The sequence below is a fragment of the Sphingomicrobium aquimarinum genome (assembly GCF_039655735.1).
Lineage (GTDB): Bacteria > Pseudomonadota > Alphaproteobacteria > Sphingomonadales > Sphingomonadaceae > Sphingomicrobium > Sphingomicrobium aquimarinum.
Genome location: NZ_JBBYXH010000001.1, coordinates 1,114,292 through 1,169,494, shown reverse-complemented (window position 1 = coordinate 1,169,494; position 55,203 = coordinate 1,114,292). Strand labels below are relative to the sequence as shown.

Genomic DNA, 55,203 nt, shown 5'->3' with positions numbered 1-55,203 from the left:
GATCCGCACGGCCTTTCTCGTCGACGAGCCGGTCAACATCACCGCCACCGGCGTCGAACCGATCGTGGTATCGCCCGCGCAGAACCTGCGCGACCTGCTCGATCGCTGTGTCGGCGATACGAATGCGAGCGAGGACGAGGGCGAGGCCGCGGAGACATCGCCGGCCGCGGCGGGCGCGCAATAGCGCCGTCAAATCCATTTGCCGAGACGAAAGAAGGGCGGCGCGACCGGAGATGGTCGCGCCGCCCTTTCTTGTCGCAGCCTACGCTTCGGGCGCGTGACTAGAAGCCGAGGCTGAGCCCGACCTGCGCGCTGGCGTCGTTGCCATCGTCCTTCCACAGCGAGAAGCTCATTCCCGCGTTGAGGTCGACCGCGCTGCCGAGACGCGCCGAGAAGCCCCCGGCGACGCGGCCGTAGATCTCGTCGCTGACTTCTTCGGTCATCCAGCTGTTGACGATCGTCGGCGAGGCGTTCTGGAAGAAACTATAGGTGCGCTGGTCGGCGTCGAGTTCCTGTTCGGCGAGCAGGTTCGCCCAGGGGCGGATCTGGATGCCGTAGCCGGCGAAGTCGCCGCGCATCTCGAGACCCGCATTGCCGCGCAGCGACGAGAAGCCGGGATCGGTAATGGTCAGCGCAAGCGCGGGGTCGCCCGACTGGCTGTAGGTGTCGCCATCCACGTCGGTGTAGGACACCCCGACGACGGGGCCGATGCGCGCCCCTGCGATATTGGCGAGATAGCCGACGCGACCGCCCGCGAACATGTGATCGCGCTCGCTCTCGGCGTAGAGCGACAGCTCGTCGATGACTCCGACGCGGCCGATTTCATACTGGCCGGTGCCGAGGCCGCCATGGGCTTCGAGGAACAGCGGGCCGATGGCGAAGGTACCGTAGACGGCCCCGCTCCAGGTCTCGCCGTCGACGCGGTTGGCATCGTCGGCATATTCGCCCTCGGGCTTGCTGTAATGACCGGCGATGCCGACCATGCCATTACCGAACCCGAGCTCGAGCCCGGCCGAGACGCCCGCGCCATTCATGCGGAAGCTGTCCGAATGATCGGTCATGATCGTGGTGCGGGTGAAGCCGTCGCCCTGCACGTAAACGGCCAGACCCTGGGCATAATCGCCGTCACGCGGCGAGCGCGAGGCAAGGCGGCCTTCGATGACGCGGTTCATGCGCTGAGCATTCTCCATCGCCAGCGTGCTGGGGCCGTCCATCTTCAAGGGCGCGTCGAGCTGAAGAGCGACATAACGCGCGATGACGTTGAAGCCCGCCGACGTCAGGTGGACGCCATCGCCATAATAGACCGACTGGCTGGCGACCGCGCTGTCGAGTGCGCAGCCCAGCGTCGCGGGGTTAGCAGGGTTGAAAGGGGTGCACGACAGGCTCGAGAATCCGAACGCGTCGAGGTTGTTCGAGATATTCGCACCGACCACGTCGAGGTCGAGATAGTGGACCATCACGCCCTGGCTCGCCAGCTGGGCGAGGACGGGGGTCACGCCGGCGACATAAGCGTCGTTGTAGGCGGTGCGGATGGCGGCAGCACTGGCGGGGTTCGGCTGGGCCACCACTTCGGGAAGCGCGGCGGAGTTGCCGCCGATCCAGCTGATGTTGCGCGCGCCCGCCTGAACGACCGCGCCAAGCGCCTGCGTGGCACCCGCGATACTGCCTTGCGCGGCAGCCGAAGCGCCAGCGACCGTGCCACCGAGAAGCTGATAGTCGCGGCTGTCGTTGCCGCCGATGTTGAAGGTCACGAGATCGTTCTCGTCGAAGGTGCCCGAGACGCTCGGGAAGACGTTGGGCACACCCGGGATGCCGAGGCTGCCGCCGGCGAGGAAGCTGCCGATCTGGAAGTCGAGACCCGGAAGGCCCGCGTTGACATTGTCGCCGTCAGCCTGCGCGCCGCCGATCGCGAAATTGTCCACGGGCGCGTTGAGGATATCGGACAGGCTGTCGATATAGTTGGTGCCGTCGGAGAAACGGCCGTTCGAATAGACGACCGTGGTGACGGGGTCGATGCCGCCCAATTCGAAGGCGTTGCCGTCGTCGGCATAACTGTCGCCGAACGCGACGATACGGTCGATGCGCTGGGCCTGTGCGGCTTGCGGCAGCGCGATGGCAGCGACCGCGCCGAGCATCGAGGCGCGCAGCAGATGGATCTTGGTCACGTGAAATTCCTCCCTGACGAGCGGCGAACGGTGCCGCATCTCAGAGGGGAGAATGCCGCCGCGCGCGTTTCAACACAAGTGTCAGAATAGTCACAGGCGCTGACCTCGAATCGATGCGACGACGGCAGGTATTGGAAAAAATTCTGTCCTACAGATAACCCATCTGGTTATATAACTCCGACTCGGAGGGTAGGAGGCAGACCGATGAAACCGATGCATTTCGCAACGCCGGAAGGGCGGCTCGCCTTTCTCGACCGGCTGATCGACAATCTGATCGACCGGGAGGGAGGCTATGTGGATCATCGCGACGACGCCGGCGGTCCGACGCGTTTCGGGATCACTGAGAAAGTGGCGAGGGCCCACGGCTATAACGGCCCGATGGCGATGCTGCCGCGCGAGGAAGCGCGGGCGATCTACAAACGGCTGTTCTGGTTCCGGCCGCGCTACGACGATGTCGCCGAGCGCGCACCGATGATCGCGTCGCAACTGTTCGATACGGGCGTGAACATGGGGCCGGCGGTCGCCACGACCTTTCTGCAGCGCGCCTTGACGGCCTTGAACCGGCAGGGACGCGACTACCCCGACCTCGTGCCCGATGGCAGGATCGGCAAGAAGACGCTGGCGGCGCTCGACAGGTTCATGGCGATGCGCGGCGATGCGGGGGGCGAGAAGGTGTTGCTGCGGGCGCTGGAGGCCTTGCAGGGCGAGCGGTATCTGGCGCTGGCGGAGCAGCGACCCGCGAACGAGAGCTTCCTCTACGGCTGGCTGGCCAACCGGCTGGGGCCGATCGACGAATGATCGGCGCGTGGATCTTCCGGCGGCGAACGCGCGAGCCGGTGTCGATGCGCAAGCCCGAGCGGACGCTGGACGCTGCACCCGCGCCGGTGCCGAGGATCGTGCTGCCCACCAAATGGACCGCACGCGACTGGCGCGCGATGATCGCCTTGTGGGCGTCGATCATCGGGGCGGGGGTGCTGACGCTGCTGTTCGTCTGGACTGTACGGATGGTGCGGCGGATCGCCGATCTCGCGCCCGAGCTGATGGCGCGTGTGCTCGATGCAGTGACGGGATTCACCTACGGGTTGCTGATCATCCTTGGGGCGATCCTCCTGTCGCTGGGGCTGGCAATCAACCGGCGCAGTTTTTCGGCAAAGGCGTTCGGCGCGAGCATCGAGGCTTCGGGCGGCGCGCGTCACGCGGACGAGCCGTCATGAGGGGCTGGTGGCGGGGGCTGAACCCGGTGGTGGCGCTGTTGGCGGGGCTTGCGCTGCTGGTCGCGGCGGGGGCGGCGATGCCGATCTGGTGGCACGCGCATCAGAAGCGGGTGGCCGAAGCGCGGCTCGGAAAGGCCGAGGCGGAGGCCGCACTCCGAAGCGGGCGCGAGGCGGTCGAGACGATCGGCAAGGCACAGGGGCGCGAGGCGGCGGGGGCGGCGCTGTCGCACGCCAATCGGAAGGAGATCGAGGATGCGGACGGAGCGGATGCGCTTGTGGATGGCGGCGTTCACGGCGCTGGCCTTGACGGGCTGTGCCGGCGCGCGGCCTATCGTGACGGCGAGCGGTGCCGATTGCGCGGGGCTGGTCCCAAGTGAATGGCGCGGCGGCGTGGCGGGCGCGCCGCTGCCGGGCGAGGAAGCCGTGGTCGGGGACTGGATCGCCTTCGCCGACGAGCAGACGGGGCGGCTCGACACGGCGAACGGGCGCATGGCCGACGCGATGAGCATCGTCGAGGCGTGCGAAGCGAATGCGCGCGCAGCGACGAAAACGCGGCGAAGCGGGTTGTTGCGATGGCTGGGGCTCTGAACGATTTGTTCGCGCGCGCAACATTTGGTAGGTTGCGATCATGAACCTACCGCGCCTTCGTCGCCCTCACCTGCCCGACCGTGTACCGCTCAAGAGGCGGGCACGACGGTTCGCGCGGCGGCTGGCGGCGGCAGGAGAGAATTCGCTCTATCTGCTCGACCGCGTCGGCGTGTCGCCGGTCGCGCTGCTCGACCGCGCGAGCAGGGTCCGCGAGCCCAAGAACGTCGTCCGCCAGCGGGGGCACGGTGTCGCTTTCGGGGTGCATCCACGGCAGCGGCTCGACATCTACGCCCCGGTCAAGCGGGGGAGCGATCCGCTGCCGATCGTACTTTTCTTCTACGGCGGAGGATGGGTACGCGGGCATCGCAGCGAATTCGGTTTCGTCGGACGGGCGTTGGCGGCGCGTGGATTTCTCGCGGTGCTGCCCGACTATCGGCTGGCGCCCGAGCATCGCTTTCCCGCCTATCTCGAGGATGGTGCGCTGGCACTCAAATGGGTCGTCGAGCATGCCGCCGAACTGGGGGGCGACCCGACACGGATCGCGGTGGCGGGCCATAGTGCGGGCGGGCATCTGGCCGGACTGCTGGCGCTCGACGGTCGTTATGTCGAAGCGGCGGACCTCCCCCAGGATACGATCAAGGCGGCAGCGCTCATTTCGGCGCCAACCAACTTCCTGCCGTTCGTCGACCCGCGCGCGATCGCCGCGCTGGGGACGCACGAACCGGCGCACGAAACCCAGCCCTATCATTTCGCGCGCGGCGACGCGCCGCCCTTGCTCCTCCAGCACGGTACGTCCGACATCATCGTACGCGCACGCAATGCACAGCAACTGCATCGCAAGATCGAGGCGGCGGGGGGCGTGGCGGAGCTGAAGCTCTACCGGCAGGCGAGTCATTCGGATCCGGTCAAGGCGTTCAGCCCGATGTTCGGCGGGTTGCCGGTGCTCGACGACCTGCAGGATTTTCTCGACGCACGGCTCGGCTTGCAGGACTGAGCCGGGCGCCCCACATCGCTTGGCATGAGCGATACGATCAAGATGCACGGAACGACGATCCTCGGGGTGAAACGCGAGGGAAAGACGGTGATTGCGGGGGACGGACAGGTCTCCCTCGGCAACACGGTGATGAAGCCCAATGCGACCAAGGTCCGGCGGCTGGGCAAGGAGGGCAAGGTCATCGGCGGGTTCGCGGGCGCGACCGCGGATGCCTTCACCCTGTTCGAACGGCTGGAGAAGAAACTCGAGGAGCATTCGGGCAAACTTCTGCGCGCGGCGGTCGAGCTGACCAAGGACTGGCGGACCGACAAATATCTCCGGAATCTCGAGGCGATGATGATCGTCGCGGATGCCGAGACGCTGCTGATCGTGACTGGTAACGGCGACGTGCTGGAGCCCGAAGGCGGGATCGCGGCGATCGGCTCTGGCGGCAATTACGCGCTTGCCGCGGCGCGGGCGCTGGCGGACTATGAGTCGGACCCGGAGAAACTGGCCCGCAAGGCGATGGAGATCGCCGCCGAGGTTTGCGTGTTCACCAACGACCGGCTGACGGTCGAGACCGTCTAGGCTATCGTGCGGCGGATGGATCGCCGCACCTTTCTCACTGCTACCGGTTCGGGCCTGTTGCTGGCGGGATGCGCCGGGCGCGTGGCGGTCGACCCGCGCGCGATGTGCCGCGCGGTGGCGGACGTTTCCGACGCGCGGTTCTTGAAGGCGACGGCCGGACTTCGACCGTTTCGTAACGAGGGATTCGTTCTCGAGCGGCAGGCGCTTGGTGGAAAGACGCTCGTGCACAATTATGGCCACGGCGGAGGAGGCATTACCCTTTCGTGGGGATGCTCGACAATGGCGTGCGACCTTGTGCCGCGCCATGTGCCGGCGGCGGTGATCGGCGCGGGGGTCATGGGACTGACGACGGCGCGGCTCCTACAAGAGCGGGGACAGGACGTCACCATTCTTACCGCGGAGCTGCCCCAGGCGACGACCAGCTGGGTATCGGGCGGGCAGGTCAAGCCGACGGGCGTGGGCAGGCGCCTCGCGCCGGAGAAACGACGGCAGCTGATGAGCGCGATGGCGATTTCGTGGGAGCGGTTCCAGGCACTGGTCGGGACGCGCTACGGGGTGCGTTGGCTCGACACGTTCGAAGCGGCGCGCGGGGGCCGAACCGCGCTGGAAGACCGCTATTTTCCGGTGCTCGACGAAGCGCAGGGGCTGCGACGCTTTCGCACCATGTATGTCGAGACGCCGCGCTATCTTTCCGAACTGCTGGCGGATTTTCTGCGCGCGGGCGGCCGGATGCGGGTGCGGCGGTTCGGCTCGCTGGACGAGGTCGCCGCGCTCGACGAGCCGGCGATCGTCAACTGCACGGGGATCGGCGCGCGGGCGCTGGTGAGCGATGCAGGGATGATCCCAATTCGCGGGCAACTGGCGCTGGTCGAGCGCCAGCCGGGGATCGACGTCGCCTACAATCTGCCCGAGGGATATTGCTTTCCACGCGACGATGCGGTGCTGCTGGGTGGCACATGGCAACGCGGCGACCGGTCGCGTGAGCCCGACCCTGCGACGACCGCGCGCATCCTTGCTGCGCACCGCGAGATTGCGGCGACACGCTGCTTCACTTGAAGGGCGGGGCGAGCGGTCCCACGTTCGCTTCCATGAACGAACATATTGCGATCACCAAAGCGCAGCCGCTCACGCCCAAGGCGATCGTCGCGGCCTTGGACGAGCATATCATCGGCCAGAAGGACGCCAAGAAAGCGGTCGCCGTGGCGCTGCGCAATCGCTGGCGGCGCCAGCAGCTGGGACCCGAGCTCAAACGCGAGGTGACCCCCAAGAACATTCTCATGATCGGGCCGACCGGCTGCGGTAAGACGGAGATCTCGCGGCGGCTGGCGCGGCTTGCCGATGCGCCCTTCGTGAAGGTCGAGGCGACCAAGTTTACCGAGGTCGGCTATGTCGGACGCGACGTGGAGCAGATCGCGCGCGACCTCGTCGAGGAAGCCGTGCGGCTGGAACGCGAGCGACGGCGCAAGAAGGTGAAGAAAGCGGCCGAGGAAGCGGCGATGGATCGGCTGCTCGACGCGCTGACGGGCAAGGGATCGAGCGAGGCGACGCGGGCGAGTTTCCGCGAGCGGTTCAAGGACGGCAGTCTCGATTCCAGCGAAATCGAGATCGAGGTGGTGGAAGCGCCGTCCTCGCCCTTCGACGTACCGGGCCAGGGCGGGATCGGGATGATCAACCTTGGTGACATGATGAAGGGTCTGGGCGGCAATATGCCCAAGAAGAAGCGTAAGCTGAAGGTCCCCGCCGCTTACGAGCGGCTGGTCGACGAGGAGGCGGACAAAAGGCTCGACGATGATGACGTGAACCGCGCCGCGCTCGAGGATGCGGAGGCGAACGGCATCGTCTTCCTCGACGAGATCGACAAGATCGCGGTGAGCGACGTGCGCGGCGGGTCGGTGAGCCGCGAGGGCGTGCAGCGCGACCTGTTGCCGCTGATCGAGGGGACGACGGTGGCGACCAAATACGGGCCGCTCAAGACCGACCATATCCTGTTCATCGCGTCCGGCGCGTTCCACGTCGCCAAGCCATCGGACATGCTGCCCGAGCTGCAGGGGCGCTTGCCGATCCGCGTCGAATTGCGCGCGCTGACGAAGGAGGATTTCGTCGCGATCCTGAAGGATACGCGGGCGAGCCTTACCGACCAGTATCGCGCGCTTCTCGGCACCGAGGATGTTGCAATCGACTTTACCGACGAAGGCATCGACGCGCTGGCGCAGATCGCCGCGGACGTGAACGAGAGCGTCGAGAATATCGGCGCGCGGCGGCTGCAGACGGTGATGGAGAAACTGCTCGAGGACATCAGTTTCGAGGCCGAGGAGCGCGCCGGTGAAACGGTGACGGTCGATGCCGCCTTCGTGAAGGATCAGCTTGCCGGCATCGCCGGCGACACGGACCTATCGCGCTACGTTCTCTGACGGAACGCGATAGCGCCACGGCAGACCCTGCGCGAAGGGACTCCACAAGCTCGTTTCCACGCCGGCCAGGCGAAGCCGGCCGGCGACCCACTGGTTGCACGTCCGCACGGCGCTGAAGCCGCCGTGCGCTTCGTAGAAGGCGTCGGAGGCGCCATAGCCGGCGGTATCGGCGAGCCGCTGCGGGCGGCCGTCTTTGCCGAGGTCGAAGCTTGCGCGGACCGACTGGAAGAGGCGTCGATACTGTTCGGGCGTGAGGCGGATTTCGGCGACGGCGAAGCCGGTCGGGGGAGGGACGTACTGGACGTGCATCACCCGCTCACCCGACACGAGCGCACGCGCTGCAACGGCGGGAGTGAGGTCCGACCAGTTTTGGGCGGTCGTGTAGACGCCCTTATCGCCCGCGCCGATCATGACATGGCTGGCATTGGCCCAGGCGGGGTCGGCGAAGTCGGCGGGCGGAAAATCGTCGCGCCAGTCGAGGCCCTGTTCGATGACGGGAAAAGCGATGTCGAGGTGGACACCGTTGCTGACCAGCCAGACGGTCGGGCCGGTGTCGGGCTCTCGCCAGTCGCGGTTGAGGGGGACGAGGCTGCCGACCAGTGCGACGAGGAGGTAGAGCGCGATCGGGGCGAGCAGGATTAGCGCGAGGCGCTTGGGCCAAGACGCTTTTCTCGATCTGCGGCGACGCCGTCTGGCCAAATCCGTTCATCCTCAGCTTGTGGAACGACCGTCCCTCGTTCTCGCGCAGAAAGCATAGGACAGAACCGCCCTTCGACAAGCTCTGGGCGAATGGTGCACTGATGAGCCGGTGGGAGTCGGTAAGGCGGATGGTGCTATGTCGTGCAGTCCGACCCGACATTCGTCGGAGCTTTTACGCGAAACCGCCCCCCCGGCGGTCGCTTCGTCTGCAAAAAAGATGGTCGGGGAGACAGGATTCGAACCTGCGACCCCCACACCCCCAGTGTGATGCGCTACCAGGCTGCGCTACTCCCCGACCCGTCCCGCGGCGCTTTGGGTGGCCGCGAGCGTGAAGGCGCCTCTAGCGTCCCCCGCCACCCGACGCAAGCCGCTTGGCAATCCACACGCGGGCGTGGTAGGCGCGCGCATCTTGCAATCGGGGGGAGCGGCACGATCTAGCGCATCGTCCGACCGGTTCCGCCCAACCCTATCGAAGAAGTGCCCATGACCCTTATGACGCTCGCCGCCGCCGCAGCCCCTTCGGGCGCCGCCGGATTCTTCATCCAGATCTTCCCGCTGCTGCTCATCTTCATCATCTTCTGGTTCCTGCTCATCCGTCCGCAGCAGAAGCGGATGCGCGAGCACCAGGCGCAGATCGCGGCGGTCAAGAAGGGCGACCGGATCGTGACCGGCGGCGGACTGATCGGCAAGGTCACCAAGGTCAGCGACGACGAGGTCGAGGTCGATCTCGGCGGCGGGCAGAAGGTCCGCGCCGTCAAGTCGACGCTCACCTCGGTGATCGATCCCAAGGCCTCCGCGGCGAACGACTGATGCTCGACTTTCCGCGCTGGAAGGTCTTCTCGATCTTCGCCATCATCGCCGTGGGCGTCCTGCTCGCGATCCCGAGCCTCCTGTCGAAGCAGCAGCTCGAGAATTATCCCGATTTCCTTCCTGACAGCCAGATCAGCCTCGGGCTCGATCTTGCGGGCGGTTCCTACCTGCTGCTCGAGGCCGACGACGCCGATCTCCAGAAGCAGCGGCTCCAGAACATGGAAGACGCGATCCAGAGCGAGCTTCGCCGCGAGGAGCCGCGTGTCCGGATCGGCGGCATTTCAAGCGAGGACGGTCGCCTGTCCTTCATGGTCCGCGAGCCGAGCCAGGTCGATACGGCGGTCGAGCGGCTGCGCGCGATTACCGAGCCCGTCGGACTGACGGGCCAGCGCGACTGGAACGTGACCGTCCAGGATTCGACGCGCATCATCCTGACGCCGACTCCGGACGGTAACCTTCGGGCCCTCGATGAGGCCGTGACGGTCGCGCGCGACGTGGTGCGTCGCCGCATCGATCCCTCGGGGACGCGCGAAGTGACCGTACGGACGCAGGGCGAAAACCGCGTGCTGGTGCAGGTGCCGGGCGTCGAGGATCCCGAAGCGCTGAAGAACCTCATCGGCAAGACCGCGCGGCTCGAGTTCAAGCTCGTCAACCTCGAGGCCAATCCGGCCAACTTGAGCCAGGACCGCGCCCCGCCAGGAAGCGAAGCCTTTCCCTATCCCGATGCGCCGCTCGGCGTTCCCTATATCGGTTACAACCATCCCGACGGAATTCCGCGGATCGGGCTCGAACGCCGCACGATCGTTTCGGGCGACCAGCTCACCGACGCGCAGCAGAGCTTCGATGAAAACGGGCAGCCGGTCGTGGCGATCACCTTCGACACGCAGGGCTCGCGCCGTTTCGGTCGCGTGACGCAGGAGAATGTCGGCGAGCCCTTCGCGATGGTGCTCGACGGATCGGTGCTGTCGGCGCCCAACATCGAGGAACCGATCCTCGGCGGACAGGCGCGCATCTCGGGGAATTTCACCGTCGATAGCGCAGGCAGCCTCGCGATCGCGCTGTCGTCGGGCAAGCTGCCCGTGAAACTCGACGTGGTCGAGGAGCGCACCGTGTCCGCCGACCTCGGGCAGGATTCGATCGAGAAGGGCGCGATGGCCGCGATCGTCGCGACACTGCTCGTCATCCTCTACATGCTCGTGACCTACGGACGCTTCGGGGTCTATGCGAACGCCGCGCTCGTCATCAACGCGTTCCTGATCCTTGCCGCGATGGCGGTCTTCAACGCGACGCTGACGTTGCCGGGGATCGCGGGCTTCGTGCTGACGGTCGGTGCGGCGGTCGACGCGAACGTGCTCATCAACGAGCGCATCCGCGAGGAATTGCGGCGCGGACGAAAGGTCATCGACGCGGTCGAGCACGGCTACAAGGAAGCCTCGACCGCGATTTTCGATGCGAACATCACCAACACGATCGCCGCTGCGATCATGTTCTATTTCGGCTCGGGGCCCATTCGCGGCTTCGCGGTCGTGCTCCTGATCGGGACCATCACCTCGGTGTGGACCGCGGTCGTCTTCACGCGGATGCTGGTGGCGCGCTGGGTGCGCAAGACCCGTCCCAAGACGCTGAACATCTAGGGGCGGAGAGAAACGATGAAATTGCTCAAGCTTGTCCCGGACAACACCAACATCGACTTCATGCGCTTTCGCAATCTCGCGATCTGGCTGACGATGGCGCTCGCCGTCGCGGGCTTCGCAGTGACCGCGGTGCGCGGCCTCAACCTCGGCATCGACTTCGTCGGCGGCCAGTCGGTGCAGGCTGACTTCGAACAGCCGGTCGAGATCGAGGAATTGCGCGCCAAGGTGAACGGCCTCGATCTGGGTGAAGCCTCGATCCAGGAGTTCGGCGACCCCACCACCTTCCGTATCCGTCTGCCGCGCCCCGAAGGCGACGAGGCGGCGGCCAATGCGGTCGTCACCGAAGTGCGTACGATGCTCGAGGCCGAATATCCGGGCGTCGACGTCGGCTCGGGCGAATCGGTGTCGGGCAACGTCAGCGAAGAACTGGCGATGGACGGCACCTTGAGCCTCGTCTTCGCGAGCCTCGGGATCGCGCTTTACATCTGGCTGCGGTTCGAATGGCAGTTCGGGGTCGGCGCGCTGGCGACGCTGTTTCACGACGTCGGGCTGTTGCTCGCCTTCTTCTCGATCACGCAGTTGCAGGTCGACCTCAACATCGTCGCGGCCTTCCTCACGGTGATCGGCTATACGGTGAACGATACGGTCGTCATCTACGACCGCATCCGCGAAAACCTGCGCAAGTACCGCAAGATGGGGATCGTCGATCTCATCAACCTCAGCCTTAACGAGACGCTGTCGCGCACCATCGCGACTTCGTTGACGCTGCTGATCGCGATCGGCACGCTGCTCGTGCTCGGGCCGCAGGTCATCTTCGGACTGACGATCGCAATCTTCCTCGGGCTGTTCATCGGGACCTATTCCTCGATCTATATCTCGGCGCCGGTCCTGGTGTTCCTCGGCGTCACGCCCGACAGCTTCGTTCATGATGACGACAGCGTCGGTAAGGAACGACGCGACGACGGTGCGGTCGTCTGACCGCTTGGCGCGCGAAAGAAGGAAGTGTAGGCAGCAGTTCATGGCAAAAATCCGTTTCACCAGGGGCCTGATGGCCGCCGCGCTCGTCCTTCCGCTCGCTGCCTGCGCCGGAGGTGGCGGGGGCAACCGCGCGATCGACACGAGCTATGTCGCGCGCGACGTCAACACACTCTACTCGCTCGCCAAGCAGAATCTCGACGACGGGCGCTACGACCGTGCGGCGCTGCTGTTCGCGGAGGTGGAACGCCAGCATCCCTATTCGGTCTGGGCGCGGCGCGCGCAGCTGATGGGGGCGTTCAGCTATTATATGGCACGTGATTATGTGGAGACGGTGTCGGCGGCGAACCGCTTCCTCGCGATCCACCCGGGCAACAAGGATGCGCCCTACGCCAACTATCTCATCGCGATGAGCTATTATCAGCAGATCGAGGATATCAGCCGCGACCAGAAGATCACCGAACAGGCGCGCGATGCCTTCGGCGAGCTCGTCCGCCGCTATCCCAACACGCGATATGCCGCCGATGCGCGGATCAAGATCGACCTCGTCAACGACCAGCTGGCAGGCAAGGAAATGGCGGTCGGTCGTTTCTACCAGGACAGCCGCCGCTGGATTCCCGCCACCGTCCGCTTCCGCAACGTGGTCGACGATTTCCAGACGACCGCGCATGTGCCCGAGGCGCTGCACCGGCTCGTCGAAAGCTATCTCGCCCTCGGCGTTCCCGAGGAAGCGCAAAAGGCTGCGGCGGTGCTGGGCGCGAGCTATCCCGACAGCGAATGGTACGAGCGCAGCTACGAGCTGATGCAGGATTATCGCGCCGACCAGGGCTGAGGCATCGCGCCCAATCCATTTTTACGCGTTGATGCGCGGGGTCGCCCCGCGATAAGACGGGCGCCATGCTGACGCGCCTCGCCATCCGGAATGTCGTCCTCGTCGAGGCGCTCGAGCTCGGCTTCGAGCCCGGCCTTGGCGTGCTGACGGGCGAAACCGGGGCGGGCAAGTCGATCCTGCTCGATTCGCTCGGGCTGGCACTGGGCGCGCGGGCCGATGCGCGTCTGGTGCGCGACGGGGCCGAACGGGCCGAGGTGAGCGCGGAAGTGGACGTGCCTGCCACGCATCCCGCTTTCGCGATCCTCGAAGAGGCCGAGATCGAGAGCGATCCGGGGGAGCCACTCTTGCTGCAGCGGCGGTTGAAAGCGGACGGCGGATCGTCGGGCAAGCTGATGGGGCAGGCAGCACCCGCGCGGGTCATTCGTTCGCTGGGCGAGACGCTGGTCGAGATTCACGGCCAGCATGCCGACCGCGGATTGCTCGACGCCGCCTCGCATCGCGCGATGCTCGATGCCTTCGGACAACTCGACGGCGAGACCGTCGCGGCAGCGTGGCGGCGACTGAGCGAACTCAGGCGCGATCATGCGGCGCTCGCCAAGCAGGCGGACGAGGCAGCTGCGGACCGCGAATGGCTCGACCATTCGATCGCGGAACTGGAGAAACTGGCCCCGCAACCCGACGAGGAAAGCGAGCTTGCCGAGCGGCGCCAGCAGATGAAGGACGCTGCGCGGATCGAGGACGATCTTGCCGGGATCGAACCTTTGCTGTCCGGCGGCGACGGGGCGCTGACGCAGATGCGCCAGGCGGCGCGCGCGTTCATGCGGGTGCACGAGGTGCACGAAAGTCTCGCCAGTGCGCTGACCGCGATCGACCGCGCGATCATCGAGGCCGACGAGGCCGAGCGGCTCTACACGCAAGCGCGCGAGGAACTGCGGCACAATCCGACCGAACTGGACGAGGCCGAAGAGCGGCTGTTCGACTTGCGCGGCATGGCCCGCAAGCACCGCGTCGAGGTCGAGGCGCTGCCCGAACTGCTCGAAGAGTTGCGCGAACGCCGTGCGGCAATCGAGACGGGGAGCGAGCGCCTGGGTCAGCTCGAGGCGGCGATCATCGTCGCCGAGGCTGAGTATGACACGGCGGCCGACGCTTTGTCGGGCGCACGCGAGGAAGCGGCGGCGCGACTGGATGCTCGGGTGATGGAGGAGTTGGGGCCTCTGAAGCTCGGCGCCGCGCGGTTCGTGACCGAACTCGCGCCCTGCGATCCGGGGCCGCAGGGCATCGATCGCGTCGAATTCACCATTTCCACCAATCCCGGCTCGCCCTTCGGGCCATTGGGCAAGATCGCGAGCGGCGGCGAACTGTCGCGCTTCCTCTTGGCACTGCGCGTGGCGCTGGCGGAAGTCGGCGGCGCGGGCACGATCATCTTCGACGAGATCGATCGGGGCGTCGGCGGCGCGGTGGCGAGCGCGATCGGCGAACGGCTGGCGCGGCTGGCCGAGAAGCACCAGGTCCTCGTCGTCACCCATTCGCCGCAGGTCGCGGCGCGCGCCGCGCATCACTATCGCATCAGCAAATCGAGCGCGGACGGAGTAACGCGCACCCATGTCGTGAAGCTCGAAGAGAGCGAACGCGCCGAGGAAATCGCGCGGATGCTGTCGGGCGCGGATGTCACCGACGAAGCGCGCGCGGCTGCATTGAAACTGATGGAAGCGGCGTGAGAGGAAACTCGGGGGCCGGTCGGCCCGTTCGGGTGGCGAGACTCACCAACAAGGATGCGACCCGATGAACCATAGCGAACTCCAGCAGACCCACGAGGGCACCGACCTCCTGCACCTGACGATGGACGACGGGTCGGGACAGGCGCGGCCCGGAGTCGTGATCCTGCCGAGCTTCCTCAACCGGGGGCCGGTGGAGAAGGATTACGGCCAGCGGCTCGTCGATCTAGGCTATTCGGTGCTGGTGGCGGACACGCTCGGCAAGCATCTGCTCGATCTCGACGGCAGCAAGGAAGAGGATCGCAACAAGGCGTTCGAGGTCATGAACGAGAAGCTCGAGGACCGCGGCGCCTATGTGAAGCAGCAGCGGGCCATTCTCGACCTTGCGAAAGGTCTCGACAGTATCGATGCCGACAAGGTCGCGGTGATGGGCTTTTGCTTCGGTGGCCTGTGCACCCTCGACCTCGCGCGTTCGGGTGCCGACTTCCAGGTCGCGGCGAGCTTCCACGGCCTGTTGAAGGTGCCCAACTTCAAGACGGAGAAGGTGAAGCCCAAGGTTGCGGTGTTCCACGGCTGGGACGATCCCATGGCCCCGCCCGCCGATGTCGTGAGCCTTGGACAGGAATTGACCGAACAGGGCGCGTGCGACTGGCAGATCCATACCTATGGAGGGGTCGGTCACGCCTTCACCAATCCCGATGCTTCCAAGCTGGAAATCGACGGCGTGAAGCATAATGCCACCGCTGCCGAACGAAGCTGGGACAGCTTCTGCGACCTGCTCGAGGCGACGCTGCGCTAGATGGACGCCAGCCGTTTGAGCGAGGCGGAGGCCGCCAACCGGCTGATGCGGCTGGCCCGTGAGATCCGCAAGGCGGACGCCGCCTATCACGATCGCGACGATCCGACGATGACCGACGCGGAGTATGACGCGCTGGTCGCCGAGAACCGCGCGCTCGAAGAGGCGTTTCCGAAGCTCGTGCGCGAGGACAGTCCGTCCAAACGCGTCGGTCACGCACCGTCCTCGCCGCTGTCGAAGGTTACGCATGCGCGTCGGATGATGAGCCTCGACAATGGGTTTTCCGCCGACGAAGTGCGCGAGTTCGTGGCGCGGGTGCGGCGCTTCCTGAGCCTCGAGCCCGACGCGCCGGTAACGCTCACCGCCGAACCCAAGATCGACGGCCTGTCCTGTTCGCTCCGCTACGAGAAGGGCGCGCTCGTGCTTGCCGCGACGCGCGGCGACGGAACGGTCGGCGAGGACGTGACGCCCAATGCGCGCACGATCGCCGACATTCCACAGCAGTTGGACAATGTCCCCGACGTGCTCGAGGTCCGCGGCGAGGTCTATATGGGGAAGGACGATTTCGCGGCGCTCAACCGGCGACAGGAAGAAGCCGGCGCAAAGATTTTCGCCAACCCGCGCAACGCGGCGGCGGGAAGCTTCCGGCAGAAGGACCCGGCGGTGACGGCGGCGCGGCCGCTGCGGTTCTTCGCGCACGGCTGGGGCGAGATCGGCGCGCTGCCGCACGACACGCAGTCGGCGATGGTCGAATGGCTCGGCACGCTGGGCTTCCCGATCGCCGATCATTTCGAGCGCTGCGAAACGGTCGATGACGCGTTGGCGACCTATGATGCGATCGGTGCGGCGCGGGCGGATCTCCGCTACGATATCGACGGGGTCGTCTACAAGGTCGACCGGCTCGACTGGCAGGAGCGGCTGGGCTTCGTCGCCAAGGCGCCGCGCTGGGCGCTGGCGCACAAGTTTCCGGCCGAGAAAGCGGAAACGACATTGGAAGCGATCGATATTCAGGTCGGGCGCACCGGCAAGTTGACGCCGGTCGGACGGTTGACGCCCGTAGGCGTCGGCGGGGTGATCGTCTCCAACGTCACGCTGCACAATTTCGACGAGATCGACCGCCTGGGCGTGCGACCCGGCGATCGGGTGCGCATCCAGCGGGCGGGCGACGTCATCCCGCAGATCGTGGAGAATCTGTCGCCGCATAACGGGCGCGCGGCCTATCCGCGCCCCGCCGTCTGCCCGATTTGCGATAGCGAGGCGGTTGCCGAGGAAGGCGAGGTCGATATCCGGTGCACGGGGGGGCTGGTGTGCGACGCACAACGCTTCGAGCGCTTGAAGCATTTCGTCAGCCGCGGCGCGATGGATGTGGACGGCCTCGGCGCGAAGACACTCGAAGATTTTCTCGCCCGCGGATGGGTCGAGAAGCCGTCGGACATCTTCCTGCTGCGCGGGAAGCGCGGCGCAATCCTCTCGCTGGAAGGCTGGAAGGAAAAGTCGGTCGATAATCTGCTGGCTGCCATCGATGCGCGGCGCGGGTTCGATGCGGCGCGGTTCCTCTTCGGACTCGGTATTCGCCATGTCGGCAGCGTGACCGCGCGCGACCTCATGAAGCGGTTCGGCACCATCGAGGCGCTCATGCAGGCCGCCCGGGGCGACGACGCGCTGGCGCAATTGTCGGCGATCGACGGGGTCGGCGAGGTCGTCGCGCAGGCGGTCGTCGATTTCTTCCACGAGCCGCATAACCGCGAGGAAGTCGCCCGTCTGATCGAGCGGGCGGCGCCGGCGCGCTATGAAGTTGCGGTCAGCGAGACGCGTTGGTCGGGCAAGACCATCGTGTTCACCGGCAAGCTGGAAAGCGTCAGCCGCGATGAAGCCAAGGCACAGGCCGAACGCATGGGCGCCAAGGCAGCGGGGAGCGTGTCGTCCAAAACCGACTTGCTGGTGGCGGGGCCGGGCGCGGGGTCGAAATTGAAGAAGGCCGAAGAACTCGGCATCGCGGTGATGAGCGAGGAGGAATGGCTCAAAGAAATTTCCGGCACCTGATGTCGCATCGCGCCGGTGGGCGGCGTCTATGGTGCGAGACCTGCATGGGGCAGGCTTCAGACGGGAGACCGACATGCAATATCTGCTGCTGATCAACGAAGACGAGCGTGTCTATCATAGCGACGAGGGCGCGGCGCTCATGGAACGGACGCTCGCCGGGCATATGAAGCTTATCGAGGAACTGGAGGCGAGCGGCCAGCAATGGTCGGGCATTCGGCTCAAGGGCAATGCGACCGCAACCACGCTTCGCTACGAAAATGGCGGGCCGCCGGTAGTTCGCGACGGGGCTTTTGCCGAGACGCACGAGGAACTTGGCGGCTATTATCTGATCGACGTCGCCGATCTCGACGAAGCGATCGCGTGGGCGAAGAAGATCCCGATCCCCGGCAACGGAGCGGTCGAGGTACGACCGGTATGGCCGGACGAGGACTAGGGGCCGATGCGATGGCGGTGCGGCCACGCGTGGTGGCCGCGCTCGCCGCGCAGTTCCGCGACCTCGAAGCCGCCGACGAGGGGTTCGACGCGGCGGTAGAGAAACTGGTGGCGAGCGGTTCGCGGCCCGACGATGTCGCGGCTTTTCTGTTCGTTGCGGCGAAGCGTTCGATCATCGACACGCGCCGCAAGTCGGTACGCGAGCAACGGGCGATCGAAGGCGCCGTGACCCTTGCCGAACCCGCCGTGATCGCCTTCCCAGAAGCAGTGCCCGACGAACGGCTGCGGCTACTGTTCATTTGCTGCCACCCGGCGATCGGTCTCGAAGCAAGGGCGATGCTCGCGCTGCGGATCGTTCTCGGGGTCGAGGTGGGCGCGATTGCGTCCGGGTTTCTTCTGAACGTCGATGCGGTGCGCCAGCGGATTACGCGGGCAAAGGCGAAGGTGGGGGCGGCAGGCATTCCGTTCGAACTGCCGCACCGCCGCAACTGGGGGGAGCGGGTCGAGGCGATCCTCCTCGCGCTCGAGCAGGCCTATGTCGCGGCCTACCGCGAGGGAGCGCGCGACGAACTCACGGCCGAGGTGGAGCGGCTGGCGGAAATGCTGGTCGACCTGTTGCCCGACGAGCCCGAGGCGCGGGCGCTCGCGGCGCTTGTCCTGCTCGCACGGTCGCGCCAGGCGGCACGCGGGGGCGGGAACATACCGCTTAGCGAACAGGACAGCGCCTTATGGGATCGGGAAAGGATCGAGCGTGCGCGCGCGCTTCTCGATGCGCCGTTTGACGGTCGGCCCGGGCGCTTCCGGATCCTGGCGCTTATTCACCTGACGCACGCAAGGCGCGCCTTCGGTGCCTCGACGGACTGGCCGGCTATCGTGAAACTCTACGATGCACTCGCCACGCTCGACGGCGGGCCGACCGTGGCCATCGCGCGCGCAGTGGCGATGGCGCAGGCGGGCGATGCTGGCGCCGCGCTGGAGGCGTTACCGGAAGAAAGTCATGATTACGCGCCATGGCATGCTGCACGCGGCGACATCCTCGCGCGGCTGGGTCGCGGTGATGAAGCACGCGCGGCGCTGGAACGGGCGCTGTCGTTGACCCAAGGCGACGGGCCGCGCGCCTTGCTTCGGGCGCGGCTGGAACGGCTTAGCTGATCGTGCGCAGCGTGACGGTGCCGGTGCCGCTCGGCGTCATGCCGATGGCGTCCGAGGCAGCGCGGCTGAGGTCGATGGCGCGGTTGCCGTGGAAAGGGCCGCGGTCGTTGATGCGGACGGTGACGGCCTTGCCGTTCCGGACGTTGGTGACTTCGACCATGGTGCCGAAGGGAAGGGTGCGGTGCGCCGCCGTCATGGCAGCGGGGTTGAAGATTTCGCCGCTGGCCGTCGGGCGGCCGGCGAAACGCTTGCCGTAATAGCTGGCCCGGACCGGCGTCAGCACTTCCTCGGTCGCCGCCGACTCTTCTTTCTCCGCCAGCACCGAAAGATCGGTGATCATGGCATCGTCGGGGATCGGCTGGCCAACGCGCAGCACCATGTCGCGCGGCATGTTGTCGCCCGCATCGACGGGCTCGGCGGGCGCGAAACCCGCGACCGCCAGGGCCGGAAGGATGGCGAAAACCGAAAGACGCACGCGCAGTCGCGAGTGCATCTTGCGATTGGCCGAGGTGCGCGCAAGGCGGCCCCGAATGCTCTGGATTGTTGATGTCCCCATAACGCGCCGCCTCATACCCGGGGCTGGGAAACCGGCAAGTCGCGTGTTCCAGAATGCGGTATGAGCGGTGTTTGCGGCGCGACGAACCGAGTGATTTGGCGGAAAATTAACCTTTTTCGAGCGTTAAGACACGCCATTCATCCACGGAATGCTCGCGCGCCGACAGGCCGTGAGCGGCATAAGCGGCGGCAACCCGTTCGGCCTGCTCGTCGAGCAGGCCCGACAGCACCATCGTTCCGCCCGGTGCAAGCGCGGCGGCGAATCCGGGGGCAAGATCGATCAGCGGCCCCGCGAGAATATTGGCGATGAGCAGGTCGAACGGTTTGAGCCGCGCGAGCAACGGGTGCCCGAGTCCCGCGGCTTTGAGGAGCAGGACATGGCCCGCGCCCTCGGCGACCCTCACCTTGTTGCGGCTGGCATTCTCCTCGGCGACCTCAATGGCCACGGGGTCGATGTCGCTGGCGACGACTCGCGCGCGCGGCCACAAATGCAGCGCGGCGAAGGCGAGAAGGCCGGTGCCCGTCCCGATGTCGGCGATATTGGAGAAATGCTTGCCGTCGCGCTCCAGACGATCGAGCACTTCGAGACAGCCAAGGGTCGTAGCGTGCTGCCCCGTGCCGAAGGCGAGGCCCGCCTCGATGAGGAAATTGACGACGCCATCGTCTTCACACGGCGGGTGGGCGGGGGTGTGGACATGGAATCGACCCGCACGGATCGGCTCGATTCCCGCCTGGCTCATGGTCACCCAGTCGGCGTCCTCGAGTCGTTCGACATAGGGCGTGCCGCCGAACACCATGCGCTCGAGAATCACTTTTGCCTGCGCGCTCGGCTCTTCCTCGAAATAGGCGATCAGGCGCCATTGGTCGGGCGTGTCCTTGTCGATCTCCTCGACGACCAGGACGGGCTGGGTATCGCAGATCGCGAACTGCTCTTCGCCTTCGGCCGCGATTCGTTCGGCTTCCCTGCGGGTGCAGGAGAGGGTCACACGCCAGCTCATCGGACGAAGCTCGCGCCGTTGACGTCGAGGACCGCGCCGGTCGCGCTGGCGGGCGCATCGACGGCAAGCCAGCGGATGGTCTCGGCGATCTCGGCGGGTTCGGCGACCTTACCCAGCGGAATATCGGCGAGCAGCTTTTCGCCCCCGCGGCTGGCGAGGTAATCCTCGGCCATGCCGGTCATCGTGAAGCCGGGGCACACCGCGAAAGCGAGGATATCCTCCTGCGCATAGCCACGGGCGATCGACTTGGTCATGGCCACCATGCCGGCCTTGGCGGCGGCATAGTGCCAATGCCTGGGGCTGTCGCCGCGATAGGCGGCGCGGCTGGCGACGTTGACGATGCGTCCGCCCGCCGCGTCGCGGCTACGGAAGTGACTGATGGCGTGGCGGCAAAGATCGGCGCTGGCCTTGAGGTTGATCTGGTGGCTGCGCTCCCAGACACGGTCCCATTCCGCGTCCGACGCATTGTCGTCGACCGGTTCGAATACGCCGGCATTGTTCACGAGCACGTCGATCCGGCCATCCAGCGCCTCGAAGGCGGTTTCCCAGAGTGTGCGCGGCGCGGCGGGATCGGTGAAGTCGGCGGCGAGAAGGTCGCCGTCGCCAGCGGTCGACTGGCCCACGACACGGTGCCCGTCGGCGAGCAGCGCTTCGAGGGTTGCCGCGCCGATGCCGCGGCTGGCGCCGGTGAGAAGAATGTTCATGACGCCCCCCTAACGCCGGGGAGGCGCAATCGGAAGCATGGTGGCCCTCAGGCGGCGACGTTGAGGGCGAATTCCGAGCTCGCGCGGCTGAAGTCCTCGATTTGCGCGGTGAAGTCGTCGAAGTCGGCCTTCACCTTGCCGATCGAGCTGGCAACCTGCTCGGTCTCGCCGCGGATCGAGGCGATCGTGCTGCTCATCGAATCGGCCGCGAGCGCGGTTTCGTCGACCGCGGCAGTGATGGTGGTCACGGTTTGCGCCTGCAGTTCCATCGCCTCGCGGATACGGTCGGCGCTGGCCTGCACATCGCCGACCGTCGCGCGGATCGAGGCGTTCGATTCGACCGTCTCGCGGGTGGCCGCGGTGATGGCGGTGATCTTGCTGGCAATATCGTCGGTCGCCTTGGACGTCTGGTTGGCGAGACTCTTCACTTCCTGCGCGACGACCGCGAAGCCGCGGCCCGCATCGCCCGCGCGCGCGGCTTCGATGGTGGCGTTCAGGGCCAGCAGGTTGGTCTGGCCCGCAATGTCGCGAATGAGGCCGAGAATTTCTTCGATGGTCGCGACATGCTCCGACAGCGCTTCGGACGTGGCGACGGCCTTGGCAGCCTGGTCGCCTGCCTTCGTGGCGACGCCTGCGGCGGTCTCCACTTCGTTTCGGGCGTCCTCGATCGCCCGGATGAGGCCCGCAGCGGTCTGCGCAGCTTCGCGCATCGCGAGCGCGGACTGCTCGGCGGCGGAGGCCACTTCGCTCGTCTTGCCCAGCATGCCCCTGGCGCTCGTGGCGGTCTCGTCGGCGCGGCTGAGCATCTGCTTGGCCTTGTCGGCGGCGGTGCCCGAGATCTGCTTCACCTGGCGCTGGAACATGCGACCGTGAACGGTGCGCTCCTCGGCGGCCTCGCGGCTTTCGCAGACGGCGACCTGCGCGAGGATGATGTCGGCGGTGTAGAGCATGGTCGTCAGGATGGTGTCGCACATCTTGCCGATCATGGCGGGATCGTCGGAGAACTTCCGCCGGGCGGCGGCCATGATGTCCATGGTCGTGGCGGCGCGGCGCACGTTCCAGTGCGGGATCGATTCTTCTTCGCCGAACAGGACGATGCCGATCTGCGCGACGTCGCGGATCCATTCCTCGCTCATCGGCTTGGCGAACAGGCGCTTGACGAAATTCTCGCCGCGCTCGCCATAATGCTTCTGCGCGGCCTCGAGGATCTCGCCCTCGAGCGCGGGCCAGACCTCGGCGTGCGCCGCCGGGAAAGCAGGGTCGGCCATATAGGCTGAGACGCGCGCCTGGACCTGCTCCTCGCTGATCGGGGTCAGGGCCTTGATGCGGCGGCCAACGGGTTCGGTCATCAGCAGATTCCTCGAGGCGGGTGGCAGGTCAGACGGCGAAACGCGACACGAAATTCTGGGTTTGCTGGCGGAAGGCGGCGATCTCGTCGGAGAAGCGGCCGAACCCTTCCTCGACCCCGTCGATATCCTTGGCGACATTCTCGGTATCGCTGCGGATCGTGGCGATCGTGCTGCTCATCGAGTCGGCGGCGAGCGCGGTCTCGTCGACGGCGGCAGTGATGGTGGTCACCGTCTGCGCCTGCTGCTCCATCGCCTCGCGGATGCGGTCGGCGGACTGCTGGACGTCGCTGACGGTCTGCTGGATCGAGGCGTTGGAACTGACCGTTTCGCGCGTTGCGGCGGTGATGGCGGTAATCTTGCCCGCGATATCGTCGGTGGCGCGCGCGGTCTGGCTGGCGAGCGACTTCACTTCCTGCGCGACCACCGCAAAGCCGCGGCCCGCATCGCCCGCGCGTGCCGCCTCGATCGTGGCATTCAATGCGAGGAGGTTGGTCTGGCCCGCGATGTCGCGAATGAGGCCGAGGATCGATTCGATCGCTTCGACGTGGCCCGACAGGGCTTCGGAGGTTGCGACCGCATCCGAGGCCTGGCTGCCGGCCCGGTTGGCGACTTCTGCGGCGGTCTCGACCTCGTTACGCGCATCCTCGATGGCGCGGATGAGGCCCGCGGCGGTCTGCGCCGCCTCGCGCATGGCGGTGGCGGACTGTTCGGCAGCGGCGGCGACTTCGCTCGTCTTGCCGAGCATGCCGCGCGCGCTTGCAGCGGACTGCGAGGCCTTCTCGCGCAGCGCGCCGCTTTCCATCGTGCAGCGCTCGACGACGCCCATGACCTCGTCGTTGAATTCGCCCGCTTGGCGCGAGGTGACCATGTCGGCTTCCTGGCGGGTGATGGCGATGGCGTGGTGGATGAAGCAGTCGATCTCGAGGGCCTGCAGTTCGGACAGCGTGCGTGCGAACAGCACCGTCTGCTCTTCGGACACCGCGGCACGGCGGATCGCGACGAAGGCGGCTTCGGTTTCGGCCGAAACCCCAGCGAGCAGGGTCGACAGGCTGATGCCGCCATCGTGGGCGCGCTGGACATATTCGCGCGACTTTTCGGTCCAGCCCGGCTCGGTGATGGCGGTGAACTTGGAGCGGACATAGGGCGTGATGCGCTCGGCGAGCTTCTCGATCTTTGCCTCGGGCATCGGATCGGTGACTTCGGGCGACTGGGCGTAGCGACGCCAGAATTCGCGCGCCATCTCGACCTCGACGCCCTCGATCGCGTCGAACAGGAGCTTGGCGCGCACGGGAAGGTCTCCCGCCGGATCATAGAGTGCCAGGCCCCGCTTCAGGTCATAGGTTTCGGTGAAACCGGCTTGCGACATCATGTTCATGCTGACTGCTACTTCCCTCGAGTGATTTTTCGTGTCGTCGTCGTTCATCGACTTCCATGCACCCGAAGTGGTTAAGGCGAGGTTAGTCCAAAGGGCCCGTCTTGCACTGCGACGGGGGCTCGCCTAACGAGGCACACACTTATGATCTCGAGAGGAAATCGATGAACGCGCCCACCTCGCGTCCTCACTCGCGGCCGCTTTCGCCGCACCTGTCCATCTATCGCTGGCAATCGCATATGCTGGTGTCGATCCTGCACCGCGTGACCGGGGCTGCGATCACGGTGGCCGGGCTTGCCGTCCTGACCTGGTGGCTGGCCGCACTGGCGGGCAGCGGCGATGCCTATGCGACCTTCACCGACCATGCCTCGGCTTGGTACGGGCAGATCGTCCTCATCGGGCTGACCTGGGCTTTCTTCCAGCACACGTTCTCCGGAATCCGCCACCTCGTGCTCGACATGGGCGCGGGCTACGAGCTCAAGGTCAACCGCTTCTGGTCGATCATGACGATCGTCCTCTCGCTGTTCTTCACCGCGCTCGTCTGGGCGATCTTCAAGGGAGTGTTCTGATGGCCCGCGGAAAAAGCGCGACCCCGCTTGCGAAAGTGCGCGGCCTCGGCAGCGCGGGCGAGGGTGGCGAGCATTGGCTGATGGAGCGGTTCACCAGCGTGGCGCTGGTGCTGCTCTCGGCCTGGCTTCTCTTCTCCCTGTTGATGCTGCCAGGCTTCGACAAGGCGACCGTTGCCGAATGGCTTTCGGGGCCCGCCGGCGCGGTTCCGATGGCGCTCTTCGTGATCGTCTCCTTCGTCCACGGCCTCGACGGCCTCAAGGTGGCGGTCGACGATTACGTCCATGTCGAGGGCAATCGCATCGCCGTGCATTTCATCCTGACCATGATCGCGATCGCGGGCGCTGCCCTTGCGCTCTTCGCGCTCGCATCCCTCGCTTTCGGAGCCTGACACCCCCATGACTGCCTACAAGATCATCGATCATATCTATGACGTCGTCGTTGTCGGCGCGGGCGGCTCAGGGCTGCGCGCCACGATGGGCGCGGCCGAAAAGGGGTTGAAGACGGCCTGCGTCACCAAGGTCTTCCCGACGCGGTCGCACACCGTCGCGGCGCAGGGCGGGATCGCCGCGTCGCTTGGCAACATGGGGCCCGATCACTGGACCTGGCACATGTTCGACACCGTCAAGGGATCGGACTGGCTGGGCGACCAGGACGCGATCGAATATCTCTGCCGCGAGGCACCGCAGGCGGTCTATGAACTCGAGCATGCCGGCATGCCGTTCAGCCGCACCGAGGAAGGCAAGATCTACCAGCGCGCCTTCGGCGGCATGACGCAGAACATGGGCGAGGGCCCCGCGGCACAGCGGACCTGCGCGGCGGCGGACCGCACCGGCCATGCGATGCTGCACACGCTCTACCAGCAAAGCCTCAAATATGACGCCGACTTCTTCATCGAATATTTCGCGATCGACCTCATCATGGAAGAGGGCGCGAACGGCGAGAAGGTCTGCCGCGGGCTGATCGCACTCAATCTCGACGACGGATCGATCCACCGCTTCCGCGCACAGGCCGTGGTGCTTGCGACGGGCGGCTACGGGCGCACTTATTATAGCGCGACGTCGGCGCACACCTGCACCGGCGACGGCAACGCGATGGTGCTGCGCGCCGGCTTGCCGCTCCAGGACATGGAATTCGTCCAGTTCCACCCCACCGGCATCTACGGCGCGGGCGTGCTCATCACCGAGGGCGCGCGCGGCGAGGGTGGCTATCTGACCAACGCCGAGGGCGAGCGGTTCATGGAGCGCTATGCGCCGAGCGCGAAGGACCTTGCCAGCCGCGACGTGGTTTCGCGCTCGATGGCGATGGAGATTCGCGAGGGTCGCGGCGTCGGCGAGGAGGGCGATCACATCTTCCTCCACCTCGATCACATCGACCCTGACATCCTCGCCAAACGGCTGCCGGGCATTACCGAGACGGCCAAGATCTTCGCGGGCGTCGACCTCACCAAGAAGCCGATCCCCGTGGTGCCGACGGTGCATTACAATATGGGCGGCATCCCGACCAACTATCACGGCGAAGTCGTCCACAAGCGGGGCGACGATCCCGATGCGGTCGTCCCGGGCCTGTTCGCGGTGGGCGAGGCGGCCTGCGTCAGCGTGCACGGCGCCAATCGCCTCGGGTCCAACAGCCTCATCGATCTCGTGGTCTTCGGGCGCGCTACGGGCCTCAGGCTCGCCGAAGTCATCGAAGCGGGCAAGGCGGGGCCGAACCTGTCCAAGGACTCGGCCGACCTTTCATTGGCGCGTCTCGATCATTTCCGTCACGCCGACGGCGAGCGCCGCACCGCCGACATCCGTCTGGAAATGCAGAAGACGATGCAGGCCAATTGCGCCGTGTTCCGCACGGAGGAAGTGCTGGCCGAGGGCGTCGAGAAGATCGATGCGACCTATGCTTCGATGCAGGACGTTTCGGTCGCCGACCGTGGTCTCATCTGGAACAGCGACCTCGTCGAGACGATGGAACTCGACAACCTCCTCGTGCAGGCCAAGGCGACCATCGGACTGGCGGCGAACCGCAAGGAGAGCCGTGGCGCGCACATGCACGAGGATTATCCCGAACGCGACGATGCCAACTGGATGAAGCACAGCCTCATCCATATCGACGGCTGGGGCGGCAAGGACGGCAAGGCGACGATCGACTATCGCCCTGTCCACGATTTCACGCTGACCGACGATATCAGCTACATCGAGCCGAAAAAGCGGGTGTATTGATACTGGCGGGCGGCGTGGCATCGCGCTACGCCGCCCTGCTATGACCGAAAAACATTCACCCAAAGAACGCGTCTTTCCGACCTCCAAGTCCGATGCGGAAGCCGCCGCGCACGTCCCTTCGTCGCCGCAGACCGAGAGCGAGGCGTACAAGCTCGCCTTCCAGGACAACGAACTCATGCTGCGCGACGAGCTCCGGCCCGTCCGCCTGCAGCTCGAACTCCTGAAACCCGAATTGCTGATGCAGGAGGCGAATATCGCCTCGACCTTCGTCATGTACGGCTCGGCGCGGGTGCCGGAGCCTTCCGAGGCGCAAAAACTGCTCGATGCGGCCGATACCGATAGGGATCGCAAGGTCGCCGAGCGGCTGGTGGCCAAGGCGCATTATTACGACGAGGCGCGCAAGCTGGCGCGGATCGCCTCGACCTATCCGGTCGATGCCGACGGCGAGCGGCATTTCGTGGTCGTGTCGGGCGGGGGGCCGAGCTTCATGGAAGCCGCCAATCGCGGCGCGCACGACGAGGGCAAGGAATCGATCGGCCTCAACATCGTGCTCCCGCACGAGCAACTGCCCAACCGCTACATCACCCCGGAGCTATCGTTCCAGTTCCATTATTTCGCGATCCGCAAGATGCACTTCCTCATCCGCGCCCGCGCGGTGGCGGTGTTCCCGGGCGGGTTCGGCACCTTCGACGAGATGTTCGAACTGCTGACGCTCATCCAGACGGGCAAGGTGCACAAGATGCCGATCCTCGTCTTCGGCAAGGAAGAATTCTGGGACAAGGTGATGGATCTCGAAGCGCTGGCGCTGGAAGGCACCATCTCGAAGGGCGACCTCGATCTCATCACCTGGGTCGAAACGGCCGAGGAGGCCTGGAAGCATGTCTGCGCCGCTTACGAGGTCTGCGACCACCACGGATAGAGGCCGCCTCCCAAGGCATTGCGCAAAAGAAAAGCCAGCCTTCCGATCGATGTGGAAGGCTGGCTTTTTCGTGAGCGTTTTGCGGGCGAAAGCGCCGCCTATTCGGCCGCGTCCGCCGATTCGACGCCGCCTTCGGAACCCGTGCCCTCGACGCTTTCCTCGGTGAGGTCGTCGGCGGTGTTGGTATCGGGAGCGGTCTGCGCCTCGCCATCGTTGGCGGCGGCTTCGGCGTCGGCCTTGTCCTCGTCCATCGCGGGGGGCGGGGGAACGGGGATGTTCGAGCCCTGTTCGTTGAGCCACAGCATGACGTCGGCACGGTCCTGCGGATCGGACAGGCCCGCAAAGGTCATCTTGTTGCCCGACACGAAGTTGCGCGGGCTCTTGAGCCACTCGCTCATATTCTCGAAGTTCCAGCTACCCTCGACGCCCTGGAGCGCGGCGGAGTAGCTGAAGCCCGCATGGCCGGCGATATCTTTGCCCAGCGTGGCCCAGAGGTTGGGACCCAAGGCATTGGCGCCACCCTGCGCTGCGTTGTGGCAGGCGGTGCACTTCTTGAAGACCTGCTCGCCGCGGGTCGCATCGGCGGTCGCGAGGAAGAAGGCGATCGCCTGCTCTTCCTCGGCGCCGCCCTCGGCGACCGAGGCTTCGGCGACGTAGCTCGGGCAATAGCCGTCCTCGGCACCCTCTTCGCAGCTCTCGACTTCCTCGCCGTGAAAGACTTCGCCCACCACCAGCGTGGTGCCGAGCGCGACGACGCTGGCAAAGAGAACCCAGCCGGCGATGGTGTTTTGACGGTCGTTCATACGATCCCTTGGATTAAGTGTTTGCGGTGCCTTTACGGCGTGCCGCGCGGGGTTTCAAGGCGTGAGCGGAAGGCTTTTCTGCCGAGCGAGCGCCAGCCGGGCAGCCTTGGCGTAAAGCGTCGGCAGGCCGGCCTCGTCAAGGCGGTCCAAGGGCTGCCACCAGCCGGTCGGTTCGTCGGGCGGATCGGCGCGCTCCTCGACCGTCAACGCGAGCCGGAAATGAGTGAAACCATGCGTGATCGTGCGCTCGGTCGCGGGCGGCGAACCGTCGATCCAGTCGGTGCCGGGGAGCGCCGCCATGCCGCCGAGCAGGCCCTTGGCGGGGCGCCGGATGAGGAAGACCGATCCGTCGCGCTCGCTCCACCAGACCGTGCCGTGTCGCTCGGGCTTCTCCTTCCTGGCGGGGCGGGGCGGGTAGGATGCGGGGTCGCCCGTCGCGAAGGCGGCGCAGTCCGCGCGTACGGGACAGGCATCGCAGCGCGGCTCGCGGGGGCGGCAGATGGTGGCGCCCAAATCCATCAGTGCCTGCGCGAGCGTTCCCGAATCGACGTTCTCGTAGAGTGAAGTCGCGACGTCGCGGATCGTCGGACGCGCCTCGCGGATGGGGCGGTCGAGCGCGATCAGACGGGCGACGACGCGTTCGACATTGGTATCGATGACCACGCTGTCCGCGCCGAAGGCGATTCCGGCGATGGCGGCGGCGGTATAGTCGCCGATGCCGGGGAGCGCGCGCAATTCGGCCTCGGTCTCTGGAAAGCCGCCGCGCGTCGCGACAAGCCTGGCGCAGGCATGGAGGTTGCGGGCGCGGGCGTAATAGCCGAGCCCCGCCCAGGCAACGAGCAGCTCTTCCAGGGGGCTGTCGGCGAGCGCTTCGACGCTCGGCCAGCGCTCCAAAAACTCCGCGTAACGCGGCGCGACGGTCGCGACGGTCGTCTGCTGGAGCATCACTTCCGACAGCCAGACGCGGTAGGGATCGGGCCTGGCGTTGCTGCCGGGCGGCAGCCGCCATGGCAGGGTGCGCGCATGCGCGTGATAATAAGCTATTATTTTGTCGGAGACGCTTTGCCGCATGGCGCGCCTATGGCATGAACGCGGGCGATGACGAAGCATTCGCGACCAGAGGACCACAAACGCGTCGGCGGCGTGCGCCGCGCGGGCGATCTCGTTGCGCCCATCGCGGGGCAGGCGTTCAAGCGGTTCGGCTTCGTCCAGTCGGCGGTGGTCGAACGGTGGGAAGAGATCGTCGGCGAGAAATATGCCGCCTTGTCCTGCCCCGAATCGATCCGGTTCCCATCGGGCGCCAAACGCGGCGGGACGCTGACGTTGAAGGTCGAGGGTGCGCAGGCGCCGCTCTTCCAGCATCTCGCGCCCATGATCCTCGATCGGGTGAACGATTTCTTCGGTGCGGGCGCGGTGACGAAGGTGGTGTTCAAGCAGGGTCGGGTCGAACGTCCCGTCTCACCGGTGAAGCGGCCGCAGGTGAAGCCTGTTCCCGCCGAACTGGGCGAGGGCCTGCGCGACATTCCCGATCCCGAATTGCGCGCCTGCCTCGAGGCGCTGGCAGCGAGCCTCGACGAGGAACGACCGGCGCCGCCCCCGATCAATATCCCGGTTCTCGGACGCATCGGCGATCCCAGGCGAGAGACGAACGACCAATGAACGAGCATATCCTGAAGGCAGGCCTTGTCGCGGCGGCGCTTGGCGCGATGATGCTCCCGGGCACGGCTGCCGCGCAGCAGCAAGAGGCGCCCCACGCCGCGTGGAGCAAGGTCGTCACCAAGACCGAGGCGGGCGGCTACCGGATGGGCAGCCCCGACGCGCCGGTGAAGCTCGTGGAATATGCCTCGCTGATCTGCGGTCATTGCGCCCATTTCCACGAGGAAGGCACCGCGCCGCTTTCCGCCGACTATATCGACAGCGGACGAGTGTCGTTCGAGGTGCGTAGCTATACGCTCAACGTCGTCGACGAGACGGCCGCCTTGCTGGCGCGCTGCGGTTCGGCCGACACTTTCTTCCCGATGGTCGACGCGCTCTACGACGCGCAGGGCGACTGGTGGACCGCCAAGGTCGACGCCGTGCGCGCGCTGTTGCCCGAAGTGAAGGCGCTCTCGGCTGGCGAACAGCGCGCCCGGATCGCGCAGACGACCGGTCTCGACACGATCGCGTCCGCGCAGGGTCTATCACGGGCTCAAATCTCGGCCTGCCTGTCGGACGAGACCGCCGTCGCCGAACTTGCGGCAATTCACCAAACGGCGCAGGGCGCGCACGGCGTTCGCGGGACGCCGACCTTTCTGATCGACGATGTGACGATGACGACGTTCAACCAGTGGCCGAGCCTCAAGCCGACGCTCGACCAGATGCTGGCTCTGGACGGCCAGGCCGACTGACGCTTTACCGGAACACCATTCGAGCGATCGGCTCCCTTGAGGCGCCTCTCGCAAATCACGAGGAACGATGATGAAGAACTTGCTCATTCTCTCCGCCGCCGCGCTGGCGCTGACGGCTTGCGACAGTGACGAAGCCGCGACGGGCGGCGACCTGCCCGTGGCCGATGCGCCGGTCGAGGCGGTTGCCCCGCCAGAGGGCCAGCAGTGGAGCGACGTCGTCGCACGGACGGAGGCGGGCGGCTACATGATGGGCAACCCCGACGCGCCGGTGAAGCTCGTCGAATATGGCTCGATGACGTGCGGGGCCTGCGCCTACTTCAGCACCGACGGTGAGGAGCAGTTGGTCGAGGATTATATCCAGTCGGGCCGCGTATCGTTCGAGTTTCGCAACTATACGCGCGATCCCATCGACGTGACGGCGTCGCTGCTGGCGCGCTGCGGTGGCGAAAATCGCTTCTTCCCGCTGATGAACGCGATGTTCGCCGCGCAGAACCAGTGGTTCGGTGACAATCTGCCACAGATTCAGCAGGTCTCGCAGCAGGTGCAGTCGCTGCCCCCGACCGAGCAGTTCAAGCGCTTCGCCGAGGTGTCGGGCCTCAAGACCTTCGCGGTGCAGCGCGGTCTTCCCGCCAGCCAGGCGGATGCCTGCCTTGCCGACGAGGCGGCGGTGAGCGAACTGGTGTCGATGCAGAATGTCGCGGTCAGCGACTATGGCGTCAACAAGACGCCGACCTTCCTGGTCAACAATGTGCTCGCCGAAGCGGCCGACGCCAATTTCTCGAACCTGAAGCCGATCCTCGATCGGGCGCTGGGCGAGGGTGGCGACGAGGCCGCCGACGCGGAAACCGCCGAGTAAGATGATCGCGGGGGGCCGGCGCACATGAAGTTCCGGCGGCTCCGGCTCGTCGGCTTCAAGAGCTTCGTCGAGCCCACCGACATGCGCATCGAAAAGGGGCTGACGGGCATCGTCGGCCCCAATGGATGCGGCAAGTCCAATCTGCTCGAAGCCATCCGCTGGACGATGGGCGAGGGCAGCGCCAAGAGCCTGCGCGGCGGGGGAATGGAAGACGTCATCTTCGCGGGCACCGCTACCCGGCCCGAGCGCGACTTCGCCGAAGTGACGCTGACGATCGAGCGTGGCCCGGAGGCGGGCGAGGACGCGGGCGAGAATGAGGTCACGCGGCGGATCGAGCGGGGTGCGGGCTCGGCCTATAGGCTCAACGGGCGTGATGTGCGCGCCAAGGACGTGGCGCTGCTGTTCGCCGATGCGGCGACGGGAGCGCACAGCCCTGCGCTCGTGAGCCAGGGAAAGATCGGCGCCGTCATCGCCGCCAAGCCGCAGCAGCGGCGCCAGCTGCTGGAAGAGGCTGCGGGGATCTCGGGGCTTCACGCACGGCGCAAGGAAGCCCAGCAGCGATTGAAGGCAGCCGAGGCCAATCTGGAACGCGTCGACCGCCTCTTGGGCGAACAGGCGGCGCGCGCCGCGGTGCTCAAGCGGCAGGCCAATGCGGCGGCGCGCTATCGCAAGATTTCCGACGAGATCCGTCTCGCCGAAGCGAAGCTGGTGCTCGCCGCCTACCGCGAGGCGGAGGGGCAGGCGCGTGCTGCAGAGACGACGGCGCAGGAGATGAACAAGCGCGTCGAGGAATTGCGGGCTGCGCAGGAAGCGGCGGCCAAGGCGCAGGCGCTGGCGGGGCGCGCTCTTTCGACCGCGCGCGAGGACGCGATCGCGGCGCGTTCGGCAGGTCAGGACATCGCGCATCGCCTCTCGAGCGCGCGGGCGGAGGACACCGCGACGCGGCGCCGGATCGACGAGCTCGACGCGGCGATGCGGTCACTGGCGGGCGACCGGGCCCGCGAGCAGGCGCTGAAGGACGATGCGCTCGCCGCCATCGAACAACTGGATACCGAACAGGACGCCCTCGAAGCGCGATTGTCAGGCGAGGAAGAGGATGCCGCCGCGGCCACGCGCGCCCTTTCGGCAGCAGAGGGGGAAGCGAGCGAAGCCGAGGCGAAACTGGCCGGATTGCTGGCGCGGCAGGCGGCAGGCCGCGCCGAGCGCAAGGTGGCGGATCGTGCGCTGGAAGCCGCGCAGGCGCAGGCCGACCGGATCGAGCATGAACTGCGGCGGTTGGCCGAACAGGAAGCAACGCTCGACGCGGGCGAGGATTATCGCGCTGCACTGGAAGCGGCGGAGGCGGCGGTCGAGCAGCAGCAGGCGCGGATCGCCGAGGCCGAGCAGGACATCGAAAAGGCTGTCGCCAGCGGCGAGGCGGCAATCGAGGAGCGCGACGGCGCCGAGGCGACACTGGCGGAGGCGCGCGCCGCGTTGGCAGCGGTCGAGGCGGAATATCGCACGCTCAAGGCGGTGCTGGCGGAAGGCGGGCATGGCGCGCTCGATGGCGTCCGTGCCGACCCGGGATACGAGCGGGCACTGGCGGCGGCATTGGGCGATGATCTTCTCGCGGACATCGGCGGCAAGGGCCCCCGCCGCTGGACCGAGGCGCCGGACGACCTCGATCGCGAGCCTACATCGTCGGACGAAATGCTCGTCGATCGGGTCGAAGCCCCTGCCGCGCTGCACCGACGGTTGCGGATGATCGCGGTCGTCGAGCGGGACGATGGGCGCGCCTTGCAGCCGGGGGAGCGTCTCGTGACTCGGGACGGCCGGATGCGGCGATGGGATGGGTTCGTCGTTGAAGGCGAGGGAGCGGCAGAGGCCGAGCGGCTCGAGCGGGCCAACCGGATGGCGGCACTCGAAGAGGCTCTTCCAGGGCTCGAGGCGAGTGCACGAAAGGCTGGCGATGCGCGCGAGGCGGTGGAGCGGCGCGTGGTGGCGGGACGCGAGGCCGAGCGCGGTGCGCGCGAGCGCCTCGCAGACGCCGAGAACAAGGCGCGGGCGGCAGCGCGCGATGCCGACCGGGCACGCGCCGCGATCGAACGGGCGGAGGAGCGGGCGGCAAACCTCAAGGAGCGGCGCGCGGAACTCAAACCGTTGCATGACAGTGCCGCCGAGCGGCTGGCGGAAGCGCAGCGCGCCTTGGCCGCGCTTCCCGAGGATGCAGGGTTGGAGGCGGATGTCGCGCGCGCGCGCGAGAAAGCGGGCGAAAAAGGCGAGGCGGTGGCGACGCATCGCGCGAGGGTTGCGACACGGCGGCAGCAGATCGAGGCCGCGCGCGAGCGACTTTCTGCGGTAGCCAGCGAACGAGCGACATGGCGAACGCGGATGCGCGATGCCGAACGACGCCTCGAGGAAGCCGCTGCACGTGACGTGTCACAGCGCGAGGAACGCGAGGCGCTGGCGGTCAGGCCCGACGAACTGCGCGAGCGGATCGAGACGTTGGAAGCCGAGCATCGGAAGGTGCAGGGGCGCGTTGCCGAGAAAGCCGCGGCCGAAGCGGAAGCGAATGAGGCGCTTCGCGAGCGCGATGCCGAACTGTCTCGGGCTAACGAGGCGTTTTCGACCGCGCGCGAGCAGCGGGCCGCGGCGCGCGAACGGGCCGAATCGGCGCTGGCCGAGCGCGACCGGCAGGCGCGGGAAAGCATGGAAGTGCACGACTGCCTTCCCGGCGCCTTGCCGGGGCGCCTGGGATTTGATCCCGATGCGCTCGAGGGCGCGGGAGACTTGCGTGCGGCGCTGACGAGCCTTTCGGCCCAGCGCGAGCGGATCGGCCCCGTCAATCTCGTCGCCGAAAGCGAATTGGCGCAGTTGGAGGCCGAGCAGGAGGGAAGCGCGGTCGAACGCGAGGAACTGGGCGAGGCAATCGCACGGTTGCGCGGATCGATCGGGCATTTGAACCGCGAGGGTCGCCAGCGTCTGCTCGCCGCCTTCGAAGAGGTGGACCGGCATTTCCAGAGCCTGTTCACGACCCTGTTCGGCGGCGGACAGGCGCATCTCGAGCTTGTCGAGGCCGACGATCCGCTGGAGGCGGGACTCGAGATCATGGCGCAGCCACCGGGCAAGAAACTCTCGGCGCTCACGCTCCTGTCGGGCGGCGAACAGGCGTTGACGGCGGTGGCGCTGATCTTCGCCATCTTCCTCACCAACCCCGCGCCGATCTGTGTCCTCGACGAAGTCGATGCGCCGCTCGACGATGCCAACGTCGAGCGGTTCTGCGACCTTTTGGAGCGCATGAATGCCGAAACGGAAACGCGCTACCTTATCGTCACGCACAATGCGGTGACGATGAGCCGCATGGACCGGCTCTACGGGGTGACGATGATCGAGCAGGGCGTGAGCCGACTGGTGTCGGTCGACCTCAGCGATGCGGAAAGGCTGGTCGCGGCCGAATAATCTCCCGCCTGAAGAACAGTGCTATTGCGAATGATTATCATTAACGGTAGGGCGCCCTTCGACACTGATTGAAAGGGTACCATTTCCGTGACTTCTCGTTTCTCCGCGACGCTTCGTTTTTCGCTATTTGCCGGGACGGCTGCTGCCGTTTTGCCGACCGCCGCAATTGCCGCGCCGGGCGATTCGCTGGACATCGAGATCACGGACACGACGATCGCATCGGACGACAATTATGACAGCGATCCCATCGTCATCACCGGGAAGCGCGACGGCTACGGGGTCGACAAGGTGAAGAGCGGAACGCGCACCGATGCCGATCTCAACGACATCCCGCAGGCGATCAGCGTCGTCACCGCCGAGCAGATCGCCGACCAGGCGCTGCGCTCGGTCGGCGATGTGATGCGCTACGTTCCGGGGATCGCGATGGAGTCGGGCGAGGGGCATCGCGATGCCATCGTGGTGCGCGGCAACCTGTCGACCGCCGACTTCTTCACCGATGGGCTGCGCGACGATGTCCAGCATTATCGCGGCCTCTACAATGTCGAGCGCGTCGAAGTGCTCAAGGGGCCGAATGCGCTCGTCTTCGGGCGCGGCGGCGGGGGCGGTCTCGTCAACCGTGTCCTCAAGCGCCCCTTCTCCGATCGCTACGCGGCGGGCGGAGTCTCGATCGACAGCGAGGGCGCCGGCTTTGCCGAGGTCGACATCAACGGCTCGCTGACGCTCGCCGTCGACGGTCGCCTCAACGCCACGTACGAGCGGTTCGACGACTTTCGCGGTGTCGGCGGCGAGCGGTGGGGTGTCAATCCGACGATCGGGTGGCGCGTGTCGCCCGAAACGCGGGTCGACCTCGGCTACGAATATGCCGCAGACCATCGCGACGTCGATCGCGGGATCCCGCCGCGGGCGGGGGGCACCATCGCCGACCCTGCGCGTGCCATCGACGGTTACGACGACGTGTTCTTCGGCGACCGCGACGTCAATCGCACCGACTTTTCCAAGCATGTGGTCGACGCCGCCGTCGAACATCAACTCTCGGATGCGCTGAGCTTCAATGCCAAGGCGCTCTACGGTTCGTACGACAAGATCTACCGCAATGCGGTGCCTTCGAGCGCGGTGACGGACGTGAACGGCGTGCCGTCGGTCAAGATCAGCGCGTACGAGGACATGACCAAGCGTGAGAATTTCCTCGTCCAGAACAACCTTGTCGCGCGCTTCGACACCGGTGCCATCGGTCACACGCTGCTCGTCGGCGCGGACTATGCGCACCAGGATACCGAGGCAGGCCGACTGCGCGGCTTTTTCGATACGCTCCCGGCCGACCAGGTTTCCGCCAACGGCCGCGAAACGTTCGTGCCGCTCGCCGATCCGATTGCCATTCCGCCGCTTGCCTTCCGTGGCGGTTCGGGCGAGCGCGCGTCGGAAACCGACGTGGATGCCTTCGGCGTGCTGGTGCAGGACCAGATCGCGCTTGGTGACAGGATCGACGTGATCGCGGGCGTGCGTCATGACTGGGTCGATATTCGTGTAATCGACCTCGTCGGAGGTTCCGACCTGGAACGTTCCGATGGCCTCTGGAGTCCGCGCCTCGGCTTGGTTTTCAAGCCCACGGACGCCTTGAGCCTCTACGCCAGCTGGACGCGCAGCTTCCTGCCCCAGTCGGGCGACCAATTCTCCAGCCTGTCGCCCACCACGGCGGCATTGGAGCCCGAGCGTTTCACCAATCGCGAGATCGGCCTCAAATGGGCGGTGCTGCCGAGCCTCGACATCAATGTCGCGGCCTATCGGCTCGATCAGGATAACGTCCGTGCGCAGGATCCGGTCTCGCTCGACACGGTGCTGACGGGGTCCCAGCGCTCCGAAGGTGTCGAGCTCGAGGCGGTCGGCAAGATCGGCGCTTTCTCCATTGCAGGCGGTGTGGCCTTCCAGGATGCCGAGATCACCGAAACGACCGATGCGGCGCCCGCGGGTCGTCAGGTCCCGCACCAGCCCGACTTCGAGGCGAGCCTATGGGGTCGCTACGATTTCAGCGAGCGCTTCGGCGCGGGATTGGGCGTCAGCCACCGTTCGTCGCTGTTTGCGAGCATTTCCAACGAAGTGATCGTCGACCCGGTGACCACCGTGTCGGGTGCGTTGTTCGCGAACCTCACCGACCGCATCGCGCTCCAGGTGAACGCCGAGAACCTGCTCAACGAGGAAGGCATCAATTTCGCGCACGGCGACAACAATCTCCACCCTGTCGAGCCGCGACGGGTGCGCGGCACGGTGCGCTTCACCTTCTAGAGGACGCTCTCAGGCCGCCATATAGCGTGCGCGTTTCAGATCGTCGATGAAGCGCGCGCGCTCCTTGGCGGCGGCGTCGCGGTCGGGCAGCCGCAAAAGGTAGCTCGGGTGGACGGTGACGAGTCCCGTCCCGCCACCCGGCAACTCAATCGGTTCGCCGCGGACCCGGCTGATGGTGACCGTCTTGCCGATGAGGGCGCGCGCGGCCGTCGCACCGAGCGCGAGCGTGATCTGCGGCGCCACCAGCTTGCGTTCCGCTTGCAGCCACCACTGGAAATGCTCGATGTCGCCCGCGCCGGGTTTGGAATGGATACGCTTCTTGCCCTTTTGTACGAATTTGAAGCGTTTGACGGCATTGGTGACGTAGAGCGCGTCGCGGTCGATATCCGCTTCCTCGAGCGCCGCATTTAAGAGCTGGCCGGCGGGGCCGACGAAGGGGCGACCGGCCTTGTCCTCTTCATCGCCCGGCTGCTCGCCGACGAGCATCAGCCGTGCGTCGCGATTGCCTTCGCCAAAGACGAGCTGTGTGCCCGAATTGCCATTGTCTTGTGCGTGGCGCGCCTGCGCTTCGCGGGCGAGCGCCTCCCAACTGTCGATTCGAGGGGCGGGCGTCAGGTCGGACATGGCTTTGGGCTCCGCTGGTGGCCGGTTGCGGCTCGTCTCGATCATCGCTGCCTCGCGTGCCTGCGCGCCGGCGAGCAACTCGGGGATGAGCGCGGTCTCGGGCATATTCTTCCAATATTTGCGCGGCATTTCGGCGGTCATCGCCTTCACCTTCACGCGCGCGGGATTGAAGATCGACTTGTAATAGGTCTTCCACGTCGCCTCGACCGGATCGCCGTCGGGCGCGTCCGCCTTGGTGGCTCCCGGGCTCTCGCTCAACGTCTCGCCGTTCCAGTGCAGGCAGACCTCAGGCGTAAGGATCGACCAGCGCATGTTGGGGAAGCGGCGGATGAAGAAATCTGCTTCTGCTCGGGTGATGTGATGGTCGGGTTCGAACCAGGCGACCATCCGCTCCTCGCCGTCACTGTCGGCCATTTCGCGGAAGCGGACGAAGGCGTGCATCTTGTGCGCATCCCGACCGACTTCTTTCGCAAGACGGTTGAGCCGGTCGACGAGCGGATCGGCGCGGTCCTCCATGAGGCCCCGTTCCGACTGCAAGCGCCACAGCAGAGTGTAGAGCAGATCGAAGCGTTCGGGATCCGAGTGGAGGATGGCGCGCTTGGCAAGCGGCAGGAACGCCTTTGGCACGCGCACCTCGTTACGCGGATCGGGCGCGATCGGCGCATCGTCGCCGAACAGCCCGACGCTCTCGCCTGCAACCTCGAATGTCACCGCCTGCGGCGGCATGCGTGCCATGACGAAACCGCGCGCCGCCTCGCGCCAACCCTCGAAATCATCGGGGCGGGCGAGGAGCGCGCGGTGGAGGTCGATCTGCGGCCCGTCGGGCAGGATTGATGTCATCGCAGTCCGACGGAAGACAGGCCGCTATTCGCGGTTGTCTTCCATGTCCTTACCTTCGAGGGCGCGATCATATTCCTCCGGCTTCCGCTCGGCGAACTTCTCGCCCATCTCCTTCGCCTCGCTCTTGGAGAATTCCTCCTTGGCGGCGGGGAACATGTCCTCTTCCTCCTCATCGATATGATGAAGATAGTCATGTTTGAGCTTCTTGAATTTCTCCATCCATGCGCTCGACGAGCCGTCCGTGTCGGCGATCTCGGCCATCAGTTCGTCGAGCTCGTGATGCTCGGCGACCGAATGCTGCCCGTCATGGCGAAGTTCTGGATCTTCCAGCATGTTGGAATAAAGCGTTTCTTCCTCCGCAGCGGCATGAGCCGTCACTTCCACGCGGAAATTGTTGAAGAGCGCCTTACGCTCTTCCGTGTTGCCCAATTTCTCGATCCGCTCGAGCAATTCGCGATGCGTTTCGTGATCCTTCTTGAGGCGCTTGAAAATCGTCTGTTCGGCCATGGAATAGTCTCCTCGTTTCTTTCCCCACCAACGCACGAGGCGAGGCCGCGGTTCAGGCGGCCTTTTGGGCAGGGGGGTCGAACAGGCCGAGCTGCGCCGGCGGCGGCAGCAGGAGAGATTTCAGATCGGCGCGATCGGTCAGCAAGGTCGGCCGCCAGTCGAGCGTGACGATGAAGGGGCGCACCTTCTTGATCGAGACCGTAAGGCGCGCGACATCCTCCAGACGCAGTGTGCGGTAGCGGCGCGAAGAGAGAATGCGCTGCACGGCCTTGGTGCCGAGCCCCGGAACCCGCAACAATTGCTCGCGCGAGGCGCGATTGACGTCGACCGGAAAACTGTCGCGAAACTTCAGCGCCCAAGCGAGCTTTGGATCGATATCGAGCGGAAGCATGCCCTGATCGTCGGTCGCCGAAACGACTTCCTGCGGCGAAAACCCGTAGAAGCGCATCAGCCAATCGGACTGGTAGAGCCGATGTTCGCGCATCAGCGGCGGGCGTTTGAGCGGCAAGACAGCGCTGGGATCGGGAATAGGCGAGAAGGCGCTGTAATAGACGCGGCGAAGGCCGAAGCGATCGTAAAGGCCGTTGGCACGCGTGACGATAGCGCCGTCGTTCGCGTCGTCCGCTCCGACGATCATCTGCGTCGACTGACCGCCGGCAGCGTAGCGGGGGGCATTGCGATAGCGCTTCTTCGCATCCCTGGCGTCGAGGATATGCGATTTCATGTCGCCCATCGCGCCCTCGATTCGTTCCTCGCTCTTTTCGGGTGCGAGACTGGTCAGTCCTTCCCGGGTCGGCAGTTCGACGTTGATCGATACGCGGTCTGCATATTGTCCGGCCTGCCGCACCAGTTCGGGATCGGCATCGGGGATCGTCTTCAGATGGATGTAACCGCGAAAGTCGTGCTCGTCGCGCAGCGTGCGCGCAACGCCGACGAGTTGCTCCATCGTATAATCGGGAGACTTGATGATCCCCGAGGAGAGGAACAGGCCCTCAATATAATTACGCTTATAGAAATTGAGCGTGAGGCTGACGACTTCCTCGACCGTGAACCGCGCGCGGCGCACGTTCGAGCTCTTGCGGTTGATGCAATAGTGACAGTCGAAGATGCAGCTGTTGGTCAGCAGGATCTTCAGCAGGCTGATGCAACGCCCGTCTGGCGCATAGGCATGGCAGATACCCGTGCCGGTGGTCGAGCCCATCCCCTTACCCGAGCGACTGTCGCGGCCTTTGGCGCCGGACGATGCGCAGGAAGCGTCATATTTCGCAGCGTCCGCGAGAATGCCGAGTTTGGCCTGGGTGTCGAGCTGCGCCATAATGTTCTCTATACGTTCACGGTATCAGAAGGGAAAGACTCCTAGCCGACACAGGGAGGATTTTTCATCGACAGCGAAGGGCGGCTCGTCCTAGCTTCGCGTCTGAAAGGAAGTTTCCATGCGCTTCATGATCGCCGCCCTGCTCGCCACGACCGCCGCCGCGCCTGCCTGGGCTGGGCCGCAAGAGGATTTCGACGCGCTGACCGAGCGCTACTGGCAGGCCGAGCTAGAGGCTTCTCCCACGCTCGCCTCATCGGTCGGCGTGAAGGACTATGACGACCGCCTCTACGATTATTCGCTCGGTTCGGCCGACGCTCGGGCGCGGGAGGCGGGCTTCTTCCTGTCGCGACTGCGGGCGATTCCCGACGAGGGTCTCGATGCGCAAAGCCGTGTCGACAAGGCTATCCTGATCCGCGAGCTGGAAGTGCGCACCGAGGCCAATCGCTTCGGCCAGCGAACCATGCTGTTCTCGACCTATTCGGGCTGGCACCAGGCGATGGCAGGGCTGGCGGGCAACCTCTCTTTCCGCACCAAGGCCGACTATGAGAACTATCTGAAGCGTCTCGCCGCTTATCCTGCGCAGAACGAGACCGCATTGGCCGTGTCGGACCAGGCGATTGCGGGCGGCTATGTCCTGCCCTGTGCGGTGCTGGACGGCTATACGGGCTCGATCAGCGGCGTCATCGGCGAGGATCCCACCGCCAGCCGCTTGTTCGCGCCTTTTTTGGGCGATCGCCCCGCGGTCGTGGACGCGGACGACTGGGCGCGGTTGCAGGGCGAGGCGCGCGCGCTGATCGATGGTCCGGTGCGGGCGGCCTACGATCGGCACCTTGCCTGGTTCAGGAGCGATTACCTGCCCAATTGCGCCGAGGCGGTCGGCGTCTCCGCGCAGCCGGGCGGTGCCGACTATTACGCCTTCCAGGTGCGCCAGATGACGACGACGGATCTCACCGCGGACGAGATTCATCAGATCGGCCTGTCCGAAGTCGCCCGCATCCGCGCCGAGATGGAAGCGGTCGCGGCCGAGGCGGGTTACGAGACGCGCGAGGCTTTCATCGAGGAATTGCGCACCAACCCCGATCATTACGCCAAGACGCCCGAGGAATTGATGCGGGCGGCCGCGCGCGAAACGAAGAAGATCGACGCGCTGATGCCGACGCTCTTCACCGTACTGCCTCGGCTTCCCTACGGCATTGCCGAAATTCCCGCCGAGATCGCGGAAGGCACGACAACCGCTTACTACAATCCCGGCAGTCCGCAGAACGGCATCGCCGGACTCTACTATGTGAACACATCCAAGCTCGACCAGCGTCCCTTGTGGGAAGTGCCGGCGCTGACCGTCCATGAGGCGGTGCCGGGCCATCACCATCAGATCGCGCTGCAACAGGAAGTCGACCAGCCCGAGTGGAGGCGACAAATGTACTTCACGGCTTTTACGGAAGGCTGGGGTCTCTATTCGGAGCGGCTGGGCATCGAAATGGGTCTCTATGATACGCCCGCAAAGCAGATGGGGCGACTGTCCTACGAGATGTGGCGCGCGACGCGGCTCGTCGTCGATACCGGGCTGCATTCCAAGGGTTGGAGCAAGCAGCGCGCGATCGACTATATGCTCGACAATACCGCGCTGACCGCCGCCAACATAGAGGCAGAGGTCAATCGTTATATCAGCTGGCCGGGGCAGGCCCTCGCCTACAAGATCGGCGAATTGAAGATCCGCGAATTGCGCGCACGGGCGAGCGAGGAGCTGGGCGAAGCGTTCGATCTGCGCCGTTTCCACGATGTGGTGCTCGGCAGCGGATCGGTGCCGCTCGACGTCCTCGAACGCCAGGTGATGGATTGGGTGGCTTCAGAGAAAGCCGCGGGGTAGCGCGGGCCCCCGTTCGCCTTATTCGGGGACGTAGACTTCCTCGTCCTCGAGTTCCTCGCGCTCGGCGCGGCTCGTGTTGATGAGCTGGTCGAGGCAGCCGGTGAAGCCGTTCGGACCGACGGGCGAGCATTGCTGGATACCGGTGTTGTTGACCGTTTCCAGATAGCGGGCATTGGCTGCCCAGCTCTGCCGCTCCTGGCGCGACCCGCTCTCGCGGAAGCGCTCGGGCACGCGGTAGCGTTCGCTCTCGGGCTTGCGTGCGCAGACCACGACATTGTCGTCCGTCGAGCGGGGGCAGGGGTCCTCGCCGAAGACGACGATCTCGCTGATGGGGCGCGACTGCGCGTTGGCATCCGAGGCATTGCCGAACAGGGCGCCGCCCGCGGTGACGGCGATGCCGCCCAGGATGATCATGGTCTTCATTGCAAACAGTCCTTTCATGCCCCCAACGCTTTCAGGCAGGCGAAGTTCGTCAGATTCGTTTCGATAGCGCGATGGCCAGCTTGCATCCGGCACGGATCGCCGCGCTCATCAACGGGTAGGCAGGTGCTTCCTCGCTGCCATGTTCGCGCGCGGTATCGCGATGCTCCAGCTCCTCGAGCTGGAACTGACGGATGTCGGCGGCAAGCTCGGGCTCGTCCTGCCCTAGCGCGCGCAGCTGCTCGTCATAATGTTTGTCGATCTCGGTCTCGACCGCGTCGGTGCAGGCCATTGCGGCCTTGGGGCTGATCAACGCCGTAACCGCGCCAAGGCCAAAACCCGCGATGTTCCAGAACGGCTGGAGCAGCGTGGGACGCACGCGGCGCTCGGCCATGAGCTGGTTGAAGCGGGCAAGATGGGCATCCTCCTGCGCGGCCATGTGCGTAATGACGTGCGCGGCGGGGCTGTCCTCACCGAGCACTGCGAGTTGTCCTGCATAGATGCGGGTGGCACCATATTCGCCCGCCTGGTCGACGCGGATCATGCTCGCGACATCGGGACGCTTCTGTCCGGGAATCCAGGTCATTTCGCTCATGTGCGATCCTTCCAGAGGCCCAGCGCGATCAGCGTTGCGGCGCCGAGGCTCACGAGAGCGTTCCATCCCGCCATCGAAATGCCGAGCAGGCTCCACTGCACCGCATCGCAGCGCACGATATTACCGCCCATGATGGCATCGAGCCCCGTTCCGCCCGACGTCGAGCAGGTGGTGATCCCCGGGAAGACGCCGGCCTCGACCCCGGCATGATAGACACCGATCGCGCCCGAAATGGCAATGGCGAGCGCCGCGAGGCCCACGAGCAGGCGGCGCGCGCGAACGAGCGGGATGGCGAGAATGCCGAGCAAGAGCGCTGCAGCGTGCGGCCAGCGTTGCCAGATGCACATGTCGCACGGCACGAGCCCGCCGATCAGCTGCGAACCGATCGCACCCGCAAGGAGCGCGGCAGGGACCGCGATGCTGAGGACAAGCGCGGTGCGCGCCGTCAACAATCCATGGCGGGGGCGGGCGGGCGCGAGCATGACGCTACTTCGAGGCCACCTTGCGGGTCGACTTCTTCGCCGCGACTGCCGACGGTTTGGCTGCGAGCCGCGACATGGTCTGCAGCGCATAATGCAGCTGGAAATCCTCGATGCCTTCGGCTTCCAGTTCCTCGGCCGTCTTGGAGAAGCGCGGATCGGACTGCGTATCGTCCTCGAGCACCTTGTCCTCCACGCCCGCCTGCGCGACGAGGTGACGGCGCAGGTCGGCCTCGCGGAAGCGTGGACGGGTGAAATAGTCGGGGTCGGTCAGCTGCGGCACGACGATATCGGGCTCGATCCCGCCCGCCTGCACGCTGCGACCCGAGGGCGTGTAATAGCGCGCCGTCGTGAGGCGCAGCGCGGTTTTGGGACCCGTCTGGATGACGGTCTGCACGCTGCCCTTGCCGAAGCTGGTCTCGCCCATCACGACCGCGCGGCGATGATCCTGGAGCGCGCCGGCGACGATCTCGCTGGCGCTCGCCGAACCGGCATCGATGAGGACGATGACGGGCTTGCCTTTCGCAAGGTCGCCTTTCTTGGCGTAGAAACGGTCGATGTCCTTCTTGTCGCGCCCGCGCTCGGAAACGATCTCGCCGCGCTCGAGGAAGGCGTCGGAGACCTCGACCGCCTGGTCCAGCAGTCCGCCGGGGTTGCGGCGCAAGTCGAGGATGTAGCCGGTCGGCCCGCCGCCCGTCGCCAGCTCGATTTCGCGGATCGCGGTGGCGAGGCTTTCGGCGGTCGGTGCGGAAAAATCGTTGATGTTGATGATGCCGACATTGTCGGTGACTTCCCATTTCACCGACTTGATGTTGATGATCTCGCGCGTGATCGGGATCTCGAGCGGCGCATCGCGTCCGGGACGAATGACGGTCAGCTTGATCGTCGATCCGGCGGGGCCGCGCAGATATTCGAGCACCTCGTCGATATCCATGTCGAAGAGCAGCGTGTCGTCGACCTGCGTGATATAGTCGCCCGACTTGATGCCGGCACGATCGGCGGGCGTATCCTCGGTCGGCGACACGACCTTCACGACGCCATTTTCCTGCGTGATCGAGATGCCGAGCCCGCCATATTCGCCGTCGGTCTTGAGGCGCAGCGAGTCGAAGTCGGATTCGGTCAGGTAGCTGCTGTGCGGATCGAGGCTGGCGAGCATTCCGTTGATCGCGCCGCGAATGAGGTCGGCATCGTCGACATCCTCGACGTAATTGGCGCGCACCCGCTCGAAGACCGACAGGAAGTTCTCGAGCTCGCGGTACGTTTCCTCGTTTTGCGCGGTCGCGGACTGTTCGGCCCCCGGCATGAGCGCGACGACGCCGACGATCGCGGCGGCGGGGACGAGGCTGGTGGCGATGCGCTTGAACTTCACGTGAGGGCTTTCCTTTCGCGCCGCATAGGTTGGCAAGACGATGGGTCTAGCCTGCTTTCACCCTTATGAACATCTCAACGTGAACCTGCGATGAGAGCGGGCGAGACCGGACGACGTTCCTGCCACAACTCCACTTCGACCGGCCCGAGCGCGCTGCCCAGCCGCGCGCCCGCATCGACCTTTTGCCCGACCCGTGCGCGCGTCGCGACATTGGCGATAAGGCTCGTCCAGCCGTCGCCATGGTCGATCACAATGACGCCATCGCGGTCGCGAAAGGCCCCGGCGAAAGCAATCGTTCCGGTGGCAGGAACGCGCACGTCGGCGCCGCGGCGGGAGCCGACCGTCAGACCACGGCTGCGTACGCCGTCGGCGGACAGACTGCCGAGACCTGCGAGGATTTTTCCCTGCACCGGGAGGCGGTAGGAAAAATCCGGTGTCCGGGTCGAGCGACCATCGGCGAAGCGGGGCGGGAGCGGTGCGGGATCGTAGGTTGCAAGCGCGCCCGCGATCTCGGCGGCAAAGGCCTCGCGCGTGGCGACGTCGGCAAGATCGGCGGTCGCCTCCCCGCTCGCCAGCGCCCGTGTATCGGCGCGTGCCGCCGCGACACCGAGATCGCGCGCCTCGCTTGCCTGCCGGTCGATGCGCGCGGCGAGCTCGGAACGTAGATCGGTGAGCTCGTCCTGCTCGCGGGCGATGGTGGCCCGGCGATCGGAGAGACCGGCGCGCAGGCTCTCGAGCCGCGCGGCGCGCCCGCGGATGGCGCGGGTGCGGTCCTCGACCAATGGCACGATGCTTTCCGCGAGCGCTTGGGTGCGCATGAGTTCCTCGGTAGATCCGGCCGCGGCGAGGGTGAGAACCGGCGGTCGGCGCGAGAGCGTGGCGAGGCCCGCGAGCAGCGCGGCGGCGGGCCGCTGCTGCTCGGTGATCACGCCCTGGACGCGGCCGATGGCGGCGACCAGCCGCTGTTCTTCCAGCCGCGCGGCGGCGATGCGGGTGTCGAGCGCCTCGATGCGCGCCACGATGGCTTCCCGCTCGGCGGCCAGCCGATCGCGCTCGGAGCGCGCCGTGCGGGCCGCATCGTCCAGCCGCACGGCTTCTTCCTGCGCCGCGCGCGCTTCGCTCCGCATCTTGTCGAGCCGGTCCTGTGCACGCTGCGGGGTTGCGGTCGCCTGAGCGCCCATGCCCACGGCCAGCGCGGCGAGCAGAAGGCGCATCAGCGCGCGCCTTCGCGGTGGTAGGGGTGGCCCGCGAGGATCGAGGTCGCGCGGAAAAGCTGTTCGGCGAGCATCGCACGGCAGAGCATGTGCGGCCAGGTCGCGGGGCCGAAACTCAAAAGCAGGTCGGCCTCGTCGAGCACATCGCTTTCGTGACCGTCGGCTGCGCCGATGAGAAACCGCGCCTCGCGCACGCCGCCATCGCGCCATTTTTCGAGGATTTTTGCAAGTTCAAGGGAGCGAAGCGCCTTGCCACCTTCGTCGAGTACGACGCGCCGGACGGGGGTGGCGCTTGGTCGTGGCGGAGAGCCACCAGTATCGGGGAGCTCGGTAACCTTCACCTTCCATCCGATCCGTTCGAGATACCGATCGACGAGGTCGCTTTCCGGGGAGCGACCGATCTTTCCGCGAACGATGAGGTGGAGCAACATGACGTGAGTAGAAACGAGCCTCTACGCAGTGCCGCCTTCATCACCGAACGCCCACATGCGTTCGAGGTTGTAGAAGGTGCGCACTTCGGGGCGGAACAGGTGGACGATGACATCGCCCGCGTCGATCAGAACCCAGTCGGCGGTCGGCAGTCCCTCGATGCGCGGGGTCACGCCCTCGCTCTGCTTTACCTTCTCGGCGAGCTTCTGCGCGATGGCGGCGACCTGACGGCTCGAGCGGCCGCTGGCGATCACCATATGATCCGCGATCGAGCTTTTGCCTTCGAGCGGGATCGTCACGATTTCCTGCGCCTGCTCGTCGTCGAGCAGCTGCATCACGAGCGCGTGAAGCGCGTCGCTGTCGTCGCTATGGGCGCTGGGCGCGATCGGGTCAGGCGTGGTCATGGCATTGTCGGTCGACGGGTGGGGCAAGGTCACTCCTCATGGGCTACGACCGGTGCCTCCCGGTCGCTTCGTTTTCATACCAGTCAGGGTCACGCGCACGAAGCGCGGTCGCGGAGGTCGGGTTGGGCGGCAGACGCAGAAACGTAATCGCCGGAACACTCCAATTCGTCCAGTCCTGGCCGCTCGCGGGGCGGACGAACCACCGGAGCCAGCCCATGGCGCGAGCCGCCCGGGCCCCGCTCTTATAACCGGGACGGGTGAGGACGGCAATCGGAATGGACCGCGCGAGCCGCCGCCAATCCTTCCACTGGTGGAATTGGGCAACAGTATCCTCGCCCATCAGCCAGATGAAATCATGTTGGGGGTTGGCCTTCTTGATCGCCGCGATCGTATCGACGGTGTACCGGGTGCCGGCGCGGCGCTCGAAATCGCTGGCGCGAATGGGCGCGCGGCGAGCCATGCGACGCGCAGAGGCGAGGCGGGCCGCATAGGGTGCCATGCCCTCTTTCGGCTTGAGGGGGTTTCCGGGACTGACCAACCACCAGACCGAGTCGAGGTCGAGCGCTTCGAGCGCGGCAAGGCTGATATGCCGGTGCCCGCCGTGCGCGGGATTGAAGCTGCCGCCGAGGAGTCCGATCCGTGCCATGACAGGGTCCGCGCTAGCATGAGGCTTTTGCGAGCACCATCGCATCGCTAGGGTTCAGGCAGGTACAGGATTATGATGTCCTGGGCGAAGTGCGGGGGAAGCGGAATGAACGGGGTCGAGGCAGCAGGCGAACTCATCGGCGGCGCGGGCGCGGCGCGGGCGATCGAACCAGGCACGCACGGCGCGGGCGGCGATCATGGCGCGGGGCCGGAGCGGTGCCTCAACTGCGGCTGCGCGCTTGCGGGCGACTATTGCCACTGCTGCGGACAGGCAGCGCACGTTCACAAGACGATCGGCGGATTGCTGCACGACCTTCTCCATGGCGTGCTGCACCTCGACGGGAAGTTCTGGAACACGCTACCGCTACTCGTCTGGAAACCGGGGAAACTGACCCGCGATTATATCGACGGGCATCGCGCGCGCTACATCAGTCCCATCGCATTCTACCTCTTCACCGTCGTCGCGATGTTCGCCCTCGTCGTGTCGGTGGGAGACGTGAAGAAAGGCGACGTGTCGATCGGCACCGACACGTCGGAGATCACCACCGTGGAGGAGGCCGACGCGCAACTGGCGGAGCTGGACGAGGCCGAGGCGGAGCTGGAGGGCATGGACGGACCGGGAGCCGGCGGTGCCAGGGCCGGTATCGATGCCGCGCGGATGGCGGTGCAGAACAAGCGTAGCGAGCTTAGCGGCGAGCCGGTCTCCGTAGCGGAAACCGATCAGGTTTCGGCATCGGGCTTCTGGCGCGCCGTCAGCCAAAAATTCGAAAAATTCGAGGAGAACCCCGGCCTGTATCTCTACAAGATGCAGACCGCCAGCTACAAGCTGAGCTGGCTCCTCATTCCGCTTTCGCTCCCGTTCCTGTGGCTGCTGTTTCCCTTCAGCCGCACGTTCGGGCTCTACGACCACGCCGTTTTCATCACCTACTCGATCAGCTTCATGATGATGCTCACCATCGTCGTCGGGCTGCTCGCCAAGCTGCCCGGCGGCACGGATGGGGCGATTTTCGGCTCGGCGGTGCTGGCGGCACTTCTCTACGCGCCGTTCCACATGTACCGCCAGTTGCGCGGGACCTACAGCCTGGGGCGCATCTCCGCCCTGCTGCGCACGATCCTGCTGGCGGTGGCCGCATGGATCGTGCTCGGCGTTTTCATCACGATGATGTTCGTGCTGGGGGTCCTCTAAGCCGGCTGGCCGCGCCCGGTCGCCGCCTGCAATTCGTCGATTCTCTTCGAAGCGTCGGCCTTCGTCATTTCGGGATCGTAGGCCTCGGGCGTTCCGGCTTCTTCGGCGAGCGTCTTGAGATAACTCGCCTGTGCGCCGGTCATGCGTTCATCGCCGGTGGTCCAATTTTCAGGCGCCTTCTCAGCGTTCGATACAGGGTTTTCCTTGGGATGGGCGTCGGGCTTGGGTGCCGTCATGGTCGGTTACTCCTTCGAGAAACCAACGGTCATGTTCACCATCTGTTCCCTGCCTGACTAGCGACAGGGATATTTTCGAGCGAAGATCTGCGCGGTTAGTTCTGTGCTCGTCCAGCCGCGTCGCTGGTCGGCGCTGAAGCCTTCCATCGCCCGCAGAAAGTCGCGCGGACCCATGCGCTTGGCACCAGCGGGAATGCAGAAGCGCTTTCTTTCGGCGCGGTCGTTAAGCGCGATGGCCCGTGCCGCAGCCGCTTCGCCTTCGCGTTGCAGCGTCTTGAGATCGCCGTCGAACAGCGCCAGCGGGCCCTTGCCTTCGAGCTTCTTGCCGCGTTCGTAGAAGGTCTGCGCGTTCATGTCCTGCGCCGAGCAGGGCGTCGTGACGACGAGACCCGCTGCAGCCGCTGCGAGGGCGATCAGCAGTTTCATGCGGTCGCCGGTCCGCCGAGGGACGAGGGCTTCCGGCCCGCCTTGGGGATCGAGCTGCCGGCCGTCGGAATCACCGGACCCTTGGGGCCGCCACGGTCGATCGAGCCGCCGTCGAGCAGCGTTTTGATCTCGTCGCCCGACAGCGTTTCATATTCGAGCAGCGCCTGTGCGAGCTGTTCGAGCTGGTCGGCATGGTCGGTGAGCAACTGCTTGGCGCGGTCGTAGCCCTGGTCGATGAGGCGACGGATTTCCTTGTCGATCTTCTGGGCAGTCTCGGCCGATACGTTCATGCCCTGGCTTTGGCTGTAGCCGAGGAAGGTCTCGCCCTGCTGTTCCTCATATTGCACCGGGCCCATTTCCTCGCTCATGCCCCACTGGGTGACCATGTCGCGCGCGAGCTTGGTGGCATATTGGATATCGCCGCTGGCGCCGGAGGATACCTTGTCGTGGCCGAAGATCACTTCCTCAGCGACGCGCCCGCCCATGGCGACTGCCATGTTCGCGTGCATCTTGTCGCGGTGGTAGGAATAGCTGTCGCGCTCGGGCAGTCGCATGACCATGCCCAAGGCCCGACCACGCGGAATGATCGTCGCCTTGTGGATGGGATCCGACGCCGGCTCGTGGAGCGCGACGATGGCGTGACCCGCCTCGTGATAGGCGGTCATCTTCTTCTCGTCCTCGGTCATCACCATGGAACGCCGCTCGGCGCCCATCATGACCTTGTCCTTGGCTTCTTCGAACTCGGCCATCGCGACGAGGCGCTTGCCCTTGCGCGCCGCCATCAGCGCCGCCTCGTTGACGAGGTTGGCGAGGTCGGCGCCCGAGAAGCCCGGCGTCCCGCGCGCAATGGTGCGCGCGTCGACGTCGGGGGCCAGCGGCACCTTCTTCATGTGGACGAGCAGGATCTTCTCGCGGCCCTCGATGTCGGGGCGCGGGACCACGACCTGCCGATCGAAGCGGCCCGGACGTAGCAAGGCGGGGTCGAGCACGTCGGGGCGGTTGGTCGCGGCGATGATGATGATGCCCTCATTGGCATCGAAGCCGTCCATCTCGACCAGCAACTGGTTGAGCGTCTGTTCGCGCTCATCATTGCCGTTACCGAGACCCGCACCGCGATGGCGGCCGACCGCGTCGATTTCGTCGATGAAGATGATGCAGGGCGCATTCTTCTTGGCCTGTTCGAACATGTCGCGCACGCGGCTCGCGCCGACGCCGACGAACATCTCGACGAAGTCCGAGCCCGAAATGGTGAAGAACGGAACGCCCGCCTCGCCCGCAATGGCGCGCGCGAGGAGCGTCTTACCGGTACCAGGCGAACCGACCAGCAGCGCGCCCTTCGGGATTTTCCCGCCGAGCCGCGCGAACTTGCTCGGATCCTTCAGGAACTCGACGATTTCCTGCAATTCCTCGCGCGCCTCGTCGATGCCCGCCACGTCGTCGAAGGTGACACGGCCCTTGGCCTCGGTGAGCAACTTGGCCTTCGATTTGCCGAAGCCCATCGCCCCGCCGCCGGCATTCTGCTGCATCTTGCGGATGACGAAGAAGGACAGGCCGAGAATGAGGATGAAGGGCAGCGAGTTGATCAGGATGAGCTGCCAGATCGAGGCCTGCTCCTGCGGGCGCACGGCATATTCGACTCCCGCCTCGTCGAGCGCGGCGGAGATGTTGGCGTTGGGGGGAGAGACGGTAGAGAAGGGTTCGCCGTCGATCGTGCCCGTCAGCGTCGACGTGCCGTCGGTGCGCGGCGCGATGACGACCTCCTTGACGTTGCCCGCTTCGACCCGGTCGACGAAGGACGAATAAGGGATCTGCTCGCCAGCGGCGGCACGGTCTCCACCCGAGAAAGCCTGCACGAACAGGATCACCCCGAAGATGATCGCGAGCCAGATGACGAGGCTCTTGGTCCAGGCGTTCTTGGGCGGTTCGGGCGTGGGGTCTGGTTGCATGATGCGAAAAGGATACCCTTAAAATGATGTCTTGAAGCTTAAGATAGGAGCCATGACCCCGCTCCACAATATGGGCGGTTGGGAGAGGGTCAGCCGCTGCGGCGCGGGGGCGCCGGTTCGAGCGTCCAGCGCATCGCGTTGGCACTCAGAAGTAGCCCGCCAAGACTGGTCTTTCCGCCGGCGCGCAGCATGTCCAGCGCACGGTCGAGATCGGGGCCACGCGGCGCTCGCCGTTCGAGCGTGTCGAAGGCCCGCAGCAGCAGCCGCCGTTGCAATTCGCGGGGGAAGGTCGCGGCATCGTCGATGACCAGGTCGCGATCTCCGGACCGCACGACTTGGTCCCACAGGCGTTTTACGACCCAATCGAGCGCGGCATTGGCATCGCCAAGATGCGCTGCGCTGGAGGCATAGGCGGGCGCGTCGTCGAACCCTGCCGCGGCCAGGGCCATGCGAAGGCGCGCGCGATCGAAGGCAGGATCCGCATTCATCGGATCGTGGACGGGCTTGAGCCCGGCCGAGTGGACGAGCGCTGAAAGGTCTTTGCGCTGCCAGCCGAGCAGCGGGCGGACGAGCGTAGCTCCGCCCAATGGCCGCTCGGGCCGGATCGCGGACAGGCCGGAAAGGCCGCTACCCCGCGCGAGCCGCATCAGCATCGTCTCGGCCTGATCGTCCGCGTGGTGGCCGGTGGCGACGAAGTCGAGCGCCCTGCGCGTCGACCATTGCTCGACGAGCCCATAGCGCGCCTCGCGCGCCGCGGCCTCGATGTTGCGAGCCGGCGGACCCTCCTCCCAATCCACGCGCAGCGTGTCGTGCGCAATCCCCCATCGCGCGCAGATTTTTGCGACATGGCGAGCCTCGGAGGCGGCTTCGGGGCGCAGCGCATGATCGATGGTAAGGGCGCGAATGTCGTCGCGCCGCGCTGCCTTTGCGAGCAGCAGCAACGCGAGACTGTCGGCGCCGCCCGACACCGCGATGCCCAGCGGACGCGATGGCGGGACGAGACCGTCCACATCGGCACGGAACCGCTCGACGACCAGGGGGTCGAGCGCGGGGGTCACGACCCTAGCTGCAGCGCGCAGCCGACCGGGCGGCGGGGAGGCGGGTGGTGATGAAGTCGCGCATGTTGCCCGCGTAGACATCTTCCAGCTCGTCATAAACGCGGCAGGCCTGACCCGGCTGGTCGAGGCGCATCAGCGCCTGGCCGAGGAAATAAAGGCTGTCGGCCGCACGCTCGCCCTGCGGGTCGGCGCGATAATTGGCGAGCAACGTCTCGGCGGCTTCGCGCGGGCGGGAGGCGTCGAGCTGCGCGCGGCCCTTGAGATTGCGCGCCCAGCTGACCTTGGGATGGCCGGGATAGGCGGCGACCATCGCGTCGAGCTCACGGATGGCGGCGTCGAAATTGCGCGCGTCCCAGGAGCGGAAGCCGATATTGTAGGCCTCCTCTCCCTCCGCGAGCCAGTTGGGATCGTTCCGGTTGGCGGCGGGCGGCGGCGGCGGGGTAGGGCGCGCGTCATTCGCAGCCGTCTCCACGGGGTCCTCGTTCATCATGGCGTTCTCGTCGGGCTCGGCAAAAGACGCGGGTGAGGGGGGCGCGGCACGCGCAGCCTCGAGCTCGCCGCGCAGCCGGGCGATCTCCGCTTCCATCTGCCCGATGCGGTAGCCCGCTTCTTCGGACTGGCGGATGAGGGTGGTGATCTGCGATTCCATCGCCTGCACACGGCCCGTGAGGATGTCGACCGACGAGCGTGTCGCGACGGGCTCGTCGGCATAGCCAGCGGTGCTGGCCGGAGCGCCGTCGGGATAGACGCGGTCCTGCATCTGCCGAACCTGCCGCTCGAGCCGGTTGATCCTGTCGCGGTTCTCGCGTTCGCGCGAGCGATCCGATTCCTGCGCATAGGCAGGATTGGCAACGAGCAGAATGGCGAGAAGCGAAAGCAGGAAGCGTGTCATGATGGGTCCGTTGAATGAAAGCATTACGGTTGATGGATGTCTGCCCGCGCCAAGCTGGACAGGTGATGAATTCTAGTTCGCGGGCGTCGCCGCACCGGAGGGCGCATTGTCGACCAGTGCGGGCGCCTTGAGGCTGACATCGCTGACGCGCGTCCCGTCCTCGCCCGGAATGCGCACGTCGCTGTCTCCGACACGCGCCACGAGCGATGCGGGGCGAGCGGTCTCTAGCATCGGCGCGGAGGCCGTTGCGGGAACCGGCCATTCCTCGCCTTCCGCCAGCTCGCGGCCGATGAGGACCTCGCCACCATCGGTCACGCGCAGCCACACGGCGCGGGTGGCGACCAGCGTCACCGGCGTATCGGCGGCAACCTGCGGCGCGGCGGCTTCGGGAGCGGCCTCGACCTCGTCCTCGACCACGACTTCCTCCGCCACGGGTTCGTCGTCGGCGGCGAGGCGCTGGTCGTTCATCCAACTGAACAGGAGGATCGCCCCGACGATGAGGAGGATCGCGACGATAATCAGCCACCCCGGCATCCCGCGCTTGTCCTCGGAAATCTCGTACGTGCCCGACGTGTCGTGCTGCGGGACATATGCCCCCATATGCTCGCGCACCGACTGCGCCGCCCAGGCCGGATCGACGCCGACCATCGTCGCATGGGTCTTCGCGAACCCCGCAGCATAGGTCGACGCGGGAAGTTTTTCCCAATCGTTATTCTCGAGATTCTCGATGTGGCGCTTGGGGATGCGGGTGCGGGCGGCCATGTCGTCGAGCGAAATGCCCTTGGCCTCGCGTGCTTCCTTGAGCTGGGTCCCGACCGGGGCGCCCGCCGGCTCTTCGAGCATGCCTTCTTGTTCGTCCATCGAAACCCCTGAGAAAATAGCTGTTTTGCGTGTCCCCTCAAACAAGGCGCGAGAGGGGAGTTTGTCAACCGAATGTCGCGGCGATTTTTTCGAAATCCGGCGCGTTCGTCGTCAGTCGAGGACGACCCCCTGCTCGCGCGCCCACTGGTCGAGCACACGGCGCAAATCACGCGGCGGATCCGCCAGCAAGCGGCGCATTTCGGCGGCGATCGCCGTTTGGTCGAGACTGCGCACCATCGCCTTGATCGGCCCGATCGCCGCGGGCGTGATCGAGAAACGTTTCAGGCCGAGCCCGATGAGCGCCATCGCTTCGAGCGTCCGCCCGCCCATCTCTCCACAGATGCGCACGGGCGTGCCACTGTCGTCGCACTGCTCGATGACGCGCTTGAGGAAGCGCAGGATCGCGGGACTGAGCCAGTCGT

The 55,203-nt window shown here is 66.0% G+C and carries 56 protein-coding genes and 1 tRNA gene (2 of these 57 only partly in view); 29 read left to right on the top strand and 28 right to left on the bottom strand.

Annotated elements, in window-relative coordinates; all coding sequences use genetic code 11:
* Positions 1-184: the final stretch of a hypothetical protein gene (locus WJS89_RS06010; RefSeq protein WP_346340011.1), read on the top strand. Its footprint begins 425 nt before the window's first position; 184 of the gene's 609 nt are visible here — the last part of the coding sequence; its start codon lies beyond the left edge, outside the window; it ends in the stop codon at positions 182-184.
* A gap of 97 nt (positions 185-281) precedes the next feature.
* On the opposite strand, the gene WJS89_RS06005 is transcribed toward WJS89_RS06010, so the two are convergent.
* Entirely contained in the window at positions 282-2,165 is a 1,884-nt protein-coding gene (locus WJS89_RS06005; RefSeq protein WP_346340010.1) for an autotransporter domain-containing protein, read from the bottom strand.
* 204 nt (positions 2,166-2,369) lie between these two features.
* On the opposite strand from WJS89_RS06005, the gene WJS89_RS06000 reads away from it, so the two are divergent.
* From WJS89_RS06000 to hslU, 8 genes are read left to right on the top strand one after another with little or no spacing between them, the layout of a single operon-like run.
* Positions 2,370-2,963 (top strand): glycoside hydrolase family 108 protein, encoded by a 594-nt coding sequence (locus tag WJS89_RS06000; RefSeq protein ID WP_346340009.1) that lies wholly within the window; start codon positions 2,370-2,372, stop codon positions 2,961-2,963.
* Positions 2,960-3,379 (top strand): hypothetical protein, encoded by a 420-nt coding sequence (locus WJS89_RS05995; RefSeq protein ID WP_346340008.1) that lies wholly within the window; start codon positions 2,960-2,962, stop codon positions 3,377-3,379. Before WJS89_RS06000 ends, WJS89_RS05995 begins: the two co-directional genes overlap by 4 nt.
* Positions 3,376-3,756, top strand: coding sequence for a hypothetical protein (locus WJS89_RS05990; protein ID WP_346340007.1), 381 nt, complete (start codon positions 3,376-3,378; stop codon positions 3,754-3,756). The genes WJS89_RS05995 and WJS89_RS05990 overlap by 4 nt, the downstream gene beginning before the upstream one ends.
* Before the next feature lie 13 nt (positions 3,757-3,769).
* Entirely contained in the window at positions 3,770-3,967 is a 198-nt protein-coding gene (locus WJS89_RS05985; protein WP_346340006.1) for a hypothetical protein, read from the top strand.
* A 40-nt stretch (positions 3,968-4,007) separates the two neighbouring features.
* A complete protein-coding gene (locus WJS89_RS05980) occupies positions 4,008-4,961 on the top strand; it encodes an alpha/beta hydrolase (protein WP_346340005.1) in 954 nt (317 codons plus the stop codon).
* 24 nt (positions 4,962-4,985) lie between these two features.
* Positions 4,986-5,528, top strand: a complete 543-nt coding sequence (hslV, locus tag WJS89_RS05975; RefSeq protein WP_346340004.1) for an ATP-dependent protease subunit HslV — start codon at positions 4,986-4,988, stop codon at positions 5,526-5,528.
* Between the two features lie 15 nt (positions 5,529-5,543).
* Positions 5,544-6,584 carry an FAD-dependent oxidoreductase gene (locus WJS89_RS05970; protein WP_346340003.1) on the top strand — a complete coding sequence of 347 codons (1,041 nt, stop codon included), beginning with the start codon at positions 5,544-5,546 and terminating at the stop codon, positions 6,582-6,584.
* A gap of 32 nt (positions 6,585-6,616) precedes the next feature.
* On the top strand, positions 6,617-7,939 hold the full coding sequence (hslU, locus tag WJS89_RS05965; protein ID WP_346340002.1) for an ATP-dependent protease ATPase subunit HslU: 1,323 nt from the start codon (positions 6,617-6,619) through the stop codon (positions 7,937-7,939).
* Here the strand turns inward: hslU and WJS89_RS05960 are convergent.
* Together WJS89_RS05960 and WJS89_RS05955 are read right to left on the bottom strand one after the other, a co-directional pair.
* Positions 7,919-8,638 carry a TIGR02117 family protein gene (locus WJS89_RS05960; RefSeq protein ID WP_346340001.1) on the bottom strand — a complete coding sequence of 240 codons (720 nt, stop codon included), beginning with the start codon at positions 8,636-8,638 and terminating at the stop codon, positions 7,919-7,921. The two genes, hslU and WJS89_RS05960, sit on opposite strands and share 21 nt — an antisense overlap.
* Before the next feature lie 218 nt (positions 8,639-8,856).
* A tRNA-Pro gene (locus WJS89_RS05955) sits at positions 8,857-8,933 on the bottom strand.
* 188 nt (positions 8,934-9,121) lie between these two features.
* Here WJS89_RS05955 and yajC point away from each other — a divergent pair.
* The 9 genes from yajC to WJS89_RS05910 all read left to right on the top strand — a co-directional run bounded on the left by yajC (position 9,122) and on the right by WJS89_RS05910 (position 19,027).
* Positions 9,122-9,448, top strand: coding sequence for a preprotein translocase subunit YajC (yajC, locus tag WJS89_RS05950; RefSeq protein ID WP_346340000.1), 327 nt, complete (start codon positions 9,122-9,124; stop codon positions 9,446-9,448).
* Entirely contained in the window at positions 9,448-11,082 is a 1,635-nt protein-coding gene (gene secD / locus WJS89_RS05945) for a protein translocase subunit SecD (protein WP_346339999.1), read from the top strand. Before yajC ends, secD begins: the two co-directional genes overlap by 1 nt.
* 15 nt (positions 11,083-11,097) lie before the next feature.
* Positions 11,098-12,060: a protein translocase subunit SecF gene (gene secF / locus WJS89_RS05940; protein ID WP_346339998.1), complete on the top strand. Its 963-nt coding sequence runs from the start codon at positions 11,098-11,100 to the stop codon at positions 12,058-12,060.
* A gap of 40 nt (positions 12,061-12,100) precedes the next feature.
* Positions 12,101-12,889: an outer membrane protein assembly factor BamD gene (locus WJS89_RS05935; RefSeq protein WP_346339997.1), complete on the top strand. Its 789-nt coding sequence runs from the start codon at positions 12,101-12,103 to the stop codon at positions 12,887-12,889.
* 65 nt (positions 12,890-12,954) lie between these two features.
* Entirely contained in the window at positions 12,955-14,607 is a 1,653-nt protein-coding gene (gene recN / locus WJS89_RS05930; protein ID WP_346339996.1) for a DNA repair protein RecN, read from the top strand.
* 64 nt (positions 14,608-14,671) lie between these two features.
* A complete protein-coding gene (locus WJS89_RS05925) occupies positions 14,672-15,403 on the top strand; it encodes a dienelactone hydrolase family protein (protein ID WP_346339995.1) in 732 nt (243 codons plus the stop codon).
* Positions 15,404-17,443, top strand: coding sequence for an NAD-dependent DNA ligase LigA (ligA, locus tag WJS89_RS05920; protein ID WP_346339994.1), 2,040 nt, complete (start codon positions 15,404-15,406; stop codon positions 17,441-17,443).
* A 73-nt stretch (positions 17,444-17,516) separates the two neighbouring features.
* Complete coding sequence (locus WJS89_RS05915) at positions 17,517-17,876, top strand: YciI family protein (RefSeq protein ID WP_346339993.1); 360 nt, start codon at positions 17,517-17,519, stop codon at positions 17,874-17,876.
* Positions 17,858-19,027 carry an RNA polymerase sigma factor gene (locus WJS89_RS05910; protein ID WP_346339992.1) on the top strand — a complete coding sequence of 390 codons (1,170 nt, stop codon included), beginning with the start codon at positions 17,858-17,860 and terminating at the stop codon, positions 19,025-19,027. Before WJS89_RS05915 ends, WJS89_RS05910 begins: the two co-directional genes overlap by 19 nt.
* On the opposite strand, the gene WJS89_RS05905 is transcribed toward WJS89_RS05910, so the two are convergent.
* The 5 genes from WJS89_RS05905 to WJS89_RS05885 form a co-directional block, all read right to left on the bottom strand.
* On the bottom strand, positions 19,020-19,583 hold the full coding sequence (locus WJS89_RS05905) for a septal ring lytic transglycosylase RlpA family protein (RefSeq protein WP_346339991.1): 564 nt from the start codon (positions 19,581-19,583) through the stop codon (positions 19,020-19,022). The two genes, WJS89_RS05910 and WJS89_RS05905, sit on opposite strands and share 8 nt — an antisense overlap.
* A 106-nt stretch (positions 19,584-19,689) precedes the next feature.
* Positions 19,690-20,580, bottom strand: coding sequence for a 50S ribosomal protein L11 methyltransferase (locus WJS89_RS05900; protein WP_346339990.1), 891 nt, complete (start codon positions 20,578-20,580; stop codon positions 19,690-19,692).
* On the bottom strand, positions 20,577-21,284 hold the full coding sequence (locus WJS89_RS05895; protein ID WP_346339989.1) for an SDR family NAD(P)-dependent oxidoreductase: 708 nt from the start codon (positions 21,282-21,284) through the stop codon (positions 20,577-20,579). The genes WJS89_RS05900 and WJS89_RS05895 overlap by 4 nt, the downstream gene beginning before the upstream one ends.
* 47 nt (positions 21,285-21,331) lie before the next feature.
* Positions 21,332-22,633 carry a methyl-accepting chemotaxis protein gene (locus tag WJS89_RS05890; protein WP_346339988.1) on the bottom strand — a complete coding sequence of 434 codons (1,302 nt, stop codon included), beginning with the start codon at positions 22,631-22,633 and terminating at the stop codon, positions 21,332-21,334.
* Positions 22,634-22,661: 28 nt separating this feature from the next.
* Positions 22,662-24,008 carry a methyl-accepting chemotaxis protein gene (locus tag WJS89_RS05885; RefSeq protein WP_346339987.1) on the bottom strand — a complete coding sequence of 449 codons (1,347 nt, stop codon included), beginning with the start codon at positions 24,006-24,008 and terminating at the stop codon, positions 22,662-22,664.
* 161 nt (positions 24,009-24,169) lie between these two features.
* On the opposite strand from WJS89_RS05885, the gene sdhC reads away from it, so the two are divergent.
* From sdhC to WJS89_RS05865, 4 genes are read left to right on the top strand one after another with little or no spacing between them, the layout of a single operon-like run.
* Entirely contained in the window at positions 24,170-24,574 is a 405-nt protein-coding gene (sdhC, locus tag WJS89_RS05880) for a succinate dehydrogenase, cytochrome b556 subunit (RefSeq protein ID WP_346339986.1), read from the top strand.
* Entirely contained in the window at positions 24,574-24,963 is a 390-nt protein-coding gene (sdhD, locus tag WJS89_RS05875) for a succinate dehydrogenase, hydrophobic membrane anchor protein (protein WP_346339985.1), read from the top strand. The genes sdhC and sdhD overlap by 1 nt, the downstream gene beginning before the upstream one ends.
* A gap of 7 nt (positions 24,964-24,970) precedes the next feature.
* Positions 24,971-26,785 (top strand): succinate dehydrogenase flavoprotein subunit, encoded by a 1,815-nt coding sequence (sdhA, locus tag WJS89_RS05870; protein ID WP_346339984.1) that lies wholly within the window; start codon positions 24,971-24,973, stop codon positions 26,783-26,785.
* Between the two features lie 40 nt (positions 26,786-26,825).
* Positions 26,826-27,704 carry an LOG family protein gene (locus tag WJS89_RS05865; RefSeq protein ID WP_346339983.1) on the top strand — a complete coding sequence of 293 codons (879 nt, stop codon included), beginning with the start codon at positions 26,826-26,828 and terminating at the stop codon, positions 27,702-27,704.
* A 98-nt stretch (positions 27,705-27,802) separates the two neighbouring features.
* Here the strand turns inward: WJS89_RS05865 and WJS89_RS05860 are convergent, their stop codons facing one another.
* Both WJS89_RS05860 and WJS89_RS05855 read right to left on the bottom strand, forming a co-directional pair.
* The gene (locus tag WJS89_RS05860; protein ID WP_346339982.1) at positions 27,803-28,507 is read right to left on the bottom strand and encodes a c-type cytochrome; all 705 of its coding nucleotides are present in this window, start codon (positions 28,505-28,507) and stop codon (positions 27,803-27,805) included.
* 54 nt (positions 28,508-28,561) lie between these two features.
* On the bottom strand, positions 28,562-29,578 hold the full coding sequence (locus WJS89_RS05855) for an A/G-specific adenine glycosylase (RefSeq protein WP_346339981.1): 1,017 nt from the start codon (positions 29,576-29,578) through the stop codon (positions 28,562-28,564).
* A 27-nt stretch (positions 29,579-29,605) separates the two neighbouring features.
* On the opposite strand from WJS89_RS05855, the gene WJS89_RS05850 reads away from it, so the two are divergent.
* From WJS89_RS05850 to WJS89_RS05830, 5 genes are all read left to right on the top strand, one after another.
* The gene (locus WJS89_RS05850) at positions 29,606-30,166 is read left to right on the top strand and encodes a DUF721 domain-containing protein (RefSeq protein WP_346339980.1); all 561 of its coding nucleotides are present in this window, start codon (positions 29,606-29,608) and stop codon (positions 30,164-30,166) included.
* On the top strand, positions 30,163-30,894 hold the full coding sequence (locus WJS89_RS05845) for a thioredoxin domain-containing protein (RefSeq protein WP_346339979.1): 732 nt from the start codon (positions 30,163-30,165) through the stop codon (positions 30,892-30,894). The genes WJS89_RS05850 and WJS89_RS05845 overlap by 4 nt, the downstream gene beginning before the upstream one ends.
* A gap of 67 nt (positions 30,895-30,961) precedes the next feature.
* Positions 30,962-31,750: a thioredoxin domain-containing protein gene (locus tag WJS89_RS05840; protein WP_346339978.1), complete on the top strand. Its 789-nt coding sequence runs from the start codon at positions 30,962-30,964 to the stop codon at positions 31,748-31,750.
* Between the two features lie 24 nt (positions 31,751-31,774).
* Complete coding sequence (locus tag WJS89_RS05835) at positions 31,775-35,188, top strand: AAA family ATPase (protein WP_346339977.1); 3,414 nt, start codon at positions 31,775-31,777, stop codon at positions 35,186-35,188.
* Between the two features lie 87 nt (positions 35,189-35,275).
* Positions 35,276-37,468, top strand: a complete 2,193-nt coding sequence (locus WJS89_RS05830; protein ID WP_346339976.1) for a TonB-dependent receptor — start codon at positions 35,276-35,278, stop codon at positions 37,466-37,468.
* A 9-nt stretch (positions 37,469-37,477) separates the two neighbouring features.
* Here the strand turns inward: WJS89_RS05830 and WJS89_RS05825 are convergent, their stop codons facing one another.
* The 3 genes from WJS89_RS05825 to WJS89_RS05815 are packed head-to-tail and all read right to left on the bottom strand — an operon-like array spanning position 37,478 to position 40,754.
* Positions 37,478-38,932: a UdgX family uracil-DNA binding protein gene (locus WJS89_RS05825; protein ID WP_346339975.1), complete on the bottom strand. Its 1,455-nt coding sequence runs from the start codon at positions 38,930-38,932 to the stop codon at positions 37,478-37,480.
* A gap of 24 nt (positions 38,933-38,956) precedes the next feature.
* Positions 38,957-39,439, bottom strand: a complete 483-nt coding sequence (locus WJS89_RS05820; protein WP_346339974.1) for a hemerythrin domain-containing protein — start codon at positions 39,437-39,439, stop codon at positions 38,957-38,959.
* Between the two features lie 52 nt (positions 39,440-39,491).
* Entirely contained in the window at positions 39,492-40,754 is a 1,263-nt protein-coding gene (locus tag WJS89_RS05815; protein ID WP_346339973.1) for a putative DNA modification/repair radical SAM protein, read from the bottom strand.
* Between the two features lie 118 nt (positions 40,755-40,872).
* On the opposite strand from WJS89_RS05815, the gene WJS89_RS05810 reads away from it, so the two are divergent.
* A complete protein-coding gene (locus WJS89_RS05810; protein WP_346339972.1) occupies positions 40,873-42,621 on the top strand; it encodes a DUF885 domain-containing protein in 1,749 nt (582 codons plus the stop codon).
* Positions 42,622-42,639: 18 nt separating this feature from the next.
* On the opposite strand, the gene WJS89_RS05805 is transcribed toward WJS89_RS05810, so the two are convergent.
* The 8 genes from WJS89_RS05805 to WJS89_RS05770 all read right to left on the bottom strand — a co-directional run bounded on the left by WJS89_RS05805 (position 42,640) and on the right by WJS89_RS05770 (position 48,177).
* Positions 42,640-43,044, bottom strand: coding sequence for a hypothetical protein (locus WJS89_RS05805; RefSeq protein WP_346339971.1), 405 nt, complete (start codon positions 43,042-43,044; stop codon positions 42,640-42,642).
* A 49-nt stretch (positions 43,045-43,093) separates the two neighbouring features.
* Positions 43,094-43,627 (bottom strand): demethoxyubiquinone hydroxylase family protein, encoded by a 534-nt coding sequence (locus WJS89_RS05800; RefSeq protein ID WP_346340085.1) that lies wholly within the window; start codon positions 43,625-43,627, stop codon positions 43,094-43,096.
* 5 nt (positions 43,628-43,632) lie between these two features.
* The gene (locus tag WJS89_RS05795; RefSeq protein WP_346339970.1) at positions 43,633-44,118 is read right to left on the bottom strand and encodes a disulfide bond formation protein B; all 486 of its coding nucleotides are present in this window, start codon (positions 44,116-44,118) and stop codon (positions 43,633-43,635) included.
* A 4-nt stretch (positions 44,119-44,122) separates the two neighbouring features.
* Complete coding sequence (locus WJS89_RS05790) at positions 44,123-45,469, bottom strand: S41 family peptidase (protein WP_431993783.1); 1,347 nt, start codon at positions 45,467-45,469, stop codon at positions 44,123-44,125.
* An 89-nt stretch (positions 45,470-45,558) separates the two neighbouring features.
* The gene (locus tag WJS89_RS05785; RefSeq protein WP_346339969.1) at positions 45,559-46,698 is read right to left on the bottom strand and encodes a murein hydrolase activator EnvC family protein; all 1,140 of its coding nucleotides are present in this window, start codon (positions 46,696-46,698) and stop codon (positions 45,559-45,561) included.
* Positions 46,698-47,129 (bottom strand): 23S rRNA (pseudouridine(1915)-N(3))-methyltransferase RlmH, encoded by a 432-nt coding sequence (locus WJS89_RS05780; protein ID WP_346339968.1) that lies wholly within the window; start codon positions 47,127-47,129, stop codon positions 46,698-46,700. Before WJS89_RS05780 ends, WJS89_RS05785 begins: the two co-directional genes overlap by 1 nt.
* Positions 47,130-47,150: 21 nt before the next feature.
* Positions 47,151-47,531 carry a ribosome silencing factor gene (rsfS, locus tag WJS89_RS05775; RefSeq protein ID WP_346340083.1) on the bottom strand — a complete coding sequence of 127 codons (381 nt, stop codon included), beginning with the start codon at positions 47,529-47,531 and terminating at the stop codon, positions 47,151-47,153.
* 43 nt (positions 47,532-47,574) lie between these two features.
* Complete coding sequence (locus WJS89_RS05770; protein WP_346339967.1) at positions 47,575-48,177, bottom strand: nicotinate-nucleotide adenylyltransferase; 603 nt, start codon at positions 48,175-48,177, stop codon at positions 47,575-47,577.
* A 105-nt stretch (positions 48,178-48,282) separates the two neighbouring features.
* On the opposite strand from WJS89_RS05770, the gene WJS89_RS05765 reads away from it, so the two are divergent.
* Entirely contained in the window at positions 48,283-49,362 is a 1,080-nt protein-coding gene (locus WJS89_RS05765; protein ID WP_346339966.1) for a DUF3667 domain-containing protein, read from the top strand.
* On the opposite strand, the gene WJS89_RS05760 is transcribed toward WJS89_RS05765, so the two are convergent.
* The 7 genes from WJS89_RS05760 to ptsP all read right to left on the bottom strand — a co-directional run.
* Positions 49,359-49,598 (bottom strand): DUF3072 domain-containing protein, encoded by a 240-nt coding sequence (locus WJS89_RS05760; protein WP_346339965.1) that lies wholly within the window; start codon positions 49,596-49,598, stop codon positions 49,359-49,361. The two genes, WJS89_RS05765 and WJS89_RS05760, sit on opposite strands and share 4 nt — an antisense overlap.
* 57 nt (positions 49,599-49,655) lie before the next feature.
* Entirely contained in the window at positions 49,656-50,024 is a 369-nt protein-coding gene (locus tag WJS89_RS05755) for a hypothetical protein (protein WP_346339964.1), read from the bottom strand.
* A complete protein-coding gene (gene ftsH, locus WJS89_RS05750; protein ID WP_346339963.1) occupies positions 50,021-51,970 on the bottom strand; it encodes an ATP-dependent zinc metalloprotease FtsH in 1,950 nt (649 codons plus the stop codon). The genes WJS89_RS05755 and ftsH overlap by 4 nt, the downstream gene beginning before the upstream one ends.
* Positions 51,971-52,059: 89 nt before the next feature.
* On the bottom strand, positions 52,060-53,028 hold the full coding sequence (tilS, locus tag WJS89_RS05745) for a tRNA lysidine(34) synthetase TilS (RefSeq protein WP_346339962.1): 969 nt from the start codon (positions 53,026-53,028) through the stop codon (positions 52,060-52,062).
* 4 nt (positions 53,029-53,032) lie between these two features.
* Positions 53,033-53,920 (bottom strand): tetratricopeptide repeat protein, encoded by an 888-nt coding sequence (locus WJS89_RS05740; RefSeq protein WP_346339961.1) that lies wholly within the window; start codon positions 53,918-53,920, stop codon positions 53,033-53,035.
* 72 nt (positions 53,921-53,992) lie between these two features.
* The gene (locus WJS89_RS05735) at positions 53,993-54,781 is read right to left on the bottom strand and encodes a helix-turn-helix domain-containing protein (RefSeq protein WP_346339960.1); all 789 of its coding nucleotides are present in this window, start codon (positions 54,779-54,781) and stop codon (positions 53,993-53,995) included.
* Positions 54,782-54,892: 111 nt separating this feature from the next.
* Positions 54,893-55,203 carry the end of a phosphoenolpyruvate--protein phosphotransferase gene (gene ptsP / locus WJS89_RS05730; RefSeq protein ID WP_346339959.1) on the bottom strand. The gene runs 1,951 nt beyond the window's last position, so the window shows 311 of its 2,262 coding nt (coding positions 1,952-2,262); the start codon falls outside the window, past its right edge — the gene reads right to left on this strand; it ends in the stop codon at positions 54,893-54,895.

Coding starts and splice junctions, on each gene's coding strand:
- WJS89_RS06000 (WP_346340009.1), top strand. CDS start 2,370: ATGAAACCGATGCATTTCGCAACGCCGGAAGGGCGGCTCGCCTTTCTC.
- WJS89_RS05995 (WP_346340008.1), top strand. CDS start 2,960: ATGATCGGCGCGTGGATCTTCCGGCGGCGAACGCGCGAGCCGGTGTCG.
- WJS89_RS05990 (WP_346340007.1), top strand. CDS start 3,376: ATGAGGGGCTGGTGGCGGGGGCTGAACCCGGTGGTGGCGCTGTTGGCG.
- WJS89_RS05980 (WP_346340005.1), top strand. CDS start 4,008: ATGAACCTACCGCGCCTTCGTCGCCCTCACCTGCCCGACCGTGTACCG.
- hslV (WP_346340004.1), top strand. CDS start 4,986: ATGAGCGATACGATCAAGATGCACGGAACGACGATCCTCGGGGTGAAA.
- WJS89_RS05970 (WP_346340003.1), top strand. CDS start 5,544: ATGGATCGCCGCACCTTTCTCACTGCTACCGGTTCGGGCCTGTTGCTG.
- hslU (WP_346340002.1), top strand. CDS start 6,617: ATGAACGAACATATTGCGATCACCAAAGCGCAGCCGCTCACGCCCAAG.
- yajC (WP_346340000.1), top strand. CDS start 9,122: ATGACCCTTATGACGCTCGCCGCCGCCGCAGCCCCTTCGGGCGCCGCC.
- secD (WP_346339999.1), top strand. CDS start 9,448: ATGCTCGACTTTCCGCGCTGGAAGGTCTTCTCGATCTTCGCCATCATC.
- secF (WP_346339998.1), top strand. CDS start 11,098: ATGAAATTGCTCAAGCTTGTCCCGGACAACACCAACATCGACTTCATG.
- WJS89_RS05935 (WP_346339997.1), top strand. CDS start 12,101: ATGGCAAAAATCCGTTTCACCAGGGGCCTGATGGCCGCCGCGCTCGTC.
- recN (WP_346339996.1), top strand. CDS start 12,955: ATGCTGACGCGCCTCGCCATCCGGAATGTCGTCCTCGTCGAGGCGCTC.
- WJS89_RS05925 (WP_346339995.1), top strand. CDS start 14,672: ATGAACCATAGCGAACTCCAGCAGACCCACGAGGGCACCGACCTCCTG.
- ligA (WP_346339994.1), top strand. CDS start 15,404: ATGGACGCCAGCCGTTTGAGCGAGGCGGAGGCCGCCAACCGGCTGATG.
- WJS89_RS05915 (WP_346339993.1), top strand. CDS start 17,517: ATGCAATATCTGCTGCTGATCAACGAAGACGAGCGTGTCTATCATAGC.
- WJS89_RS05910 (WP_346339992.1), top strand. CDS start 17,858: ATGGCCGGACGAGGACTAGGGGCCGATGCGATGGCGGTGCGGCCACGC.
- WJS89_RS05905 (WP_346339991.1), bottom strand. CDS start 19,583: ATGGGGACATCAACAATCCAGAGCATTCGGGGCCGCCTTGCGCGCACC.
- WJS89_RS05900 (WP_346339990.1), bottom strand. CDS start 20,580: ATGAGCTGGCGTGTGACCCTCTCCTGCACCCGCAGGGAAGCCGAACGA.
- WJS89_RS05895 (WP_346339989.1), bottom strand. CDS start 21,284: ATGAACATTCTTCTCACCGGCGCCAGCCGCGGCATCGGCGCGGCAACC.
- WJS89_RS05890 (WP_346339988.1), bottom strand. CDS start 22,633: ATGACCGAACCCGTTGGCCGCCGCATCAAGGCCCTGACCCCGATCAGC.
- WJS89_RS05885 (WP_346339987.1), bottom strand. CDS start 24,008: ATGAACATGATGTCGCAAGCCGGTTTCACCGAAACCTATGACCTGAAG.
- sdhC (WP_346339986.1), top strand. CDS start 24,170: ATGAACGCGCCCACCTCGCGTCCTCACTCGCGGCCGCTTTCGCCGCAC.
- sdhD (WP_346339985.1), top strand. CDS start 24,574: ATGGCCCGCGGAAAAAGCGCGACCCCGCTTGCGAAAGTGCGCGGCCTC.
- sdhA (WP_346339984.1), top strand. CDS start 24,971: ATGACTGCCTACAAGATCATCGATCATATCTATGACGTCGTCGTTGTC.
- WJS89_RS05865 (WP_346339983.1), top strand. CDS start 26,826: ATGACCGAAAAACATTCACCCAAAGAACGCGTCTTTCCGACCTCCAAG.
- WJS89_RS05860 (WP_346339982.1), bottom strand. CDS start 28,507: ATGAACGACCGTCAAAACACCATCGCCGGCTGGGTTCTCTTTGCCAGC.
- WJS89_RS05855 (WP_346339981.1), bottom strand. CDS start 29,578: ATGCGGCAAAGCGTCTCCGACAAAATAATAGCTTATTATCACGCGCAT.
- WJS89_RS05850 (WP_346339980.1), top strand. CDS start 29,606: ATGACGAAGCATTCGCGACCAGAGGACCACAAACGCGTCGGCGGCGTG.
- WJS89_RS05845 (WP_346339979.1), top strand. CDS start 30,163: ATGAACGAGCATATCCTGAAGGCAGGCCTTGTCGCGGCGGCGCTTGGC.
- WJS89_RS05840 (WP_346339978.1), top strand. CDS start 30,962: ATGATGAAGAACTTGCTCATTCTCTCCGCCGCCGCGCTGGCGCTGACG.
- WJS89_RS05835 (WP_346339977.1), top strand. CDS start 31,775: ATGAAGTTCCGGCGGCTCCGGCTCGTCGGCTTCAAGAGCTTCGTCGAG.
- WJS89_RS05825 (WP_346339975.1), bottom strand. CDS start 38,932: ATGACATCAATCCTGCCCGACGGGCCGCAGATCGACCTCCACCGCGCG.
- WJS89_RS05820 (WP_346339974.1), bottom strand. CDS start 39,439: ATGGCCGAACAGACGATTTTCAAGCGCCTCAAGAAGGATCACGAAACG.
- WJS89_RS05815 (WP_346339973.1), bottom strand. CDS start 40,754: ATGGCGCAGCTCGACACCCAGGCCAAACTCGGCATTCTCGCGGACGCT.
- WJS89_RS05810 (WP_346339972.1), top strand. CDS start 40,873: ATGCGCTTCATGATCGCCGCCCTGCTCGCCACGACCGCCGCCGCGCCT.
- WJS89_RS05805 (WP_346339971.1), bottom strand. CDS start 43,044: ATGAAGACCATGATCATCCTGGGCGGCATCGCCGTCACCGCGGGCGGC.
- WJS89_RS05800 (WP_346340085.1), bottom strand. CDS start 43,627: ATGACCTGGATTCCCGGACAGAAGCGTCCCGATGTCGCGAGCATGATC.
- WJS89_RS05795 (WP_346339970.1), bottom strand. CDS start 44,118: ATGCTCGCGCCCGCCCGCCCCCGCCATGGATTGTTGACGGCGCGCACC.
- WJS89_RS05785 (WP_346339969.1), bottom strand. CDS start 46,698: ATGCGCCTTCTGCTCGCCGCGCTGGCCGTGGGCATGGGCGCTCAGGCG.
- WJS89_RS05780 (WP_346339968.1), bottom strand. CDS start 47,129: ATGTTGCTCCACCTCATCGTTCGCGGAAAGATCGGTCGCTCCCCGGAA.
- rsfS (WP_346340083.1), bottom strand. CDS start 47,531: ATGACCACGCCTGACCCGATCGCGCCCAGCGCCCATAGCGACGACAGC.
- WJS89_RS05770 (WP_346339967.1), bottom strand. CDS start 48,177: ATGGCACGGATCGGACTCCTCGGCGGCAGCTTCAATCCCGCGCACGGC.
- WJS89_RS05765 (WP_346339966.1), top strand. CDS start 48,283: ATGAACGGGGTCGAGGCAGCAGGCGAACTCATCGGCGGCGCGGGCGCG.
- WJS89_RS05760 (WP_346339965.1), bottom strand. CDS start 49,598: ATGACGGCACCCAAGCCCGACGCCCATCCCAAGGAAAACCCTGTATCG.
- WJS89_RS05755 (WP_346339964.1), bottom strand. CDS start 50,024: ATGAAACTGCTGATCGCCCTCGCAGCGGCTGCAGCGGGTCTCGTCGTC.
- ftsH (WP_346339963.1), bottom strand. CDS start 51,970: ATGCAACCAGACCCCACGCCCGAACCGCCCAAGAACGCCTGGACCAAG.
- WJS89_RS05740 (WP_346339961.1), bottom strand. CDS start 53,920: ATGACACGCTTCCTGCTTTCGCTTCTCGCCATTCTGCTCGTTGCCAAT.
- WJS89_RS05735 (WP_346339960.1), bottom strand. CDS start 54,781: ATGGACGAACAAGAAGGCATGCTCGAAGAGCCGGCGGGCGCCCCGGTC.